At 33.5% G+C, this 57,671-nt stretch carries 60 protein-coding genes and 2 riboswitches (2 of these 62 cut by a window edge); of the genes, 33 read left to right on the top strand and 27 right to left on the bottom strand.

Annotation, left to right across the window (positions count from 1 at the left end; genetic code table 11):
- Both ACKI42_RS10340 and pafA read left to right on the top strand, forming a co-directional pair.
- Positions 1 to 956, top strand: partial view of an outer membrane beta-barrel family protein gene (locus ACKI42_RS10340; protein WP_407405102.1) — the 3' portion only. Its footprint begins 1,195 nt before the window's first position; 956 of the gene's 2,151 nt are visible here — the last part of the coding sequence; its start codon lies off the left edge, out of view; the stop codon is at positions 954 to 956.
- Between the two features lie 157 nt (positions 957 to 1,113).
- Positions 1,114 to 2,760: an alkaline phosphatase PafA gene (gene pafA, locus ACKI42_RS10335; protein ID WP_407405100.1), complete on the top strand. Its 1,647-nt coding sequence runs from the start codon at positions 1,114 to 1,116 to the stop codon at positions 2,758 to 2,760.
- Between the two features lie 72 nt (positions 2,761 to 2,832).
- Here the strand turns inward: pafA and ACKI42_RS10330 are convergent, their stop codons facing one another.
- The 4 genes from ACKI42_RS10330 to ACKI42_RS10315 form a co-directional block, all read right to left on the bottom strand.
- Positions 2,833 to 3,159: a barstar family protein gene (locus ACKI42_RS10330; protein WP_407405098.1), complete on the bottom strand. Its 327-nt coding sequence runs from the start codon at positions 3,157 to 3,159 to the stop codon at positions 2,833 to 2,835.
- A 79-nt stretch (positions 3,160 to 3,238) separates the two neighbouring features.
- The gene (locus ACKI42_RS10325) at positions 3,239 to 3,754 is read right to left on the bottom strand and encodes a ribonuclease domain-containing protein (RefSeq protein ID WP_407405096.1); all 516 of its coding nucleotides are present in this window, start codon (positions 3,752 to 3,754) and stop codon (positions 3,239 to 3,241) included.
- Between the two features lie 24 nt (positions 3,755 to 3,778).
- Positions 3,779 to 4,573, bottom strand: coding sequence for an NAD(+) synthase (gene nadE / locus ACKI42_RS10320; protein WP_407405094.1), 795 nt, complete (start codon positions 4,571 to 4,573; stop codon positions 3,779 to 3,781).
- A gap of 16 nt (positions 4,574 to 4,589) precedes the next feature.
- On the bottom strand, positions 4,590 to 5,117 hold the full coding sequence (locus ACKI42_RS10315) for a GNAT family N-acetyltransferase (protein WP_407405092.1): 528 nt from the start codon (positions 5,115 to 5,117) through the stop codon (positions 4,590 to 4,592).
- A gap of 121 nt (positions 5,118 to 5,238) precedes the next feature.
- Between ACKI42_RS10315 and ACKI42_RS10310 the strand changes: the two genes are divergently transcribed.
- The 7 genes from ACKI42_RS10310 (at position 5,239) to ACKI42_RS10280 (ending at position 11,053) form a co-directional block, all read left to right on the top strand.
- Entirely contained in the window at positions 5,239 to 6,225 is a 987-nt protein-coding gene (locus tag ACKI42_RS10310) for a gliding motility protein GldB (RefSeq protein ID WP_407405090.1), read from the top strand.
- An 18-nt stretch (positions 6,226 to 6,243) separates the two neighbouring features.
- Positions 6,244 to 6,570 (top strand): gliding motility protein GldC, encoded by a 327-nt coding sequence (gene gldC / locus ACKI42_RS10305; protein ID WP_407405088.1) that lies wholly within the window; start codon positions 6,244 to 6,246, stop codon positions 6,568 to 6,570.
- A gap of 99 nt (positions 6,571 to 6,669) precedes the next feature.
- On the top strand, positions 6,670 to 7,809 hold the full coding sequence (locus tag ACKI42_RS10300) for a cystathionine gamma-synthase (protein ID WP_407405086.1): 1,140 nt from the start codon (positions 6,670 to 6,672) through the stop codon (positions 7,807 to 7,809).
- Between the two features lie 71 nt (positions 7,810 to 7,880).
- Complete coding sequence (locus ACKI42_RS10295) at positions 7,881 to 8,327, top strand: GNAT family N-acetyltransferase (protein WP_407405084.1); 447 nt, start codon at positions 7,881 to 7,883, stop codon at positions 8,325 to 8,327.
- A gap of 65 nt (positions 8,328 to 8,392) precedes the next feature.
- A complete protein-coding gene (locus tag ACKI42_RS10290) occupies positions 8,393 to 8,902 on the top strand; it encodes a DinB family protein (protein WP_407405082.1) in 510 nt (169 codons plus the stop codon).
- A gap of 9 nt (positions 8,903 to 8,911) precedes the next feature.
- Complete coding sequence (locus ACKI42_RS10285) at positions 8,912 to 9,460, top strand: L-threonylcarbamoyladenylate synthase (RefSeq protein ID WP_407405080.1); 549 nt, start codon at positions 8,912 to 8,914, stop codon at positions 9,458 to 9,460.
- Positions 9,461 to 9,631: 171 nt separating this feature from the next.
- The gene (locus ACKI42_RS10280; protein WP_407405078.1) at positions 9,632 to 11,053 is read left to right on the top strand and encodes a CCA tRNA nucleotidyltransferase; all 1,422 of its coding nucleotides are present in this window, start codon (positions 9,632 to 9,634) and stop codon (positions 11,051 to 11,053) included.
- A 118-nt stretch (positions 11,054 to 11,171) separates the two neighbouring features.
- Here the strand turns inward: ACKI42_RS10280 and ACKI42_RS10275 are convergent, their stop codons facing one another.
- Both ACKI42_RS10275 and ACKI42_RS10270 read right to left on the bottom strand, forming a co-directional pair.
- Complete coding sequence (locus ACKI42_RS10275; RefSeq protein ID WP_407405076.1) at positions 11,172 to 13,088, bottom strand: TonB-dependent receptor plug domain-containing protein; 1,917 nt, start codon at positions 13,086 to 13,088, stop codon at positions 11,172 to 11,174.
- A 102-nt stretch (positions 13,089 to 13,190) separates the two neighbouring features.
- Positions 13,191 to 13,380: riboswitch (cobalamin riboswitch) on the bottom strand.
- 34 nt (positions 13,381 to 13,414) lie between these two features.
- Positions 13,415 to 13,897 (bottom strand): cytidine deaminase, encoded by a 483-nt coding sequence (locus ACKI42_RS10270; protein ID WP_407405074.1) that lies wholly within the window; start codon positions 13,895 to 13,897, stop codon positions 13,415 to 13,417.
- Between the two features lie 113 nt (positions 13,898 to 14,010).
- Here ACKI42_RS10270 and namA point away from each other — a divergent pair, with 113 nt between their 5' ends.
- Genes namA through ACKI42_RS10255 form a run of 3 tightly spaced genes read left to right on the top strand, consistent with a single transcriptional unit; the run spans position 14,011 to position 15,757 of the window.
- Entirely contained in the window at positions 14,011 to 15,057 is a 1,047-nt protein-coding gene (namA, locus tag ACKI42_RS10265) for an NADPH dehydrogenase NamA (protein WP_407405072.1), read from the top strand.
- Between the two features lie 35 nt (positions 15,058 to 15,092).
- Positions 15,093 to 15,377, top strand: coding sequence for a DUF2752 domain-containing protein (locus tag ACKI42_RS10260; protein WP_407405070.1), 285 nt, complete (start codon positions 15,093 to 15,095; stop codon positions 15,375 to 15,377).
- 26 nt (positions 15,378 to 15,403) lie between these two features.
- The gene (locus ACKI42_RS10255; RefSeq protein ID WP_407405068.1) at positions 15,404 to 15,757 is read left to right on the top strand and encodes a CCC motif membrane protein; all 354 of its coding nucleotides are present in this window, start codon (positions 15,404 to 15,406) and stop codon (positions 15,755 to 15,757) included.
- Between the two features lie 131 nt (positions 15,758 to 15,888).
- On the opposite strand, the gene ACKI42_RS10250 is transcribed toward ACKI42_RS10255, so the two are convergent.
- Positions 15,889 to 16,062 (bottom strand): hypothetical protein, encoded by a 174-nt coding sequence (locus tag ACKI42_RS10250; protein ID WP_407405066.1) that lies wholly within the window; start codon positions 16,060 to 16,062, stop codon positions 15,889 to 15,891.
- A 401-nt stretch (positions 16,063 to 16,463) separates the two neighbouring features.
- Between ACKI42_RS10250 and ACKI42_RS10245 the strand changes: the two genes are divergently transcribed.
- On the top strand, positions 16,464 to 17,606 hold the full coding sequence (locus tag ACKI42_RS10245) for a DEAD/DEAH box helicase (RefSeq protein WP_407405064.1): 1,143 nt from the start codon (positions 16,464 to 16,466) through the stop codon (positions 17,604 to 17,606).
- 129 nt (positions 17,607 to 17,735) lie between these two features.
- On the opposite strand, the gene ACKI42_RS10240 is transcribed toward ACKI42_RS10245, so the two are convergent.
- The gene (locus ACKI42_RS10240) at positions 17,736 to 18,251 is read right to left on the bottom strand and encodes an ankyrin repeat domain-containing protein (protein WP_407405062.1); all 516 of its coding nucleotides are present in this window, start codon (positions 18,249 to 18,251) and stop codon (positions 17,736 to 17,738) included.
- Between the two features lie 68 nt (positions 18,252 to 18,319).
- A complete protein-coding gene (locus ACKI42_RS10235) occupies positions 18,320 to 19,846 on the bottom strand; it encodes a catalase (RefSeq protein WP_407405138.1) in 1,527 nt (508 codons plus the stop codon).
- Between the two features lie 237 nt (positions 19,847 to 20,083).
- Here ACKI42_RS10235 and ACKI42_RS10230 point away from each other — a divergent pair, with 237 nt between their 5' ends.
- On the top strand, positions 20,084 to 20,623 hold the full coding sequence (locus ACKI42_RS10230; RefSeq protein ID WP_407405060.1) for a lipocalin family protein: 540 nt from the start codon (positions 20,084 to 20,086) through the stop codon (positions 20,621 to 20,623).
- A gap of 59 nt (positions 20,624 to 20,682) precedes the next feature.
- Here the strand turns inward: ACKI42_RS10230 and ACKI42_RS10225 are convergent, their stop codons facing one another.
- A complete protein-coding gene (locus ACKI42_RS10225) occupies positions 20,683 to 21,156 on the bottom strand; it encodes a hypothetical protein (RefSeq protein ID WP_407405058.1) in 474 nt (157 codons plus the stop codon).
- Between the two features lie 120 nt (positions 21,157 to 21,276).
- Between ACKI42_RS10225 and ACKI42_RS10220 the strand changes: the two genes are divergently transcribed.
- The 13 genes from ACKI42_RS10220 to ACKI42_RS10160 all read left to right on the top strand — a co-directional run bounded on the left by ACKI42_RS10220 (position 21,277) and on the right by ACKI42_RS10160 (position 36,703).
- Positions 21,277 to 22,530 (top strand): CinA family nicotinamide mononucleotide deamidase-related protein, encoded by a 1,254-nt coding sequence (locus ACKI42_RS10220; RefSeq protein WP_407405057.1) that lies wholly within the window; start codon positions 21,277 to 21,279, stop codon positions 22,528 to 22,530.
- 2 nt (positions 22,531 to 22,532) lie between these two features.
- On the top strand, positions 22,533 to 23,660 hold the full coding sequence (locus ACKI42_RS10215) for a lactonase family protein (protein WP_407405055.1): 1,128 nt from the start codon (positions 22,533 to 22,535) through the stop codon (positions 23,658 to 23,660).
- A 109-nt stretch (positions 23,661 to 23,769) separates the two neighbouring features.
- Positions 23,770 to 25,827: a M13 family metallopeptidase gene (locus ACKI42_RS10210; RefSeq protein WP_407405053.1), complete on the top strand. Its 2,058-nt coding sequence runs from the start codon at positions 23,770 to 23,772 to the stop codon at positions 25,825 to 25,827.
- Positions 25,828 to 25,988: 161 nt separating this feature from the next.
- Positions 25,989 to 28,073: a M13 family metallopeptidase gene (locus tag ACKI42_RS10205; protein ID WP_407405051.1), complete on the top strand. Its 2,085-nt coding sequence runs from the start codon at positions 25,989 to 25,991 to the stop codon at positions 28,071 to 28,073.
- Positions 28,074 to 28,226: 153 nt separating this feature from the next.
- Positions 28,227 to 28,763, top strand: coding sequence for a type VI secretion system contractile sheath small subunit (locus ACKI42_RS10200; RefSeq protein WP_407405049.1), 537 nt, complete (start codon positions 28,227 to 28,229; stop codon positions 28,761 to 28,763).
- 19 nt (positions 28,764 to 28,782) lie between these two features.
- Positions 28,783 to 30,150, top strand: a complete 1,368-nt coding sequence (locus tag ACKI42_RS10195; protein WP_407405047.1) for a DUF5458 family protein — start codon at positions 28,783 to 28,785, stop codon at positions 30,148 to 30,150.
- Between the two features lie 83 nt (positions 30,151 to 30,233).
- Complete coding sequence (locus tag ACKI42_RS10190; RefSeq protein ID WP_407405045.1) at positions 30,234 to 30,692, top strand: hypothetical protein; 459 nt, start codon at positions 30,234 to 30,236, stop codon at positions 30,690 to 30,692.
- A gap of 45 nt (positions 30,693 to 30,737) precedes the next feature.
- Positions 30,738 to 31,772, top strand: coding sequence for an A/G-specific adenine glycosylase (gene mutY / locus ACKI42_RS10185; protein WP_407405043.1), 1,035 nt, complete (start codon positions 30,738 to 30,740; stop codon positions 31,770 to 31,772).
- Between the two features lie 44 nt (positions 31,773 to 31,816).
- The gene (gldD, locus tag ACKI42_RS10180) at positions 31,817 to 32,371 is read left to right on the top strand and encodes a gliding motility lipoprotein GldD (protein WP_407405041.1); all 555 of its coding nucleotides are present in this window, start codon (positions 31,817 to 31,819) and stop codon (positions 32,369 to 32,371) included.
- Between the two features lie 85 nt (positions 32,372 to 32,456).
- Positions 32,457 to 33,377 (top strand): PfkB family carbohydrate kinase, encoded by a 921-nt coding sequence (locus ACKI42_RS10175; RefSeq protein WP_407405039.1) that lies wholly within the window; start codon positions 32,457 to 32,459, stop codon positions 33,375 to 33,377.
- A 90-nt stretch (positions 33,378 to 33,467) separates the two neighbouring features.
- Positions 33,468 to 34,832, top strand: coding sequence for a peptidylprolyl isomerase (locus tag ACKI42_RS10170; protein ID WP_407405037.1), 1,365 nt, complete (start codon positions 33,468 to 33,470; stop codon positions 34,830 to 34,832).
- A gap of 92 nt (positions 34,833 to 34,924) precedes the next feature.
- Positions 34,925 to 35,914, top strand: coding sequence for an NAD(P)H-dependent flavin oxidoreductase (locus ACKI42_RS10165; RefSeq protein ID WP_407405035.1), 990 nt, complete (start codon positions 34,925 to 34,927; stop codon positions 35,912 to 35,914).
- Positions 35,915 to 35,926: 12 nt separating this feature from the next.
- Positions 35,927 to 36,703, top strand: a complete 777-nt coding sequence (locus ACKI42_RS10160; protein WP_407405033.1) for an alpha/beta fold hydrolase — start codon at positions 35,927 to 35,929, stop codon at positions 36,701 to 36,703.
- Positions 36,704 to 37,030: 327 nt separating this feature from the next.
- Here the strand turns inward: ACKI42_RS10160 and ACKI42_RS10155 are convergent, their stop codons facing one another.
- Entirely contained in the window at positions 37,031 to 37,648 is a 618-nt protein-coding gene (locus ACKI42_RS10155) for a hypothetical protein (protein WP_407405031.1), read from the bottom strand.
- A gap of 31 nt (positions 37,649 to 37,679) precedes the next feature.
- A complete protein-coding gene (locus ACKI42_RS10150) occupies positions 37,680 to 37,979 on the bottom strand; it encodes a rhodanese-like domain-containing protein (protein WP_407405029.1) in 300 nt (99 codons plus the stop codon).
- Between the two features lie 105 nt (positions 37,980 to 38,084).
- On the opposite strand from ACKI42_RS10150, the gene queG reads away from it, so the two are divergent.
- Complete coding sequence (gene queG, locus ACKI42_RS10145; RefSeq protein WP_407405027.1) at positions 38,085 to 39,020, top strand: tRNA epoxyqueuosine(34) reductase QueG; 936 nt, start codon at positions 38,085 to 38,087, stop codon at positions 39,018 to 39,020.
- Here queG and ACKI42_RS10140 read toward each other — a convergent pair.
- Positions 39,017 to 39,916 (bottom strand): hypothetical protein, encoded by a 900-nt coding sequence (locus ACKI42_RS10140; protein WP_407405025.1) that lies wholly within the window; start codon positions 39,914 to 39,916, stop codon positions 39,017 to 39,019. The genes queG and ACKI42_RS10140 overlap by 4 nt on opposite strands.
- A 154-nt stretch (positions 39,917 to 40,070) precedes the next feature.
- Here ACKI42_RS10140 and ACKI42_RS10135 point away from each other — a divergent pair, with 154 nt between their 5' ends.
- Positions 40,071 to 40,754: a TIGR02117 family protein gene (locus ACKI42_RS10135; RefSeq protein ID WP_407405023.1), complete on the top strand. Its 684-nt coding sequence runs from the start codon at positions 40,071 to 40,073 to the stop codon at positions 40,752 to 40,754.
- A gap of 161 nt (positions 40,755 to 40,915) precedes the next feature.
- Here the strand turns inward: ACKI42_RS10135 and ACKI42_RS10130 are convergent, their stop codons facing one another.
- From ACKI42_RS10130 to ACKI42_RS10115, 4 genes are all read right to left on the bottom strand, one after another.
- On the bottom strand, positions 40,916 to 41,341 hold the full coding sequence (locus tag ACKI42_RS10130) for a PaaI family thioesterase (RefSeq protein ID WP_407405021.1): 426 nt from the start codon (positions 41,339 to 41,341) through the stop codon (positions 40,916 to 40,918).
- A gap of 25 nt (positions 41,342 to 41,366) precedes the next feature.
- Positions 41,367 to 41,963, bottom strand: coding sequence for a 1-acyl-sn-glycerol-3-phosphate acyltransferase (locus tag ACKI42_RS10125; RefSeq protein WP_407405019.1), 597 nt, complete (start codon positions 41,961 to 41,963; stop codon positions 41,367 to 41,369).
- 307 nt (positions 41,964 to 42,270) lie between these two features.
- Entirely contained in the window at positions 42,271 to 43,941 is a 1,671-nt protein-coding gene (locus tag ACKI42_RS10120) for a PspC domain-containing protein (RefSeq protein WP_407405017.1), read from the bottom strand.
- A 10-nt stretch (positions 43,942 to 43,951) separates the two neighbouring features.
- Positions 43,952 to 44,281, bottom strand: coding sequence for a PadR family transcriptional regulator (locus ACKI42_RS10115; protein ID WP_407405015.1), 330 nt, complete (start codon positions 44,279 to 44,281; stop codon positions 43,952 to 43,954).
- Positions 44,282 to 44,575: 294 nt separating this feature from the next.
- Between ACKI42_RS10115 and ACKI42_RS10110 the strand changes: the two genes are divergently transcribed.
- Positions 44,576 to 45,166, top strand: a complete 591-nt coding sequence (locus ACKI42_RS10110; RefSeq protein ID WP_407405013.1) for an HD family hydrolase — start codon at positions 44,576 to 44,578, stop codon at positions 45,164 to 45,166.
- A 54-nt stretch (positions 45,167 to 45,220) separates the two neighbouring features.
- Here ACKI42_RS10110 and ACKI42_RS10105 read toward each other — a convergent pair whose 3' ends face one another.
- From ACKI42_RS10105 to ACKI42_RS10095, 3 genes are all read right to left on the bottom strand, one after another.
- Complete coding sequence (locus tag ACKI42_RS10105; RefSeq protein ID WP_407405011.1) at positions 45,221 to 45,604, bottom strand: acyl-CoA thioesterase; 384 nt, start codon at positions 45,602 to 45,604, stop codon at positions 45,221 to 45,223.
- 112 nt (positions 45,605 to 45,716) lie between these two features.
- A riboswitch (cobalamin riboswitch) is annotated at positions 45,717 to 45,878 on the bottom strand.
- A 52-nt stretch (positions 45,879 to 45,930) separates the two neighbouring features.
- Positions 45,931 to 46,728 carry a hypothetical protein gene (locus ACKI42_RS10100; protein WP_407405009.1) on the bottom strand — a complete coding sequence of 266 codons (798 nt, stop codon included), beginning with the start codon at positions 46,726 to 46,728 and terminating at the stop codon, positions 45,931 to 45,933.
- Positions 46,729 to 47,701: 973 nt separating this feature from the next.
- Positions 47,702 to 48,292 (bottom strand): hypothetical protein, encoded by a 591-nt coding sequence (locus ACKI42_RS10095; RefSeq protein WP_407405007.1) that lies wholly within the window; start codon positions 48,290 to 48,292, stop codon positions 47,702 to 47,704.
- 216 nt (positions 48,293 to 48,508) lie between these two features.
- Between ACKI42_RS10095 and ACKI42_RS10090 the strand changes: the two genes are divergently transcribed.
- Together ACKI42_RS10090 and ACKI42_RS10085 are read left to right on the top strand one after the other, a co-directional pair.
- Complete coding sequence (locus ACKI42_RS10090) at positions 48,509 to 49,771, top strand: esterase-like activity of phytase family protein (protein WP_407405005.1); 1,263 nt, start codon at positions 48,509 to 48,511, stop codon at positions 49,769 to 49,771.
- Between the two features lie 141 nt (positions 49,772 to 49,912).
- A complete protein-coding gene (locus ACKI42_RS10085; RefSeq protein WP_407405003.1) occupies positions 49,913 to 50,431 on the top strand; it encodes a type 1 glutamine amidotransferase domain-containing protein in 519 nt (172 codons plus the stop codon).
- 78 nt (positions 50,432 to 50,509) lie between these two features.
- On the opposite strand, the gene tpiA is transcribed toward ACKI42_RS10085, so the two are convergent.
- From tpiA to ACKI42_RS10065, 4 genes are read right to left on the bottom strand one after another with little or no spacing between them, the layout of a single operon-like run.
- The gene (tpiA, locus tag ACKI42_RS10080) at positions 50,510 to 51,271 is read right to left on the bottom strand and encodes a triose-phosphate isomerase (RefSeq protein WP_407405001.1); all 762 of its coding nucleotides are present in this window, start codon (positions 51,269 to 51,271) and stop codon (positions 50,510 to 50,512) included.
- A 4-nt stretch (positions 51,272 to 51,275) separates the two neighbouring features.
- Entirely contained in the window at positions 51,276 to 51,626 is a 351-nt protein-coding gene (locus tag ACKI42_RS10075) for a TerB family tellurite resistance protein (RefSeq protein WP_407404999.1), read from the bottom strand.
- A gap of 48 nt (positions 51,627 to 51,674) precedes the next feature.
- Positions 51,675 to 52,760, bottom strand: coding sequence for a BT_3928 family protein (locus tag ACKI42_RS10070; protein WP_407404998.1), 1,086 nt, complete (start codon positions 52,758 to 52,760; stop codon positions 51,675 to 51,677).
- Positions 52,761 to 52,785: 25 nt separating this feature from the next.
- The gene (locus ACKI42_RS10065; protein WP_407404996.1) at positions 52,786 to 53,259 is read right to left on the bottom strand and encodes a DUF1599 domain-containing protein; all 474 of its coding nucleotides are present in this window, start codon (positions 53,257 to 53,259) and stop codon (positions 52,786 to 52,788) included.
- A gap of 231 nt (positions 53,260 to 53,490) precedes the next feature.
- Between ACKI42_RS10065 and folP the strand changes: the two genes are divergently transcribed.
- Positions 53,491 to 54,333 carry a dihydropteroate synthase gene (gene folP, locus ACKI42_RS10060; RefSeq protein WP_407404994.1) on the top strand — a complete coding sequence of 281 codons (843 nt, stop codon included), beginning with the start codon at positions 53,491 to 53,493 and terminating at the stop codon, positions 54,331 to 54,333.
- A gap of 1 nt (position 54,334) precedes the next feature.
- Here folP and ACKI42_RS10055 read toward each other — a convergent pair whose 3' ends face one another.
- The 3 genes from ACKI42_RS10055 to ACKI42_RS10045 all read right to left on the bottom strand — a co-directional run.
- The gene (locus ACKI42_RS10055) at positions 54,335 to 54,571 is read right to left on the bottom strand and encodes a hypothetical protein (protein ID WP_407404992.1); all 237 of its coding nucleotides are present in this window, start codon (positions 54,569 to 54,571) and stop codon (positions 54,335 to 54,337) included.
- 74 nt (positions 54,572 to 54,645) lie between these two features.
- Entirely contained in the window at positions 54,646 to 57,045 is a 2,400-nt protein-coding gene (locus ACKI42_RS10050) for a DUF5686 family protein (RefSeq protein ID WP_407404991.1), read from the bottom strand.
- Positions 57,046 to 57,243: 198 nt separating this feature from the next.
- Positions 57,244 to 57,671 carry the 3' portion of a DUF5686 family protein gene (locus ACKI42_RS10045; protein ID WP_407404989.1) on the bottom strand. Its footprint extends 2,026 nt past the window's final position, so only the last 428 of its 2,454 coding nucleotides appear in the window; the start codon falls outside the window, past its right edge; its stop codon occupies positions 57,244 to 57,246.

Genomic DNA, 57,671 nt, shown 5'->3' with positions numbered 1-57,671 from the left:
CCGTTTATGCGAATATTAATAGAACATTCTTCAAAAAGTTGGAAACTAGAGTAGGTTTGCGTTATGAATATATCATGTTTAAACAAAGACAAGATGGTTCTGATATGGAGAAAAAAGTATCTTACGGAACGTTCTTACCAAATGTTTTGGTGAAATATATATTTTCGCCCAACTACAATGTGTCTCTAGGTTATAATTACAGTTTGTGGAGACCTTGGTATTCTGAGTTTAATCCATATATTATGCCTGTGAGTAACGGGAATTATTATCAAGGAAATATGGATTTGGAGCCTAATCCTAACCATCGTTTTAATTTTAAATTGGGTGTTTACAAAAAGTATTTCTTGTCTGTTAACTACGGATTTACCAATCAGGATTATTGGTCTACCTACATCAAAGATGGAGACAATCTGGTCACAAAGCCAGACAACTTTAAAGGAAAATCTGAACGTGTGAATTTTAATTTAAGTACCAATCAGAATTTCTTTAAAAACAAACTCACGGTAAATGTAAATTTAGGATTAAACTATATTGATAACAGCGACTTCAATACCCGAAATAATTTGCAAGCTAAAAATTACATTACCAATTTCGGAGGATCTACTAATTTATCTTACACCAATTTGTTTAATAAAAATATTAATGCTTCGGTATGGATGGGATTACAATCTCAGAATTACGGAAATACGGCAGGAAATAACTATAATTTCTTCCATAATATCTCGCTTACAAAAATCTTCAAACAACAAGAAATGGAAGTGAGTTTACAACTGAGTAATATTTTTAAAAGACCAGTTTTCGATCAAACAACGTATAGCCAAATTGGTACTTTCCAAACAGAATATAGATCAGATTGGCATGGCTTTTCTTTAAGTTTTATCAAACGTTTCGGAAACCAAAAGGTAAAAGAAAATACCAAAACGGATGTTGAAAAAAAACAAGGTGGCGCGAAATAATATTTTTGTATAAATTATTTAAACTTAAAAAAAACTATTCTCAATTGAGGATAGTTTTTCCCTTTTTTATAAAGGATTAATTTCAAAATAATTAATTGGAAATTCATATCCCAAAAGAATGAAAATCGGTAAATTTGTGGCTACAAAAAAGTTATTCATGATAAGAAAGATTACTATTGCGGCAGCTGCTTTTCTGTCGATCATTTCAATAAATGCTCAGAAAAATCAAAATACATTGGTAGAAAGACCCAGATTGGTTGTGGGTTTGGTGGTAGACCAGATGCGTTGGGATTATCTGTATCGTTTTTATAGCAAATACGGAAATGAGGGTTTCAAGAGACTTTTAAATAAAGGATATTCACTTAATAATGTTCATATCAACTATGTGCCTACGGTAACAGCAATTGGACATACTAGTATCTATACAGGTTCTGTGCCTGCAATACACGGAATTGCAGGAAACGATTGGACGGATAAAACTACGGGTAAAAATGTATATTGTACAGCAGATGACAGCGTAAAACCTGTGGGAACTAGCAATATTGAAAACGGAAGTCATTCTCCAAAAAATCTTTGGTCATCTACGGTAACTGACGAATTGCGTTTGGCAACCAACTTTCAGGGAAAAGTAATCGGAGTTTCTCTTAAAGATAGAGCTTCTATTTTGCCTGCAGGACACTCGCCAACTGGAGCCTATTGGTTTGAAGATTCTACAGGAGATTTTATCACGAGTACTTGGTATATGAATGAGTTGCCACAATGGGTAAAAGATTTCAATGCACAAAAATTACCAAGTAAACTGGTTGCTAAGGGTTGGAATACATTATTGCCAATAAATCAGTACACAGAAAGTTCGCCAGATAATTCTTCTTGGGAAGGACTTTTGGGAAGCGCAAAAACGCCAACTTTTCCTTACAGCAATCTATCTGCTGACTATGAAGCTAAAAAAGGAGTGATAAGAAGTACACCGTTCGGGAATACTTTAACGTTGAAAATGGCGAAAGCTTCCATCGAGGCAGAGAAATTAGGTGAAGATGCTATTACAGATATGCTTGCCATCAATCTAGCATCTACAGATTATGTAGGACACAAATTCGGACCCAACTCTATCGAGGTGGAAGATACATATATTAGATTAGACAAAGATTTGGCAGAATTTTTTAATTATTTGGATTCCAAAGTTGGGAAAGATCAATACACTGTATTCCTATCTGCAGATCATGGTGGAGCGCACTCTGTAGGATTTTTGAAAGAGCATAAAATGCCTTCTGGATTTTTTGGTGAAGGAATGGAGAAAAATTTAAACCAAAAATTAAAAGAAAAATTTGGTTTTGATAAAATTGTCCATGGTATAAATAATTATCAAGTTTATTTTGATAGAAAAATACTTGCAGAGAATCAATTGAAATTAGATGAGATCACAGATTTTGCGGTTGAAGAACTTGAAAAGGATCCTACTATTTTGTATGCTGTTTCGGCTGTAGAAGTGCAAGAAGCAACAATTCCCGAGCCTATAAAACAAAGAATCATCAATGGACTAAACAGACAAAGAAGTGGAGATATACAGTTGGTTTCTAAAGATATGCTATTGCCTACCTATGCGAAAACAGGAACTACGCATAGTGTTTGGAACTCTTATGATGCGCATATTCCGTTGATCTTTATGGGTTGGGGAATAAAGAATGGCGAGAGTAATAGAGCATATCACATGACGGATATTGCGCCTACCGTTTCTGCATTACTAAAAATTCAATTTCCTAGTGGAAATATAGGAAATCCTATTACGGAAGCTTTAGGTAAATAATTTAGTATAAATTTAAACATAAAATAATCCCCATCTACAGCTTGATGGGGATTATTTGTTTATTTAAGAAAATTATTTTGTTTCTTTTTCTTCAGTTTCTTCATCTTCATAGTCTTCATCATCACCGAATTGCTCTAGATAATATGAGAAAGAAAATTCTTCATTTTCGTCTTCAGCATCTTCTAATGTTGCCAAAAGATCTTCGAAAGTTTCTAGCTGATCTACACTCAAGTTGACAAATTCCAAATGCAAAGGCATCTCCAATTCTCCTGAAATAACATCAGAAAGAGCATCCAAATTATCTCCAAAATGCTCAGGAAGAGTTAGTTTTTCTTTTAGTAGGGTGTAGAAGTCTTCTTCGTCACCAATATCTGTGAAATCTATCGCTATTGTTTTCATAAAATTTAAAATAATTATGCAAATGTAAAGTTTTAACAAGGATTTTCTTCATCAAAATTTTAATTTTTCCCAATCCTTTTTATTGCTTTTCGAATGTTTTGTAATGGTTTTTTGTAAGATAAACATTTCCATTTTTCGTGAAGATAATACGATCTGTTTGTCTATTTCCGCAATGATAGTTTACATCAGCTTCATAATATTGTTCACCCAATGGAAGTTGCTTTTCCCGATTTCCAAATTTATCGCCACCAATGGCTCTTCCAGGAAGTGCTTCGCAAAGATTACCTTTAGAAGCAATCCAACCTAATTTTTTGGCTTCGTTTTTTGTGAGGTAATAGTTGGGAAGTTGATGATTTTTCTTTACGAAATCAATCACCGTTTTCTCGTTGGTTAATTCATCAATAGTTTGCTCTGGAATTATTTCAAAGTTTTCGTCTAATTTTATTTCTTCTTTTAAAGATTGAGGTTTCTGAGTGGTAAAACTTGGCTTATTCTCTTTTTTGTCTGAAATGAAATTATTATAAATGTACATCACAGACATCCCAAACAACAGTCCGAGACACGCAAAAAGCATGGATCTTGTTCTTCTATTCATAGATGGATTTTAATTAAAATACAATTAAGAAGTTCTCCATCCTTCTGGGATATCACACAATGGAATAGGATTCATTTTATGTTGAGCCGCTTTGTTCATTCTTGCAAAAATCTTGTACACTTCTAGATCTCTACCTTCGTAGTCGGATTCCGTTTTTGTTGCCCATTCTTTTTGTATTTTTTCTAATTCTGGGTATGTTGCACCAATTTGGTCTTCGTCTGTACGTTCTGCATCCCACAAACCATCTGTAGGAATCGCTTTCTGAATACTTTCTATTAAATCTAAATCTTTCGCCAATTGATACACTTCAGTTTTATACAAATCGCCGATAGGAGAGACGTCTACACCGCCATCACCATATTTGGTATAAAAACCAATCCCGAAATCTTCTACTTTATTTCCTGTTCCACAAACCAAAAGCCCATGAAGTTGACCGAAATAATACAAATTTAGCATTCTGAATCTAGATCTTGTATTGGCTAATGCTAGATTTTTTGTTGCACTATTTTCATTGTGAGCATCTACTACGCTTTCGAAACTTTCGAAAACAGGAGTCAAATTCACTGTGTCACCTTTTACATTCGGAAATCTTTTTTTAAGATCTTCAATATGGTCTTTTGCTCTATTTACTTGGTCTTCTTTTTGGCGAATTGGCATCTCTAGAAGCAAAACTTCAAGTCCAGTCATGGCACATAGCGTAGAGACTACTCCAGAATCTACACCACCAGAAACTCCCAATACATACCCTTTAACATTAGATTTTGTTGCATATTCTTTCAACCAATTTACAATGTGGTCTATTACTTTTTGTGATTGCATTATTTATTTTTTTTAATTACAATTTAAAATTCTCCTTTCTCAATTCAAACCAAGTGCAAATATCTTCTTTATCTTCAAAATTTCCTTTATTTTCGAAATTTAATTTTTCTAAAGTGTGCATGGATGCTGTATTTCTATGGTCTGCATACGCGTAGATGACTTCAATATTCATTTCTGTAAAACCATGATGTAGCCAAGCTTTTGCAGATTCTTTTGCATATCCTTTGCCCCAATATTCTGGTAAAAAACGATATCCCAATTCGTAGACATCCTTGTAACCATTGATTTCCTCGCAAAGTATTTTCAGACCGCACCAACCGATGAAAGACTCTGTCTGTTTTTCTACAACTGCGTATCTTCCTATTCCGTTGTTTTTATATTGCTCTTTTACGATTTTTATAAGATTTTGAGTTTGAGAAATATCCTCAAAAATAGGCGTTCCAACGTATTTTACGACTTCAGGATGAGAATCTAGTAGAAATAATCTTTCATCATCGCTATCCATCAGTTCTCTCAGTAGCAATCTTTGTGTTTCTATTGTCATTTGAATATTTTTTTTTCGGCTTAAAATTCAATTGAATAATAAGATTACAAATTACACATTTTTGGGTATAATTAATATATATATCCTTATTTTTGTAAACTTAAATTTCTTGTAAAAAATAATGAAGATTTTCAGAATTGCAGCCCTTACTTGCTTACTCTTTTTGAGTATGCAGTCTTGTAAAAAAGAGAATGACTCTCCATGGAAAATAGAGATAGAAAATCCTACAGAAAAAGTAGAATTAGTGGACATCTCTCAAGAGTTTTATGACGCAAACGTACCCTTGCAGCAGTTTACTACAAAATTTCCTTGGTTTCAGGGCACTGTTCCTGATGAAGATTTCGGGAAAAGAAGAGTGGATCCGGAAGAAATAAAAATTTATAAGGAAGCCATTTCAAAAATTGATAAAAATAAGTTGCAAGCAGATTTTCAAGATTTGTTTTCGCATATCAAAAATTATTTTCCTCAGTTCAAATCACCAAAGGTATATTTGTTTTCATCCGCATTGCAGATGGTACAAGAACCTATAATCTATGACTCGAAAACTAACTTTTTGTTTGTAGATATCACAGGATTTATGGGCGATAAAAATCCAAATTATAAAGGGTTAGAATTGTATTTTCAGAAATCCATGAATCCGAATAATATCGTACCGAAAGTATCGAGAATGTTCGCGGAAAATATTGTACCCTACACAGGTGAAAGCCAAAAATTCATAGATTTGATGGTGTATAATGGGAAAATAATGACGCTTCAAGATGCTTTTTTACCCAATACTCCAGATTATCTTAAAATGGATTATACCAAAGAGCAATATGATTGGGCTTTGTCTAATGAAGCCAATATCTACAATTATTTTGTAGAAAGCAATTTAATTTTTGGTGATGATCATAGATTGGCAGAGCGCTTTATTGCGCCAGGACCATTTTCTAAGTTCTATACAGAGATAGACAATAGCTCGTCGCCAATGATTGGGGTATTTACAGGTTGGCAGATTTGCAGAAAATATTATCAAAATAAGCCAGAAACTTCGCTTACAGACTTTTTGAAAAAAGGAGCAACGGAGATTTTCAATGAGGCGAATTACAAACCAAAATTAGAAGAATAAGATAAGATATATTATACAATGAGAAAGACCCAAATAACGATAGATGTAGAGCTAGACGAAAACCATATTCCCGAAGTTATTACTTGGAATGCGGAAGATGGAGGTGTAGAAAAAGAAGAAACAAAAGCCATCATGGTTTCTGTTTGGGATGAAAAAGCTTCTGAAGCATTAAGAATTGATCTTTGGACAAAAGAAATGCCTGTAGACCAAATGAAAATGTTTATTCACCAAATTATGGTTTCTCTTGGACATACGTACCAAAGAGCAACTGGTGAAGAAGATGTAGCATTGTGGATGGAAGAAAAAGCGGAAGAATTTGCAGTGAAATCTGCGATAAAAATGTAAAACCAGTTTGAAAATAGTGTAAGAAAATCATTTGAAACAAAAAGTTTAGAAACTCAATTTCAAATTTTTCAAATTTTCAAAAAAATAAATTATACAAATATGAATTTTAATACAAAAGTTATACACGGAGGTCAAAACCACGAACCAGCAACAGGTTCTGTAAACGTACCTGTTTTCTTAACCTCTACATTTGCGCAAACTAGCCCAGGTGTACATTCTGGTTACGAATATTCTAGAGCGGCAAACCCTACAAGACAAGCATTAGAAGATTCTTTGGCAAGTATTGAAAACGGAGCTAGAGGTTTGGCGTTCGGTTCTGGATTGGCAGCAATAGACTGTGTGCTAAAATTACTAAATCCTGGTGATGAGGTAGTAGCAGTAGACGATTTATATGGTGGAACTTACAGAATGTTTACTAGACTTTTTGCTAAATATCAATTGAAATTTACTTTCGTGAACTTTGATGATGCTTCAAAAATTGCAGACGTTCTTACAGAAAATACAAAATTAATCTGGATAGAAACCCCTACCAACCCTTTGATGAAGCTTGTAGACATCAAGGCTGTAGTAGATGTTGCCAAAGGTAAAAACATTTTAGTTGCAGTAGATAATACTTTTGCTACGCCCTATTTACAAAGACCAATAGATTTGGGAGCAGACATTGTAATGCACTCAGCTACAAAATATTTGGGCGGACATTCTGATGTTATTGCAGGAGCTTTAATTGCTAAAACTGCAGAATTAGGAGAGCAATTGCACTTTATCCAATTTGCAAGCGGTGGAATTTTGGGACCACACGATTCTTATTTGGTACTTAGAGGAATCAAAACTTTATCTCTAAGAATGCAAAGACACTCTGAGAACGGACTAGAAGTTGCAAAATATCTAGAATCTCATCCAGCAGTAGATAAAGTAGTTTATCCAGGTTTAGAATCTCACCCACAACATGCTTTGGCAAAAGCTCAAATGAAAGATTTTGGAGGAATGGTTTCTTTCACTTTCAAATCTGGGAAAAAAGAAGATGCAATTAGTTTCTTAGAAAAATTGAAAGTATTTACCCTTGCTGAGTCTTTGGGTGGAGTAGAATCTCTTGCTAACCATCCTACTTTGATGACACACGCTTCAATACCTGCAGAAAAACGTGCAGAATTGGGCATTACAGATGATTTGGTTCGTCTAAGTGTTGGTATCGAAGACAAAGAAGATTTGTTGGCAGATCTAGAAAAAGCATTTTCTTAGCATAAAAATTAAATTGGAGTTTAGGGTGAGTTTAAAATGATTAAACTTGCTCTAAACTTCGTTTTTTATCAATGAAAAATACAAGAAAGGCTGAAACAAAGGATTTGGAAATGCTTTCTCAATTGTTTGATGAGTATCGTATTTTCTATCATAAAGAATCTAATATCAATGATGCTCAAGTTTTCTTAAACGAGAGAATTGCACAACAAGATTCAGAAATTATTGTTGTGGAAGAAAACCAAATTTTGGTAGGATTTGTACAACTTTATCCTCTATTTTCTTCTACAAGAATGAAAAAGTATTGGCTGCTGAATGATCTTTTCGTGAACGAAAATCATCGTGGTAAAGGATATTCTAAGCAATTGATAGAATCGGCAAAAGAAATCTGTAAAGAATCTGATGCTTGTGGAATTTTATTAGAAACAGGCAAAGACAATCTGATTGGTAACCAACTTTATCCATCATGTGGTTTCAAAATCTATGATGAGGTGAATTTTTACGAGTGGACGAATGTTTAACCTCAACTTTTCACACACTAGAATTGGTTCTATTTTTTTTATTAAATTGAAAAACTCATAAACAGATGACTGAATTTGAAAAATACGTTCAAAGGTATTTAGATCTTATTCCAAGCGAAAATTGGAAAGAAGAATTTTTGATTTCTGGTGATAAAGTAGTCGATTTCTATTCGCAATTATCAGATGAACAAGCTTTATTTGCTTATGATGAAGGAAAGTGGACGCTGAAGGAGCTGCTTTTGCATCTTTCTGATACCGAAAGAATTTTCCAATTCAGAATATTATCTTTTGCAAGAGGAGAGAAGCAAGCTTTGCCAGGTTTTGATGAAGAGTTGTACGCTGCAAACTCATTTGCTAACCAAAGAACATTGGCTTCTCTACTTGAAGAATTCAGTTTAATCAGAAAATCATCACAGATTTTATTTTCTACATTAGATTCTTCTGTTTTACAAAATACAGGATTGGCAAATGGCAATTCTATATCTGTGGATGCTATGTGCAAACTTATTGTAGGCCATACCATCCATCATTTAAATATCATTAATGAAAGGTATTTGCCCCAATTACCTTACTAATACAATATTATGCAAAACATTATCGACATATTAAAATCGGGTGGTACCATCCTTTATCCTACAGATACCATCTGGGGAATTGGCTGTGATGCTACCAATATTGATGCGATTAATAAAATATTCCACATCAAAAATAGAGATAAAAACAAATCGATGATTATCTTGGTAGAATCTGAAAAAAGGCTTCAAGACTTGGTAGATGTACCAGAGATGGCTTGGGAAATCATGGATGTAAGCGATAAACCCGTAACATTGGTGTACCAAAACCCTAAAGGTTTGCCCAAAGAAATCTTGGCAGAAGATGGAAGTATCGGAATACGTTTGGTAAAAGATGATTTTTGTAAAAAACTGATTACCAAGCTTAATAAACCATTGGTTTCTACGTCTGCTAATTTCAGTGGAGAAAAAAGCCCGCTTAAGTTTTCTGATATTTCAGCAGAAATGGTAAGTCTGGTAGATTTTGCTGTAGAAGAAGGAAGAGATAATGTATCCAAATACAGTGGTTCTTCTGTGATAAAAATCTGGAGCGATAATAGAATAAAAGTTCTTCGAGAATAAAAGCATAGAATTTTTTATATTTGCAAAATCATTTTAACCATTAAGGTTTTTAGCATATCGGCGTTCGGTTGGTATTCTTAAGCTCTTAGTGGTTTTACATTAGAAATTACACGCAAACACTCTTTGCAAGATGTTTTCTAAAATCTAAATTCTAAAATTTATAGTATCAGTATGTTTATCAATCTCAGTCAAAATAAAAATCTAAAACTTTTCAAAATAATTTCGGAAGTAGCTCATCAAAACAACCAGTCGGTTTACATTGTAGGAGGCTATGTTCGAGATCTTTTGATGAAAAGGAAAGCTTCTACGGATATAGATTTTGTGACCGAACAAAGCGGTATTGAGCTTGCCCAAAATGTAGGTAAAGAAATAGATCCCAAGATGAAGGTTTCTATCTTCAAAACTTATGGTACTGCGATGATACGATACAAAGATCTAGACCTAGAATTTGTGGGTGCTAGAAAAGAAAGTTATACCGAAGACAGCCGAAAGCCTGAGGTAGAAGGCGGAACAATAGAAGACGACCAAAAAAGAAGAGATTTTACCATCAATGCAATGGCAATTTCTCTGAATAAAGATAATTTTGGAGAATTGGTAGATCCATTTAATGGAGTTGAAGATCTTCAAAATGAAATATTAAAAACACCTTTAGAACCAACACAAACTTATTCTGACGATCCGTTGAGAATGATGCGCGCGGTACGTTTTGCTTCAACTTTAAATTTTAAAATTGAAGAAAATTCTCTTAATGCTATTTCTCAAGAAGCAGAAAGAATAAAAATAGTTTCGCTAGAGAGAATCATGGTAGAATTCAATAAAATTATGCTTTCAGAAAAACCTTCTGTTGGTTTAAGATTAATGGAAGAAACAGGTTTGATGAAAATTATTATTCCTGAATTGATTGAGCTAAAAGGCGTTGAAGAAGTAGAAGGACAAACGCATAAAGACAATTTTTATCACACTTTGGAAGTAGTAGATAATATCTCGCTAAATACGGATAATCTGTGGTTGCGTTGGTCTGCATTGCTTCACGATATCGGGAAAGCACCGACAAAGAAATTTGTAGAAGGAACGGGTTGGACGTTTCATGGGCACGAATTTTTGGGATCAAAAATGGTAAAAACAATTTTCCAAAAACTAAAATTACCATTGGGAGCCGACATGAAATATGTACAGAAAATGGTAAAGCTATCTTCTCGTCCTATAGCTCTTATAACGGATGATGCCTCTGATGCAGCGCTTAGAAGATTGCTTTTCGATGCTGGAGAAAATATGGAAGATCTTTTTACATTGTGTAAAGCAGATATCACCACCAAAAACTCTAGAAAGCAAGAGAAATTCAAGAAGAATTTCGAATACGTTGCTATCAAAATAAAAGAAGTAGAGGAGAAAGATCAGGTAAGAAACTTTCAACCTCCAATTTCTGGAGAGGAAATAATGACGATGTTTAATCTAAAACCAGGTAGAGAAATAGGAATTCTAAAAGAGAAAGTGAAAGAAGCCATATTGGAAGGTGAAATTCCAAATGAGCATGAAGCCGCAAAAGCTTTTGTCATTAATGAAGGTGGAATTTTGGGATTGCAGTTGGTTTAAATATAAATGAAATACAAATATAATGAACAGCTAGAATTATTTCTGGCTGTTTTTTTGTGAAAAAATTCCGGGCGTTTTCGAAGAAAACGCCCGGAAACACACAATTGATTAAAAAAAATTAAAATTTATAGGTTACACCCAATGTGTAGTTTCTAGATTTTGTAGTATATCCAATAACATCTATGTATGAAGTGTTCATTAGATTACCAATGTTAAGACAAGTTTCTAGGCTTTTTGTAAGTTTTTGATTGATGTTTAAATTAAACAAATTAAAATCTTTTACCTCAACATTCTTTGCAGAATACGTGATTGCATCATAGTAAGCATCCGATCTTTTTCCCACAAACTGATGAGTCAAGTTTATTCTTGTAGACTCGAATGGTGTTATTTGAAGGTAAGAATTTACACGTTGTTTCGGCTGACGAAGCATAGTAGATTCTTTATCTTTCTCTACATAAGTGTAGTTTCCACCTAGTTTTAGAAATTTGTTGAGGGTATAGTCTAAACTAAACTCTACACCTTTGACTTTATTAGTATCTACATTTTGAAACTGACTGATATAGTTGATGGGATCGTACATTACATAAGCGAAGACATCTTTTTCATTTCTAATGAACAAACTTGCGTTGAAGTTGATGGTTCTGTCTTTTTTACCTATACTTACATCTATTTCGTGAGATTGGTTGGTTTCTGGTTTTAGATTGAAATTAGCTGCTGTCCAAGGCATAGATCCAAAGTTTTGATACACCGTTGGAGCGATAAATGCAGTTGCGAAAGAATATCCACCTTTGATGTAGATGGTTTCCAATTCTTTCAGATAATAAGGATTAATGCTGTACACAAAATTATTCCCGAATTTTGAATGATTGGTCATCCTTCCTCCAGCATCCAATTGGAAATTATTATAACTAAGATTTGCATTGATGTATCCATCTATCATTTCAATATTGGTTTGATCGGAGTTATACACTTCTATCAAATCTTTTCCGCCCCAAGGCGTTTCAGAATACCCAAGAGATTGCTTTTCGTACTGCAATCCAGCGGTAAAACTAATAAAATTATTGATTTTGTAGATATTGTAAACCTCAGCAAACAAATTTTCTCCTTTGTAAAGATATTGGTCTGCATAATCTACGTCCATGATGTTTTGCGCCAATCTATTTGTAGTCACATACCTTAAATTGGCCACCAAATTACCTTTGTTATAGATGTAGTTGGCAGTGGCGCCAAGATAATATTGTTTGTCGTCACCTCTATATTTTCCGTCTGTAAAAGCACCTATATCATATTTGTGAAGATTATGTGTCCAACCACCATTGATGTTCACGTCCAATTTTTCAGTTGCGAAACCTACTTTGGCAGAAGCATTTTGCTTTTCCCACCCATCTTTATCGAAGTTATCGTCGCCAGAGGCTGAGGTAATGCCTTCAGATTTTTCGTTAAATCCTGATGCTTGATAATAAAATTTATTAATCTTTCCACGAACAGAAGCATCTTGAGCAAAAGTATTGTAGGATCCACCACGCGCAGATAAAATACCTTCTATGGCTTTCTGCGCCGATTTTTTTGTTTTAATATTAATTACAGAAACGGTAGCATTAGAACCATATAAAACTGAAGAAGCTCCATTCAGGATTTCTATGCTTTGTACATTTTCTAAAGCTAAAAGTCTTAGATCCGAAACAATATAATCGTTACCAGTAACGTCTTTCAAAGGAACGCCATCTAGTAAAATCATAATATTAGAACTTTTTCCACCTCTTATTTTGATGGATTTTGGTTCTGTTGCATTGTTAAAATTTCCAGTTATCTGAATTCCTGCAACCTGATCTAGAACATCGGTAAGATTTTGACCTTTGTATTTTTCTAAATCTTTCTCTGATAAAAGTTTCACGTTTTTACCAGTTTTATAAAGTTGTTGTGGCGTTTTTGAGGCGATAGTAACTTCCTCAATGGTGTTTTCTTTTTCCTGTTGGGCGAAAATAGTTGTTCCTACGACAAGCATCGCTCCAACCAAAATTAATTTTCTTTTCATAAAATAATTAAAGTTTAGAGGGCTTACCGGAAAATGAAAGGCTAAAATATGAGTTTTCAAATTTTGAAACTCAGTAGATCAGGCTTTTCCTCCGAAAGCTTTTTATTAAAAATACTTTCGGTAAGGTCTCCTGACTTTCACATTTTTGCACCTTCTCGTTTTATAAAAACAATGGTATTTTACAAAAATTACACCCTCATTACGAAGTTGTGTGATCTACAGTTGCGGGGACAGTTCAAGATTTTCGCTCGATTCCCTTTTCCAAAAGTTGCGCAAATATAATTGTTTTAAAACTATTTGCAATTTTAATTTTTTATTCTACTATTTTATAAGAAGGTTCCGTCAAAATAGAAAGGTAGAAGATCTTTAATCGCATTCACCTTTATTACTTCATCGTTTAGATTCGCAAAATAGAGTGTAATATTTTTATTTTGTTTAGACTCGTATTCCATCATACTTTGTCTGCAAGCTCCACAAGGTGGAATAGGAGCGCGTGTAAGAGACAATTCTTTTGGACCACCTACCACAAAAACTTTTTCTATATTCTCATCAGGAAAGTTGGCAGATATCCAAAACATTGCTGTCCTTTCTGCGCACAAACCAGATGGATAAGCTGCATTTTCTTGGTTATTCCCAACATGGATATCACCATTTTCTAGTAAGACTGCACATCCTACAAAAAATTGAGAGTAGGGAGCATAGGCGTTTTCGCGTGCTTCTTTGGCTTTTAGATAAAGCTCTTTTTCAATTTCAGCCAGCTCGTTGCTGCTTTGGTATTGCTCGTAACTGATCTGTATATCTTTTTTCATGTTTCCGTTGTAAAAAGGGCGGTAAAAGTAATCCTTTTTGCTGACGCAGACAATAATTTGTTTATGAGAGTTATTTTGTAATTTTAAAAATTAATAATTAAATAAAAATTAAAATGCTATATACGCCCATACAATTCCGAAATGTAACACTTAAAAACCGTTGGGTAATGTCGCCAATGTGTATGTATTCTTCAGAAAATGGTATGCCTAATGATTTTCACTTGGTGCATTACGGAAGTAGAGCACAAGGTGGAACAGGATTGATAATCCTTGAAGCAACTGGCGTAGAACCTAGAGGTAGAATCACCAACAAATGTTTGGGTATTTGGAATGATGAACAAGCTAATCAACTGAAGAAAATAGTAGATTTTGTACACCAAAATTCAGAAAGTAAAATAGGAATCCAGATTGCTCATGCAGGAAGAAAAGGCTCTACATGGAATAATATTCAGATATCAGAGGAAGAAGGTTGGGAAACAATTGCGCCTAGTGCAATACCTTTCAATACTACAGAGAGAATTCCCCACGTTTTGAGCATTGAAGAAATAAAAGAACAAGTTCAGAATTTTAAAGAAGCTGCTCGCAGATCTGTGGAAGCAGGTTTTGATGTGGTAGAAATTCATGGTGCGCATGGTTATCTTATTCATCAATTTTTATCGCCATTATCTAATGTAAGAACAGATGAATATGGTGGAAGTTTTGAAAATAGAATCCGATTTTTACTTGAAGTTGTAGATGCAGTAAATTCTGAACTCAATGATAATATAGCACTTTTTGTAAGAATTTCTGCAACTGAATATGCTGAAAATGGTTGGGATATAGAAGAAAGTGTAGAATTATCCAAAATACTTAAAACTCAAGGTGTAGATTTGGTAGATGTTTCTAGTGGTGGTAATATTCATGGAGCTAAAATCTCTGTTTTTGATGGGTATCAGGTTCCTTTTTCTGCTCAAATTAAAAATGAAGCAAACGTGAAAACGGGTGCCGTAGGTTTAATTACCGATGTGGCACAAGCGGAAGATATTTTGGCTAAGGAAGAAGCCGATTTGATCTTTGTAGCAAGAGAAATCCTTAGAAATCCATATATTGCCGTGCAAGGTTCTTTTAAATTGAAGGAGGAATGCTTTTTTCCGCATCAATATACCAGAGCCAAGAAATAATAGAATAGTACATCAGAAATTTCCAACTAAATACTATGAAAATTGAAGATTATATGCTGTCATGCCCTACCAAGAAATATTTGGGGATAGAATGTTTTGGTTGTGGAACACAAAGAGCGATTATTTTGGTTTTTCAAGGGAAATTTCAAGAGGCTTTTGTGATGTTCCCAGCGGTGTATACTTTATTGTTGTTTTTCGTGGTAGTAGCGCTTACTTTTATCGATAAAAAAAGAAATTATAGTAAACTTTTAATTTATTTAGGAATTATTAACGCCGTAATCATGGTATTTTCTTATTTTTATAAACATTATTATAACTAAATCAACAAACTATTAAAAAAAAAATTATGGAAGGAAATTTTCAGAGTGGTACAGTACAAAAGTTGCCTAATGCAACAGCAGTCCTTATTTTAGGGATAATATCGATATTGGGATGCTGCTGCTACGGACTCCCAGGGTTAATAGCGGGGATTATTGGGCTAATTCTATCTAAAAAAGATAATCAGTTGTACAAAAATAATCCAAGTATGTATAGCGGTTACGATAATTTGAAAGCTGGGAAAATCATGAGTATAATAGGTATTGCACTAAGCATACTATTTATTATTTATCTAATTGTTGTCATATCTATATTCGGACTAGAAACACTATCAGATCCAGATCTAATGCAAGAAAAATTAAGAGAATTACAAAATAGATAATCTTAAATAAAGCAGATTGAAGTCGGGAGAGAAATATTCCGACTTTTTTTTGTCATAATTTCCTTTGTTGTTGATTTCTCTCAAAAAATAATTTCTTACATTTCCTACCACAACACTTACCAATAATCCTATTAAATATCCACAGCAACAGAAGAGAATCTAGAAATAGTAGCGAGGAAATCGTCATTTTTCTGCTCTACAATTACAATAAGTTCAGCAACAATAGCGGTTCTAGCTACTTTTACCACATCATATACACTACAAGTAACAAGTGCAAGAATAATTGCCAATAGAATTTTTGCCAATCCTGAATAGGTTAAAACCAAGTAGCAATATCAGCAAAGAATCCAATAAAGTTGGCTTTTACACGTTCTACCGTAAGTTTTTTGGAGTCTACATCTTCAGGTGAAATTACAAGAATAATAGATAATAAGGACCAAAATCAATTATAATTGGGAAAAGTATTAAACAAAAAATAACCAATGAAAAATCCATTTAAAACTTTTGAAGAATAATTGACAAAATTGGATGAGATGAATTTCCTGAGTGTAGGGTGCATGAGTTGCAATTTTTATCAAATTTAAATTTTTTAAAATGCTTAAAAAATCAAAAAGTTTAAAACTTGTCCTTACACGAAAACTTGTCTTGCTATTTTTCCGATTGTACCAAATTGCAATAGCTTATCTTTGCAACAAATAAGTTTTTTATGTCATTCGAGTCTTTAGGATTATCACACAATATCATCCGATCTATCAACAAATTAGGGTATCTGAAACCTTTCCCTATCCAAGAACAAGCCATACCAATTATCTTACAAGGAAAAGATTTGATGGGTATCGCACAAACGGGTTCTGGTAAAACAGCATGTTTTGTAATGCCTATTTTAGAAAAATTGCAAAATGAAGAAGTAAAGAAAGATCGTAATATTCAGGTTTTGGTATTGGTTCCTACACGAGAATTGGCAATACAAATAGATGAGGTTTTCAGATCTTTTACAGAAAATTTAAAGCGTGAAATTCGTACAATGGCAGTGTATGGTGGTGTTTCTATCAATCCACAGATGAAAGGAATGTTTGGTGTAGAAGTTCTTATCGCAACGCCCGGAAGATTGCTAGATCTTATTGCGAATAAAGCATTAAGCATCTCATCTATACAACATTTGGTGATAGATGAAGCCGATAAAATGTTTCAGCTAGGTTTCGGTGAGGAGATGAATCAGCTTTTTGCTCAAATGCCTGTTGTGAAACAAACAACTATGTTTTCTGCAACTTTGGATGATAAAGTTTCGGAAATGAGAAATAGGGTAACCTTGAATCCTGTACTCGTTGAAATAAAAAAAGAGGAAATAGAAATAGAAAATATCGAGCAGTTGGCTTACCATGTGGCTCCAGAAAACAAAGGTCCGTTTTTGAGATATTTAATTAAAGAAAAAAATATCAAAAAGGCATTAATCTTTGTTTCATCTACTAAATCTGCCGATAGCCTTGTGGAAAAACTGAAGAAAAATAAAATAAAAGCAGTAGCGATACATGGACAAAAGTCTCAAGGTGCACGTAGAAATAACTTAGAAGAATTTAAAGTTAACGGAGCTCAGATTTTGGTCACTACAGATCTTTTAGGACGTGGTATACATATAGATTCTTTACCATGCGTCATCAATTATGAATTGCCACGTTCGCCACTAGATTATATCCACAGAATTGGGAGAACAGGACGTGCAAACGAAACGGGGACAGCCATTAATATTCTTACAGATGACGAGTTACAGCATTTCCGAGTGATACAAAGGAAAATGGGAAAGAAAATAACTTTACAGAGAACCGAAGATATTAATCTACACGGTTACTAAATGATTTTTTATACCATTACATATGCTTCAATTTGTAATAACTGGAGCTTTTTTTGGGTTTAAACTTCAAATAAAAAAAACGGTGGAGCTATAAAAACTCCACCGTTAATCAATAAATTATAACTTCCATCATTTCATCAAAAGATTGATAAGTGCTGCATTTTCTTGCATTAAAGCATGATCGTAAGCCGTTTTTCCTCTACTATCCTTCAATTCTTTGTCGGCACCATGTGATAATAAAGTTTTTGCGATCTCCACCTGACCAAAAGTGGCAGCAAATACCAAAGCCGTAGCATCATTATAATTTACTTGATTTACATCCGCTTTGTAGCGAAGTAAAGTTTTCACCACAGTATGATATCCTTTAAATGTAGCTCCCATTAGCGCTGTATTTCCGCTTCCATCCTGCATATTTGGATTAGCTCCATTCTTCAACAAATATTCGGTTGCTTCATTACTTCCATTGTACACAGCTAGGATGAGTGGCGTATATCCTTTTTCATTTTTTCCGTTCACATCAACTCCAGATTTCAAAAATCCTTCCAGAGCAACCACATCATTAGCTCGTGCAGCAGCGAAAATATCTTGCCCGAAAGACAAATTAAAGCTTACAACACAAAATAGGAGTAACAATAGTTTTTTCATAACAGTAGTGATTTTGGGAGATTTGCAATGTGCTTTTGCCCATCTCGCCTTTATATATAAAAATTAAATTATTTCATTAGTAAAGATTCAAGCTCTTTACGATCTATTTTCACAGCTTCCGCAAGACGCATCCCAAATTCGCGATCGGCTTGGTAGAAATGAGATATCATTTTTGCAACAATAGTTTTGCTTTTTACTGTACCCAAAGCTCCTCCAAGATTTTTTATTAAATTATCTTTATCTTGCTTAGAGAAAGATTTGTATAAATCTCCAGCTTGTTTGAAGTTGTTTTCTTTATCTATTTTTGCTTGTGCAGTAGTAGTTCCCTCAGGAAATACCGATTTAGAATACTTGAATTTTGTGTCTTCTTTTACCGCTGGCAAATTGGTAGATGGCTGATAGTTCACATCTCCTTTTTGTTCACGCAAAGACATATATCCGTCTTGGTTGTAAGTTTTTACCGCATTTTTAGATGCATTCACAGGGATTTGTTGATGATTTCCTGTAAGACGGTGACGTTGTGTATCCGCATAAGAAAATAGTCTACCTTGAAGTAATTTGTCTTCTGAAGGCTCTATTCCTGGTACCAAATTAGAAGGAGCAAAAGCTGCTTGTTCTACTTGCTGAAAATAGTTTGTCGGATTTGCATTAAGCGTCATCGTACCTACTTTTACAAATTTAGCTACAGTTTCTGGCCAAATTTTGGTAACATCTACCGGATTGAAATCTAATTTGTCGAAATCTTCTTTTTTCAACATCTGAATATGTAGATCCCATTTTGGGAAATTACCTTTTTCTATTTCGTTTCTTAAATCAAGTGTAGCATGTTCTATCGAAGTAGATTGTATTGCATTTGCTTCTTCTTGAGTCAAATTTTTAATTTTTTGTTGAGGAACCCATTTGTATTTCACATATGTCACTTCACCTTTTGCATTCACCCACTTGTAAGCATGTACGCCATTTCCTTCCATCTGACGATAGTTTGCAGGAATACCGTAATCTGAGAACAACCACGTCAACATATGTGTAGATTCTGGAAGATTCGAGAAAAAATCAAATACTCTGTTTGGATCAGAAGCTCCATTGGTTATTGGCGATGGTTTGAAAGCATGCACCATATCTGGAAACTTGATGGCATCACGGATGAAAAATACAGGTAAATTGTTTCCTACTAAGTCGTAATTTCCTTGTTCTGTATAGAATTTTACAGCAAAACCACGTGGATCTCTATAGGTTTCTGGAGAACCTTGTTGATGCGTTACTGTGGAAAAACGAACCATCAGAGGTGTTTTTTTTCCTGCTTGTGATAAAAAATCTGCAACAGTAACATCAGAAAAATCTTTGTCGGCAACAAATTCACCGAAAGCACCAGCTCCTCTAGCATGTACTACACGCTCTGGAATTCTTTCTCTATCAAAAGCAGCTAACTTTTCTATCAAATGAATATCCTCCAAAAGTACTTGTCCATTATTACCAATGGTCTTAGAATTTTGGTTGTCCCCAACAGGAGTTCCAGTATTCGTAGTTAGAGTCTGAGCATTTGTTACAACAATACTTCCCAAAATGGAAGAAGCCAACAGCATTTTTTTTATCATAGTCATTTATTCTTTAGATTCTGGTGCAAATGTAAAAGTAATTGTATTATTCACAAAAACAATTGATTCTATTGTATTGATAGATTAAATAAATAAAATAAATTTGTTTTAGAATAAAAATTGATTTTAAGAAACTTATTTTTTTATATAGAAAATCGTCTATGTTCATATTTATTTTAATTAAAATATTTTAAAGGCATTATTTTTGAAGAGTATAAAATCACTAAATATATAATTATGAAAACATTGAAAAAATTTGCAATTCCGTTGGCTTTAGGAGCAGTAGGACTTTTAATTTTTAATTCTTGTGCAGTAAGTGCACCTAAAAATGCAACTCCAATTACCAATTTCAATTCTGAAAAATACTTAGGTAAATGGTACGAAATTGCTCGTTTTGATTTTAAGTTTGAAAAAGATATGGATCAAACTACCGCCAACTATTCTATGAATGAGGATGGGTCTATAAAAGTAGTGAACAAAGGATATAACTACGTGAAAAAAGAATGGAAAGAGTCTGTAGGGCAAGCAAAATTCGTAAACGAAAAAACAGAAGCACGTCTTAAAGTTTCATTTTTCAAACCTATTTGGTCAGGATATAATGTGGTGGATATAGATGACGACTATCAGTACGCGTTGGTTGCTGGCAATAGCCTAAAATATCTTTGGATATTGTCCAGAACACCAGAAATTCCAACTGCTATTAAAGAAAGATTTATAGAAAAGGCCAAGAAAATTGGATATGATACAGACCAATTGATTTGGGTAAATCACAAATAATAATTTAACATAAATAAAAAGGATCCGTAACGTTAATGTGCAGATCCTTTTTTTATGTTTTAAAGATCTTTAGATGCTTTCCATCCTTCAAAACGTTGACTAATAATAGGCTGTACTAAGTCGTAGTTTTCAAAATCGTCTTCTATATGGTAAACGGTTTCGTAAGCAAAATCTTGCTCTTCTGCCTTTTTCTCGAAAGTCTGAGTGTAGTCGTCCACATATGTATTATTTTTCTCAGCATATAATGATTCCTCATCATAATAATCGTTACTGAAAAGATTTCCAAGGTCAGAAAGATCATCGTCATCCAATTGTCCATCACAATATTCTATCAAGAATTCGGCGCCTGTGATTTCTCTATTTTTTACTTTTTGAATCTGTTCCGGAGCATGTTCTATTAATTCTTCAGATATCAATTTGTTTTCTATACACCACATGAGATACATACCAATGTGAGTAGCTGCATTTTCTTCATGTAAATCTTCAGGATAATCTCCACCAGTATGCCAAGAAGCATCATCATATTTTGCCATTATCTCTATATATTTTTTAGTTTTTCAGTAATTAAATTCAAAGATATAAAAATCATTTTTATAGTGTAAGAAATCTAGAAATTGACGTCATTTGCATTAGATCATTTTTAAAATTTAAATATGAAAAATGCAGTTATTGTAACCATAGGAGACGAAATTCTCTCAGGAAACACCATTGATACCAATTCTAATTTTATAGCCACAGAGCTTAAAAATATTGGCGTAAAAGTGGTGCAAATTCTTACCATTTCAGACGAAATACCTACTATAAAAAAAGCTTTAAAATATGCTTTTGAAATGGGAGACATAGTGATTACCACAGGCGGATTGGGCCCCACGCGAGATGATAAAACAAAAAAGGCATTGGCAGAATTTTTTGATGATGAGATTGCTTTGGATGATGAAACTTTTGCTCATCTTAAAACCTATTTGGAAAAAAGAGGACGCTCCGAAATTCTAGAACGCAACAGAGAACAAGCTTTTGTCCCTACAAAATCTACCGTTTTCCAAAATCAATACGGTACGGCTCCGTGCATGATGATGGAGTATGAGGGCAAATTGTCTTTTAGTTTGCCGGGTGTTCCTTATGAAGTGAAACCATTGATAAAAGATCAAATTATTCCGTTTCTTAAAAATAAACTAAATCTTAATTTTATTTCTTCCAGAATCGTATCTGTTGTAGGAATGCCGGAAAGCATATTGGCTGATACCATAGAAAAGTGGGAACTCGCTTTGCCTAATAATGTTGAGCTATCTTACCTTCCCATTGGGACAAGAGTAAAGCTGAGATTAACGGCTACAGGAATTGATAATGAAGTTCTACAAACCCAATTGGAAGAAGAAATTCAGAAATTGTATCCTATTATTGGTGCCCATATTATTGCAGTAAAAGAAGATAAAATAGAAAAAATATTAGGAGAGATTTTAGTTGAGAAAAACTTAAGCATTTCTACAGCTGAAAGTTGTACTGGAGGAGAATTGGCTAAGATGATAGTGTCTAATCCTGGAAGTTCGCACTATTTTTTGGGTGGTATCATTCCTTATGCAACGGAGAAAAAGATACAAATCTTAAAAGTGTCTGCAGAAACAGTTGCTCAATTTTCTGTGGTAAGCGAGGAAGTTGCGCACGAGATGGCGTCAGGTTGTCAATATTTATTTGGAACGGATATTTCACTTTCTACCACAGGTGTTGCAGGACCAGGAAAGGGCGAAGACGGAAATGATGTGGGAACTGTTTTTTATTCAATTAAAATTAAAAACGAAACCGTGACCAAGAAATTATATATGCCTCATTTGGAAAGAGCAGATTTTTCCAATTTTGTAAGTCAGAAAATTATTCAGGATTTGGTGGAAATATTGGTGCATCAAAAATAAGAATGATTACACTTAAAAATCTATTTGCTTCGGCTTTACTATTGAGTTCATTATTGTCTTATTCACAAAGGCAAATGGTGTTTTTTGGTTCCTATAATTGGGACAAAAACAAACCAGGATTGTATGTCTACGAATTGAACCATAATAATGGAAAACTTAAAAAAATAACTTCTTTAAAAGGAGTTGTTAATCCTTCGTATCTCACCGTTTCTGCCAACGGAAAATACATTTATTCTGTTACGGATAGCAAATTGGAGAATGAAGGAAGTGTAAGTTCGTTTGCATTTGATGAAGAAAAAGGAAGCTTGCAATTTTTAAATAAACAAAAAAGCTACGGCGAAAATCCTGTATATGTAAGCGTAGATAAAAGTGAAAAATGGCTTGCTAATGCTAATTATACAGAGGGAAGCGTATCTATCTATCCTATTTTAGAAAATGGGAAGATTGGTGAATTGGCTCAGAATATTACTTATTACGAAGGAAGTAGAGCTACAAAAAGACAAATGGAATCTCATGTACACTCAGTGGTATTTTCCCCAAATAATGATCAACTTTTGCTCGCGGATTTGGGTGCGGACGAAATAAAAATATATCCATTCAATAGCGCCAACAAAAAACCTTTGGACAAAGAGAAAGTTTCTATTATAAAAACGGTCTCAGGAAGCGGTCCGAGGCATTTACTATTTAACAAAAAGGGAGATATTCTTTATGGTATAGAAGAAATATCGGGAACTATTTCGGTATTTAAATATGAGAATAAAACACTCATTCCGATTCAGAAAATTGCTACACATCCCGAATCTTTATTGAATGGTTTTGAGGCATCCGATATTCATATTTCGCCAGACAATCGTTTTGTGTATGCGAGCAACAGAGGGAGTGAAAACAATCTCGCCATTTTTAAAATTTTATCTAATGGGAAATTGGAGCATGTAGGGTATCAATCTGTGCATGGGAAGCATCCGAGAATTTTCGCGATTGATGAGACAGGTAATTTTGTTATCGTTACCAATGTTAAAACTCAAAACGTAGTGGTTTTTAGGAGAAATACAGAAACTGGATTGTTGAAGAAAGTGGGAAGAAAAATTAGAATAACTAATGCTTCTTGTGTTAAAACTAAAATATACTAAGCTTCCATCTAGAACTGTTACTTTCCTTAGATTTTTTTTAAAAAAAATTGTATAAAATCGTAACAATTAACGCAATCGTTCTACTTATTATTAAATTTAATCTTCGATTATGAAAAAAATAACTCTCTCTTTATTTTTGCTTACCGCTATTTGCGCGCAAAATACGATGAGTGCACAGAACAAGACCAATATAAAGACAGTGGCAACCAAAGATGAAGGATTAGACATCAGTCTAATGGATAAAAGCGTTCGTCCTCAAGATGATTTTTATAATTATGTAAGTGGGACTTGGATGAAAACAGCAAAAATTCCTTCTGATAAACCAACTTGGGGAAGTTTCAATAAATTGGCGGATGATACGGATAATAATTCTATGACGATTCTTAATTCTCTTTTGAAGGATAAATTTGCTGAAGGAAGTGAAGGTAAAAAAATACAAGATTTGTATGCTACCTACATGAATATGCAAAAAAGAAATGCCGATGGAATAAAACCTATACAAGAAAATATCAACAAGATAGATGCCATAAAAAACCTTGCAGATTTGCAAAATTATTTGGCTTCAGCAACCAGAGAAGGCGATAATGCATTCTATGGTTGGGGAGTTTATGCAGATTTGAAAAACTCTAATATTAATGCGGTTTACCTTGGTGAAGCTGCTTTAGGTTTGGGTAGAGATTATTACCAAAAAGTAGATGCAAAAAATACAGAGGCTATTGCAGAATACCAAAAGTATGTTTCTTCAATGCTAAAAGAATTGGGGTACAAAAACTCTGATGAAGCGGCAAAAGGAATTGTAGACTACGAAAAAAGTATTGCGAAAACTTATCTTACCAACGAGCAAAGTCGTGATAATACCTTACAATACAATCCAAAAACTATTGCAGAACTATCTTCTTTGGTAAAGGGTGTGAATCTACCAGAATACTTAAAGAAAGTAGGCGTGGATACGGACAGAGTCATTATTGGCGAATTGGGGTATTATAAGAATTTCGATCAGCTTGTAAATGCTAAAAATCTTCAGGTAATCAAAGATTATTTAAAATTTCATTTGATCAACGGAAGTGCATCTTATTTAAGTGAAAATTTGGGTAATATGAGATTTGCATTTTATGGTAAATATCTTAGAGGTCAGCAAGAGCAAAGAGCGCTTAATAAAAGAGGTTACGAGCTTATAAATGGTTCTTTGGGTGAAGCTTTTGGTAAATTATATGTTGAAAAATATTTCCCTGCTGAAGCAAAAGCTCAGATGGTAGAGCTGATAGATTATCTAAAGAAAGGATTTGTGGTACACATCAACAATCTTACTTGGATGTCGCCTGTAACAAAGGAAAAAGCACTTAATAAGCTGAATAAATTTACGATAAAAGTAGCCTATCCAGATACTTGGAAAGATTATTCTAAACTGAATATCACTTCTGAAGCTCAAGGCGGAAACCTTTACAAAAATCTTCAAAATATTGCAGATTGGCAGTACACAAAAGATTTAGCTAAAATTGGAAAACCTGTAGATAAAGCAGAATGGGGAATGACGCCTCAGACAGTGAATGCTTACTACAACCCAGTAAACAACGAGATTGTTTTCCCAGCAGCTATTCTTCAACCTCCATTCTTTAATCCAAAAGCTGATGCTGCCGTGAATTTTGGTGGTATTGGTGCTGTTATTGGTCACGAAATGAGTCATGGTTTTGATGATTCTGGTGCTCAGTTTGATGCGGATGGCAACCTAGTAGATTGGTGGACTCCAGAAGATAAAGCAAACTTCGAAAAAGCCACAAAAGCACTTGCAGCGCAGTATGACAAATATGAACCTGTAAAAGGTACTTTCGTAAATGGTACTTTCACCAATGGTGAAAATATTGCAGATTTGGGCGGAGTAAATATTGCTTATGATGCTTTACAAATGTATCTTAAAGACAAAGGAAACCCAGGGAAAATAAGCGGATTCACTCAGGATCAAAGATTTTTCATGAGCTGGGCAACCGTTTGGAGAACTTTATCTAGCGAGAAATATATGATCAACCAAGTGAAAACAGATCCGCATTCCCCAGGATATTTCAGAAGTTTTGCGCCACTTATCAATGTGGATGCATTCTACAAAGCTTTTGATGTGAAACCCACAGACAAATTATACAAAAAACCAGAAGACAGAATAAAAATCTGGTAATCTTAATATTCAACCACTCAGCAATGAGTGGTTTTTTTTTTGCCCTAGATTATTTAAATCTGTAAAATTTTATTTATGCTGAATTCATAGCAATAGCAAACATTCGTTTAACAAAAATTTGTATATTTGATAAGTTTGTGTAAAAATCAAAATTAATTTTAATGAAAAAGCTAAATATTGCTGTGCTTGCCTTTTCTGGCTTAGTACTTCTAAATTCTTGTGGAACCACATCCAAAGCAGTAGTAGACCAACCTACCGTAAGTGTAGAACCCGTGAAAAAAGAAATAAAAGAAGAAGGAATAAATTTATCCTACATGGACACAAGCGTACGTCCTCAAGATGATTTTTTCAGTTTTGTAAATGGAAATTGGGTTAAAAATACTCAAATTCCGTCTGATAAAGCAAGTTGGGGATCATTCAATGCGTTGAGAGAAAATGTAGATGACGCTTCTTTGGATATTTTAAATAAAATTTTATCAGAAAAATATACTGCAGGTTCTGAAGGTGAAAAAATTCAGAATTTGTATGCAACGTTTATGGACTTTAGCAAAAGAAATGCAGACGGATTGGCTCCTATAAAAGCTGATTTGGCAAAAATTGATGCGATAAAAAGCGTTAACGATCTTCAAAAATATTTGCTAGATGCTACTAAGCTTGGTGATAATTCATTTTATGGATGGAGAGTAGGAGCAGATATGAAAAACTCTAAGATGAATGCCGTTTATCTTGGTGGGCCAGATCTAGGTTTGGGCAGAGATTATTACCAAAAAGTAAACGAAGCCAATACAAAAACGTTGGTGGAATACAAAAATTATGTAAGTCAACTGTTCGGTGCTTTGGGATATGAAAATGCTCCTCAAGCAGCTCAAAACGTAGTAGATTTTGAAAAGAAAATGGCGAATATGCTCTTGACTTTGGAGCAAAATAGAGATGCTAATTTAAGATACAATCCGAAAAAAGTATCTGAGCTTTCAGGTTTAGTGAAAAATATAAATTTGGCTAAATACCTTACTGACGCTGGTGTAAATACAGATCAGGTAATTATTGGCGAGTTGAAATATTACCAAAATTTAGATCAAATTCTTACAGCTCAAAATCTTCCATTGCTGAAAGATTATTTAAAATATCATGTTGTGAATGCTAACGCTAGTAATTTGGATGAAAAATTAGACACAACACGATTTGATTTTTATTCTAAGTATTTGCAAGGTCAGAAAGAACAAAGATCGATGGATAAGAGAGGTCTTGCTCTGGTAAATGGTGTTTTGGGTGAAGCTTTTGGTAAACTGTATGTAGAAAAATATTTTACTCCAGAATCTAAACAACAGATGGAAATGTATATTGATTATCTTTTGAAATCATTCAAAAAACACATCAATGATATAGATTGGATGTCTCCAGAAACCAAAGTGAAAGCACAAGAAAAACTGTCTAAGTTTTCTGTGAAAATTGCTTATCCAGACCAATGGAGAGATTACTCAACTCTAAAAGTACAATCTCCAGCACAAGGAGCTTCTCTCTATTCTAATCTAAAGAATGTATCTGCTTGGCAATATCAAAAAAATTTAGAAAAAGTAGGAAAAGCAGTAGATAAAGCAGAATGGGGAATGTCTCCTCAAACGGTAAATGCTTACTATAGCGGATCTAATAACGAAATTGTTTTCCCTGCAGCGATATTACAACCTCCTTTCTACAACCCGAATGCTGATGCTGCGGTAAATTTTGGTGGTATAGGAGCTGTAATCGGTCATGAGATTTCTCACGGTTTTGATGATTCTGGTTCTCGTTTTGACGGCGATGGGAACCTTAATAACTGGTGGACAGAACAAGATAGAAAAAACTTTGATGCTAAAGTAGCTCAGCTTGCTGCTCAATATAATGCCTACGAGCCTGTAAAAGGAAGCTTTGTAAATGGGAAATTTACAAGTGGTGAAAATATTGGGGATTTGGGTGGAGTAGCAGTAGCGTATGATGCACTACAGATGTACCTTAAGGATAAAGGAAATCCAGGATTGATAAGTGGTTTCAACCAAGATCAGAGATTTTTTATGAGCTGGGCAACAGTTTGGAGAACCAAGTCTACAGATCAATATATGATCAATCAAGTGAAAACAGATTCTCACTCGCCTGGATACTTTAGATCATTTGGTCCATTAATCAACCAAGATGCATTTATCAAAGCATTCGACATTAAACCAGGGGATAAAATGTATAAAGCACCAGAACAAAGGATAAAAATCTGGTAATATTATTATTACGAATAGAAAAATGAAAACGCATCGAAAGGTGCGTTTTTTTTTATTAATTTTAGTAGATTAGTAGTTTCAAATAAAGCTTACTGGAAGCAATTTTATTTATTGTAATTAAAAATTTAAAGAAAATTATTCACAAAATTTTGTATGTTGCAGTTTTTTTATAAATTTAAACATTGGATTGGAAAATATCTTACAAGTCCAAAAGCTAATCTAAAATCTCAAAATATTAATAATATGGCAATGTTTAATTATGGTGTTGGTGGTAACGAAATAAAGGTTGACGCTAATGAAGCTATTCAGGAAATTCAAGAAAATAAATCTCTAATTGTTAGTCAACTAACAACAGATGAACCGTACACTCCAGAGATTGTAACAGGTTTGAAGTCTGTAGATGATGTTTTTAGACATTTTCAACCTTCAGTAGCAGTACAACACGAAACTGAAGATGGAAATATAGTGTCAGAAGAGTTTCGTTTTCAAAATCTAGGAGACTTTACTCCCAAAAGCTTGGTACAGAAGTCAGATTACTTACAACAGCTAAGTGTAGAGCAAGAACAATACAACAAAATTGTACGTCAACTGAAAAATAACAAAATTCTACGCAATATGCTAGAAAACGAACAATCGAGAGCCGCTTTCATAGAAGCATTGAAGGATGTAGCACAAGAACTTGAAAAATAACTAAACAAGAACACAAATTATGGATAGTAAGTTACAAGCAGCAGAAAGCCAGCAACAACACAATCAACAGCAGCAACAAGGCGGGAAACCAAAAGGGAATCCTATTGAAGAACTAGGTAAGTTGGGTGGTTTTGGTTTTATTGAATCCGTGGTAGATGGTATTGCCAACATGAACCCGACAAGGAAAGCGAGAAAAGAAATTTTCTTGAATGATAGTAATAAAACTGAAGAAAGAAAAGAATTACTACAAAAAATAAATCTTTGGGTTGAACTACTAAGTACTAATGAATCTGCAGAAAAAATGGCGGAAACTTGCAAAAGTAAAGCACAACTAGCAGATAAAAACCTAAAAGTTAATCTTAAAAATAGCTTGGATGCGGTACGTCAGTTGGAAACTTCATACAGAACCGTAGCTCAGTTTTACAAAAATACAGAATTAGATAAAGTAGATAACGTAAGCATCGTTAATGCAAGTCTAGAACAAGTTTCAGATTTGGATAATCCTTTATTTATCGATGCAATTTCAGAAGAATTCAAACAATATTATGATCGTTTAGACCTAAGAGATAACTATTCTATATTAGCTATTCCAGGATATTTAGGGTCTAATAAAGTGATAGAAAAATGGGCTAAAATTTGTAACGAAAACAAAGTAATGATGGTTACAGATTTTGCCAACTTAGATAAACCAGACGATGTAGTAGATTTATTCCACTCTGCAAATCTTACGGGTGGCGAACTTCATAGAAGTAACGTTATTATGACGTGCAACTGGCTAGTTGGTCGTGGTAGAGCAGAAGAAGTAGGTGAGGAGGAAAATGTAGAATTACCACCATCAACATCTTTGGCAGGAAAAATTCACAAAACATTAATGTCTCAAGTCGCAGCTGGTAAAAAACATGGTAACATCAATGAGGTAGACGCAGTGAAATTCGAATTGAAGAAAAGTGAAATTTCTCAATTAGAAAAAATGGGTCTAGTACCTATGGTGAACGAGTACGGAAAAATCATGGCATTCTCTGCTAAAACATTGTTTACAGGAGATAATATCGGATTGCAAACCTACTCTGTTGTACGAGTATTCGATTATGTAACCAAAGTATTATTGGATTTCCTAAACCGTAGAGCATTTGAAAACTGGAGTGCTAAAAACGAAGATGATCTTAGAAAACAAATTGTTACTTTCTTAGATGGTATCAAAGGAGCTGATAAATTGATTGAGAAATTTAAAATTGTCCGTTTCGAACAAGATAAATTAAATAAAGATAGAGTTTGGCTAGACATCCGTCTAACGCCTTATTTCCCAACCAAAAGTTTTGTGATAAAACTAGATGGTCATAAAGGAGATGATGGTAACGAGTGGGATGCAGAATACCTACAAGATTAATCTTTATTCTTCTGAACATAAAAACCGATGCGTGAAAAACATCGGTTTTTTCTATCTTTAAAAGGAAAATACAAAACACATCAATGAAAAGTGGAATTATTTTTTTAGGCTTATTAGTATTAGTACAATCTATCTACAGTTGCGAAAAAAAGTACGAAAGACCCAACCAATACGAGGTAGACTTATTCGAAAATGAGAAAGGAAGCAATAAAGCGTATATCATGAATAGGGAAGAGGCTAAGAGAGCTAGTGCGATGGTACTTACCACCAATGATATCCAAGTAGCTGATAGTTCCAAAGGTCGTGGTGCAGATTTTTTTATGTATAAAATAAATTCAGGAAAACTAGAAAAACAAGGAATGGATACTATAGTTTCCTATCCATTTTTATTTTTATCTCAGTATAAACTCAAAATTCCGAAGGATAATAAAAGCGCAATATACATCTATCTTCAAGACCTGAAAGGTTATACTTTTATCGCAAAAGAAAGAAATATCCATTATCAATGGCTCAAAGGTGCTCCAGTATATCATGTGGAGTAATTGCGAAATTACCTTATCTTTGTCATTATAAAATGAAAAGGCTTTTTGGAAAAGAATACTAAACCCTCAGATTCCCTAGATATTGGAAATCAACTACTGAAATGGTACGAGAAGAACGCTAGAGAATTACCCTTTAGAACTACTAAAGATCCTTATAAAATTTGGATTTGCGAAATCGTATTTCAACAAACCAGAATTACGCAAGGACTCAACCATTACAACAATTTTATCGAACGTTTTCCTGATGTGAAAACACTTGCTAATGCAAGTGAAGATGAGGTTTTGCTGTATTGGAAAGGATTAGGGTATTATTCTAGAGCCATCAATATTCATAAGGCTGCACAGCAAATAATGAATGATTATAATGGTGTTTTCCCTTCAGATTATAATGATATATTAAGCCTAAAAGGAGTTGGGGAATATACGGCCGCTGCTGTTTATAGCATTTGTTTTGGAGGAAAAACTCCTGCTGTAGATGGTAATTTTTATCGTGTACTAAGCAGAGTTTTTGCTGATGACTACGATGTTTCTAATTCTAAAGCATTTCAATATTTTACAGAATTGGCAGAGCTTGTTTTGCCAGAAAATGTAGGGGATTTCAACCAGGCAATGATGGATCTAGGCTCAGAAATATGCAAGCCCAAAAATCCTTTGTGTGAAGAATGTCCACTGCAAAATAGTTGCCTAGCCTATTCGTTAAGCAAGCAATCTGAATTTCCTGTAAAAACCAAAAAAGTGAAAGTAGAAGATCTGCATTTATCTTACTTTTTTGTTAATTTTAATGGTCATTTTGCGATCCAACAAAGAGAAGATGATTCTATTTGGAAAAAACTATTTGAGTTTCCATGTGAAATTCCATTAGAAATGATGAATGAAAATTTTAGAATAAAAACGGTGCATCATAAGCTGACTCATAAGAATTTAACTATTGATATTACTAATGTTGCATTAGATTCTCAGTTTCTCTTAGAAGAATTTATCAAACAAAATAATTATCTGATGGTGAATTTGGATTCTTCTCATGACAAGTCGTTCCCGAAGCCATTAGAAACTTATATTCAAAAGACTTTGAAAGGCTGAAATTTGTGTCATTAACTTTAAAATGTAATTTGTATTTTTGCAAAATGATAAAAAAAGTCATTTTTATTTTCGGTACATTATCCCTTATTTCTTGTGAAAAAGAGGTTCAACCCAAACCTTATGGTGAATTAAGATTAGACTATCCAGCGCCAAAGTATCAGAAATTTGATCCTAACTGCAACTTTTCTTTTGAATTTTCTCGGTTGGCAAATATTATTGATGCCAAAAAGCCTTGTTGGTACTATCTCAACTATCCCAAAATGAAGGCGAAAATATTTTTTACTTATTATCCCATCAATAATAATTTTAAAGAACAAGTACAAGAAGTAGAAAAATTGGTCTACAAACACACCATCAAGGCGAGTTCTATAGATTCTAAATCTTTTGAATATCCTGATAAAAAAGTTTACGGAAATTTTTATGAACTGAAAGGGCAAACTGCCACCAACCTTCAGTTCTATGCTACAGATAGTACAAAACATTTTGTGAGTGCATATTTGTATTTCAACACAAGACCAAAACCCGATTCTCTAGCGCCAGCAGTAGAGTACATCAAAAAAGACTTGATGCATATGCTCGATACTTTTGAATGGAAATAAAATAAAATTTTTTAAAACCCTTTTGTAAAGAATGAATTCATATCGAAGGCATTCTTTATTAAAATAAATAATAGATAAATTACATATGAAACTTTTAGTTGTAGGAAGCGTCGCATTCGATGCTATAGAAACGCCATTTGGAAAAACAGATAAAATATTGGGTGGTGCTGCCACTTATATCGGAGTTACAGCTTCTGTAATGGGCGTAAAATCTGGAATTGTTTCTGTGGTAGGAGGAGATTTCCCACAAGAACACATAGACATGTTTACCAAAAGAGATATTAATATTGAAGGTCTTGAAGTCGTAAAAGAAGGTAAAACTTTTTTCTGGTCTGGTAAATATCATAACGACTTGAATTCTAGAGATACTTTGGCTACTGAAGTAAACGTACTAGAAAACTTCGACCCAAAAATTCCTGAGTCTATGCAAGATGCAGAAATCTTATTGTTGGGTAATCTCCACCCTGGCGTTCAGCTTTCTGTTTTAGAAAAAATGAACAATCGTCCAAAATTAGTAATCTTAGATACCATGAATTTTTGGATGGATTCTGCAATGGATATTCTAATGCAAATGATTGCTAAAACAGATGTTATCAGTATCAATGATGAGGAAGCAAGACAACTTTCTGGTGAGTATTCTCTTGTAAAAGCGGCTAAGAAAATCCACACAATGGGTCCTAAGTTTGTCATCATCAAAAAAGGGGAGCACGGAGCGATCTTGTTCCACGATAATAAAATCTTTGCTATCCCTGCGCTTCCATTAGAAGAAGTATTCGATCCTACTGGAGCTGGGGACACTTTTGCTGGCGGTTTTGCTGCTTACATGGCTAAAAAAGGGACTTTCGATTTTGAAACTATGAAGTCTGCATTAATAGTAGGTTCTGCAATGGCATCTTTCACCGTAGAGAAATTTGGGACTCAGAGAATCGAGGAAGTTACAGAAACAGATATGTTAAAAAGAATAAATGATTTCAAAGATCTGACCACTTTTGATGTAAAGCTGTAATTAATAAAGCTTTTTAAGAAATATTTATAATAAAAAATTGAGTGAAATTCGTTAAGAATTCTAAATTTGCAACTCGTTTAAATTAGTAAAATGATAAATAAATTAAAATTCGCTTTTCTATTTGGTATTTTTGCCATGTTGTTCTCAACAAATGTGAAAGCTCAATTGAAACCAGGCCAACTGATAGATGGTATTTCTGCAGTAATTGGTAACGAAATCGTTCTTGAGTCCGATGTTGTAGATCAAATGAATTTCGCAAAACAGCAAGGAACTGGAAATATCAACAAATGTGAATTTTTGGAGAACCTGATCAACAATAAGTTTCTCGTTTATGAAGCTAAGAGAGATACTCTTATTGAGAATCGTTCTGCAGCTATAAAAGAGCAAGTGAATGCCAAATACAGCCAAATGCTTACTCAGTTTCCCAGTGAACAGGAGATGTTGAAATCTTACAAATTTAGAACGGGATACGAAATGAAGAATGCTATTGAAAAGATAGATAATGATGAGTATTACGGTAAAGCAAAATATCAGCGTATTACAGAGAAGGCAGATGTTACACCAAATGAGGTTACAGATTTCTTTTCATTATACAAGGCTCAATTGCCTGAAATAAAAGACGAAATTTCTTTATCTCAGATTGTAATGAATCCTGTACTTACAGATGCTCACAAGGATGAAATCATTAACAAGCTTAAGAAGATCAAAAATGATATCATAGCTGGAGAAAGTTTTGAAAGCCAAGCGAGAATCTATTCTGAAGATCCAGGTTCTGCACCTAATGGTGGTTTGATGAAGAATATCTTCAAAGGTCAGATGGTAAAACCTTTCGAGGCAGCAGCATTAAACCTACAAGAAGATGAAATTTCTGAGCCCATAGAATCTGAATTTGGATATCACCTTATCCAACTCGTGAAAAAATCTGGTAAGGCATATGATGCAAGACACATCTTACTAATGGCTACACCTACGGATGCCGAAATGGCTACTGCTAGAAAGAAGCTAGATAGTATCAGAACTCTTATCATGACGGAAAAACTATCGTTCAAAGATGCCACTTTCAAGTATTCTGATGACAAGAGAACCAAGTTCAACGCAGGAGTTATCCCTGGAGGCGACGGTTCTAACAAGATTGAAAGAGAATCTGTACCAGGAAACATCAGCTACGAGTTAGCAGGTCTTAATAAATCTGATATAACTGTAGCATTTGATGATGTAGACGAAAGAAGCAGAAAGGTGGTAAAAATTATAAAAATTGATGATGTTATTCCTGCTCACCAAATTACTTTGGAAACAGACTACGATAGAATAAAACAAATGGCACTTCGTAAGAAACAAGGAGAAATGGTGGAAAAATTCGTTAATTCAAAATTACCTACTACATTTATCTCGATTGATAGTAGATATAACACCTGTGATTTCAAAGGAAATTGGAAACAGAAAGTAAAAAAATAATCCCATACTAAACCTTCAGAATTTATGAAGGTTTTTTTATATAAATTCACCTAGATTCTGTTTAGAATCTAGGTTTTTAGTATTTTTACATCATGAGTAATTTTATAGATTTCAGTTCAGCAAAAAAACTTCATGATATGCAAGTCAACCAAAATAAAATCAATCATTTATTCGGCATTAAATATCCGATTATTCAAGGCGGAATGATTTGGCACTCAGGTTGGAAGTTGGCTTCTGCAGTTTCTAAAGCTGGAGGCTTAGGTCTTATTGGTGCAGGAAGCATGTATCCTGATGTTTTGAGGGAGAATATACAAAAATGTAATGCGGCTACAGACAAACCCTTTGGAGTGAATGTACCTATGTTATACCCCAATATCGAGGAAATTATCAATATTATTTTGGAAGAAGGAGTAAAGATTGTTTTTACCTCTGCAGGAAATCCAAAAACGTATACAGAAATGCTTCAAAAAGAAGGATTGAAAGTAGCCCACGTAGTTTCTTCTACCAAATTTGCTATAAAATGCGAAGACGCTGGAGTAGACGCTATAGTTGCAGAAGGATTTGAAGCAGGTGGACACAATGGAAGAGACGAAACGACTACTTTTTGTTTGATTCCTAATGTAAAGCAACAAATCTCCAAACCTCTTATTGCGGCTGGTGGTATCGCATTAGGCTCTCAGATGAAGGCTGCCATGATTTTGGGTGCTGATGGAGTGCAGATTGGAAGTCGTTTTGCTGCAACTACAGAAGCAAGTGCTCATGACAATTGGAAAAACCATATTCTTGGTCTTAATGAAGGAGATACCCATCTTACTTTAAAAGAATTGGCGCCAGTAAGATTGGTGAAGAACAAATTTTTCAATGATTTGGAAGAAATTTATAATGGTGGAAGAGAAGCAGATTCTCTGAAAAATGCCTTGGGAAGAGGAAGATCCAAAAAAGGAATGTTTGAGGGAGATTTGGAAGAAGGCGAACTAGAAATTGGACAAGTTTCTGCTTTAATTAAAGAAATTCTCCCTGTAGAAAGAGTTTTCAAAAATTTATTGGCAGAATTTGAAGCGGCAAAAAATCCTCAATTTTAATTTATTTCTCAGTTGTCAAATCAAATTATCGAAGTCAATCACCAAAAGATTTATTTCGAATATCAATATTCTGATAAGCATCGTGCATCACTTGTATTTTTGCACGATTCTCTTGTATCCACGGAGCTTTGGAGAGATTTTCCGCAAAAGCTATCTCAAGCTTTACAATGTAATGTATTGGTTTACGATCGTATAGGGTACGGAAAGTCTGATGCGATGAAAACCCATATAAGATCTCAAAATTATATGGAGTTGGAAGCGGATATACTTAATGAAATTTTATCTCAACTCAATGTTCAGAAACCAATACTTTTCGGACATAGCGATGGTGGAACAATTGCATTAATTACTGCAGCAAAATATCCCAAATCTATTGAAGCAGTAATCTGTGAAGCAGGACATATTTTCGTAGAAGAGGTAACATTAAAAGGGGTTACAGATGCTCTTCACGCTTACCAAACTACCAATTTGCCCCAAAGGTTGTCAAAATATCATGGTAATAAAGTAGAAATGCTCTTCAAAGCTTGGACGGAAATTTGGCTTAAAGATGATTTCAAATCTTGGAATATAGAATATCTTTTACCTAAAATTACTTGCCCATTGTTGTTTATTCAGGGAGAAGATGATGAATACGGAACTTTGGACCAAGTGGACAAAACAATTTCAAAAGTGTCTGGTAACAAGGATAAATTTATCATACCCAACGTAGGACACACGCCACATAAGGAAGTTCCAGAGTTGGTTTTAGAAAAAACAATTTCGTTTGTTACTTCTCTTTCCACCGATTAGTCCCTTTTAAGCTCATGAAATGAATTGGTTGTTGGAATTATCTTTATAATTAAAAATCGCAGATTTACACTATTCTGGTTTCTTTTAGCTTAGAAAAAGAATCTTAGGAAATGCAAAAAGAGTCTTCGTTGAAGTTGTAGGGCTCAAATCTGAGGTGTAGAGAGTGAAATTTCAGATTTCATAGACTCAAATATAAAGCATAAAGGGTGAAATTGGTTTAATTTTTAGAATGAAAGGCTCAAATTTGATGATTAAGGAGTCAAATTATATTTTATTTGAATCAAATTTTCGTCTAAGAGGGTGTTTTTTCAGGCAAAATTATTCGAATTATAATAATTTTAGTTCTCTTTCAATATTTTCTCTTGCCAAAAGTTCGTATTTCTCTCTAAAAAAATCAGTTTTGTATATAAAATTGTGTTCCAAAAGCACTAAAAGGACTTTTTCGCGTGCAGGATTGTACAAGAAATTGGGGTAGATAGAATACTCTTTTCTAATTTTTTTAATGTAATCATTATACATATTTTCCTCTTTACCCAGCACAGATAAATCGGCATCTAGAAGGTAATTGGTATCTAGGTCGGCAGTATGTAAATGTTTTTTTGTGGCTAAAATTTGCTGTTGTACCTTATTTATTTGGCCTTTGGAAACCCCAATTTTTTTTAAACTTTCGTTTGCCCAATCTGAACTTTTTTCTTCATTCAATTTGGAAAAAGTATGATACACAATATCATGATAATATATTGAAAATAGTACCGTATCAATGTTTTTCAGTTGACTTTTGACATCGTCAATCTCTTTACACATATATTCTAGATGCTCTAGATTGTGGTAAAATCTTCCTTTTTTAGAGTATTGATTTTCTATCTCATTCCACGACTGCAAGATTAAATCTAAGTCTGAAGAATAAGCATCGCAAAGTGTGAAAAACCGATCTTTAAGATTCATTATGTTACACTTAAAAATAAAAAGAAGGAACTTAAAAAGTTCCTTCTTTTGCGTCCAAATGTGCTTTCAATTCTGCCCATCCGCCACCGTTGTAGCCTTCTTTCAGCCCTTGAGAGGTCAAAAATTCTAATGCCTTACCACTTCTGTTACCACTTCTGCAGAACAAAATCACGGGTTTATCCACAGATAATATTTCTTCTTTTCTATCTTCCACTTCACCCAAAGGGATATTTACGGCAGCTTGAATGTTACCATCCATTTCCAATTCCATTGGCTCGCGAACGTCTATTAATTGGTAATTGCCTGATTTTAATACTTCTGCTAATGACATAATTTTATTTTTTAATTAAATTAAATAGTTTTCGGCGCCGAATTATTTTATTCTATTCGTGCTGAACAAATTTATAAAATAATCTTAGTTTTGCAAGGTAAAATTATGAATACAATTCCCAGAAAATATTCTCAAATCATCAAAAAGAAAGCTCAAAACTTTGGTTTCTTAGATTGTGGTATTTCCAAAGCCGAATTTTTGGAAGAGGAAGCTCCTCATTTGGAATCTTGGCTAAAAAATAATTACCATGGCGAGATGCAATATATGGAAAATAATTTCGACAAAAGGCTAGATCCACGTCTGCTAGTAGAAGGTTGCCAATCTGTAATTTCTCTTTCCTATAACTACTTTCCGGAAGAAGAAATAAATACCTTAGATAATTTTAAAATATCAAAATACGCGTACGCTCAAGATTATCATGAAGTGATAAAAGAGATATTGCGAAATCTTGTGGAAGAATTGCAAACGGAAATAGGAGAATTTGATTTTCGTGTATTCGTAGATTCTGCGCCCGTTTTAGAAAGAAGTTGGGCAAAGAAGTCGGGGATTGGTTGGGTTGGCAAAAATGCCAATCTGATTACCAAACAAAGCGGTTCATTTTATTTTTTGGCAGAAATCATTTGCGATTTAAAACTAGAGTACGATCATCCAATAACCGACCATTGTGGTAATTGTACAAGATGTATTGATGCTTGTCCTACACAAGCCATTGTTTCAGACAAAATAATAGATGGGAGCAAGTGTATTTCTTATGCAACGATAGAGTTGAAGAATGAGATTCCAGATCATTTTAAAAACAAAATGGAAGATTGGATGTTTGGATGCGATATTTGTCAGGATGTTTGCCCTTGGAATCGGTTTTCTGTTCCTCACAAACAGGAAAAATTTAAGCCAAATAATGCATTGAAAAATTTTACCAAAACAGAATGGAAAGATTTAACCCAAGAAATATTCTCCGAAATATTTTATAAATCTCCCGTAAAACGTACAAAATTTGCAGGATTGCAACGAAATATCAAATTTTTGGAAGATGGATATTAAGGCTTAAACCAATCTTCTAAAGGAATAATTGTATAAGTAAATACCTTATCTTTATGCTCCAAATGGTTAATGAAAAGATTCCCTTTTTCATCTGCCAAAAAACTAAAACCCACTGCATCGTCACTATCAGTTGAAAAGGTAGAGTCTCGCTCCTTCCGATATAATTTTATAAAATAATAAGGATGAGTTGGATTTGGTCTCGTAATAATTTCGAAAACCAAATCAGTACCTTCTGAGATATTCATTTGATTAATTCTTTTTGAATATTTTTGGAGCATATTCAAAATTTTCATCTCATAATCTGTGTATACGCGTTGATAGGGAATAAATCTTCCACCTTCAACGGCATAATCTTTCGGGTGATTTTTCTTTTTGTTAGTTTGTATCTCTTTACCCAGACGATCTACATATCCAAACGTTTTAGCACCAACCAAAGGAGGATGTTCAGAGTCCTTCGAGCGATCAAAATAACAACCATTACAATAGTAACTAAAGCCAAAGTTTTGAAAAGATAGATAATCATATTTCGCTGCAATAAGGATATTTCCATCGGGATCTGCTAATCCTACTTTCCCATTTTTATCTTTATAACGCAAGCTTCTTTCCCTCTCATAGTCTGGACCATTGTCATACATATAGGCATCAAATAGATAATTGCCTTCTCTATCTACATAGTAGTTTTCCCAATTTTTTGCATCTGCAATATAGATGATATTATCTTTTATTTCTTCTTTATCATTATACGTGATAAGCGTGGTAAAAGGAGGAACAATCTCTATATTATTCTCATTAATCACGGAAAATGTACTGTCATTTATCTTTTTATACAGCAACTTTTGTCTTTGGGAAAATAGGTTGCTTCCCAATAATAAAAGTGACAGAAATATAATTTTCATCGGTGAATTTTATTTCAATTTACTATAAATAATTTACGTACTAGTGAAATTATTTTAAATAAACTCAATTTTCACTAAAAATAGGTATGTTTAGTGTACTGTTCATCATTTTTCAACTAAAACTAATATATTTACCAATTAAGAAAATATACAAATGACAGCAAAAAAATTACTATTTATAATTCTAAAAGGACTCGGAATTGTATTAGGAATCATCTTATTATATGGTCTGATGGGGTATATATTACCCTTTATCGAGGTTTCTGCAAAAGATGATGGTGAGAAAAAAGAAATTCCAATTTATATCTATACCAACGGTGTGCATACGGATATTGTAATGCCAATAAATTCTGAAATTAAAGATTGGTCTGCCCATATTTTATTTGCTAATACAGTTTCCAAGAAAACAGATTTCACTTATGTTGGAGTAGGCTGGGGCGACAAGGGATTTTATCTAGATACCCCAACTTGGGCTGATTTGAAAGTATCTACAGCAATTAAGGCTGCTTTTTGGATGAGTGAATCTGCAATGCATTGTACCTTTTTTAAAACCATGACGGAAGCAAAAGATTGCAAAAAAATAATGATCAGTAAAAAGCAATATGCAAAATTGGTGCAATTTGTAGATGATAAATTTGATAAAGATTCTTCTGGAAATTATAAAATGATTCCTACCAAAGCGGTCTACGGAACTAATGATACCTTCTATGATGCGCAAGGAAGCTATAGCTTATTTTATACCTGCAATACTTGGGCGAATGACGCTTTAAAAGCGGCAGACCAAAAGGCAGCTTGGTGGACGCCAACAGATTACGGAATATTTTTGCATTATCAATAACTCAATTAAAAAAGATTTAGTCTAACAACTCAATGAGGTGGGTTCAGAATCGACTGTAGGAAAATCATTCTGCGACAGGAGGTCGAGATAAATCATAAAAAAAGTCCGTTGTCACAAGTAGTTGTGAGACGGACTCTTTTTTTTTATGTTAAAAAGTCTTGTTACTTTACAAGTATATTATTCGTCATCGTGGTATGATTGATGAGATCTCCTTTTTCGTCACGTATTTCTATTTCCGACACGTGCATTGTTTTTCCTTTTCTAATAAAACGTGCAGTTCCCGTTACCAATCCTTCTTTTTTGCTTTTTAAATGATTAGAATTAATATTGGTCCCTACACCATAATATTTATCATTATCAATAAAAATATTGGATAAACAAGATCCTAGAGTTTCTGCAAGTACACAACTGGCGCCACCGTGCAAAATACCAAATGGCTGATGTACTTTGGGCTGCACTGGCATTGTTGCAGACAAAGTTTGGTTTTCTTGATCTACGTCTGTGAAAACTATTTCAATAGTTTTGGCAAGTGTTTCTGTACCCCAATTATTCAAAAAATATAAAATTTCTTCTCTCGTTCCTTTCATAATTAATGCAATTCAAAAAATCTAGTTATACGTTCTTGTTAGAGTCAGTTCCCATAATATCAGGATTCCAATTGGCAGGGACTTTTGGTTGAATATCATTTTTAATATAATAATCTTGTATCTCTTGCATAATTTCAGAGAAGGGTAGTGAAGCTATCTTTTCGTATGGGATGGTGTATGCCAAACAAACTCTCTTTCTTTTGTAATCTCCTGCAGCCAATACAATAGGCACTTTTGCAGCCAAAGCCATATGGTAAAATCCTTTTCTCCATTTTGGAACCCAACTTCTTGTACCTTCTGGAGTAATAACCAAACTGAAATCGTCTTTTTTGAATTCATTTGCCACAAAGTTCACCAAATCATTTTTTTGGCTTCTGTCTATTCCTATCCCGCCCAAACCACGTACTATAGCTCCGTACCAAGCTTTTGTATGGGCATCTTTGATGATAATTTTTAATGGTTTTTCTAACGACCAATAGGCTAGATTTCCCAATATGTATTCAGAATTGTGGGTATGAGGTGCAACTACGAGTACGCATCTATTCAAAACATTAACGTCACCTTGCAAAACGACCTTCCATCCTACAAGTTTTAATATTAATTTGCCTATTATTTTTTTCATGGATTTTTCATTTTAAAACAAAAAAGTATAACCAAACAATGGTTATACTTTACAAATATATCGAAATATTGTGGCTCTTAAAATAAACGGCTAATTAAATCAGCTATTTTTACTGCAATTTCTACAACTACTTGTACCATGATTTGATGTTTTTTGTGTTTGGATTTAAATTTTTTACGAATATAAGATTTTTACGGGAAATAAGTCGTCATATCTTTATATTTTTATCATATTAATTGAGAGTAAAAGACTGTGGTTTTAATGTAAATGCATTCTACCACAGCTTTCAACACTCTCATAGTCATTGTTATTTCGTTTGGATAGACACTTCTTTGTCTCCATTTTTGATTTTTATATCCACATTCTCAGCTTTCTTTAGTGATGATTTCATTGAATCTATCACCGAATTGGTTGCTGATTTTGGATATTTTTTACCATTGATGATAATACTATCTTTGTTATCAGAGTCATATTCTATAGAAGTACCGTTAATAATAACCTTATCGTTCGAGTTATTATCCTCGCGGTTATTGTCGTCATCAATATTCATTGCATCTTTATTCATTGATAATACAACCGTATTTTTTGGAACAACCAATTCATATGAAACTCTGAAATCTCTGAAACGTTGCTCATAAGGATACTTTATATAATTTGGCAAAATGACTTTATTATTTACAATCTCCACTGGCACATTAATGTTTAGTGGAATATTATAACCTTTTGCGTTTTTTTTAATAATTAAATAAGGTGATTTGATGTTGGCTTTTCTGTTTACTTCTACATCAATCCAGTCTTTTTTAAAAACATATTGTTTGTCAGAGAAAAGATCATCATCATATGCAGTAAAGTTTTGTGGGATTGCCACTTTTTTCACATCTACATAGATGCTATCAGATTGTGTAGGAATCATTACTTCTTCAGCGTCGTCTTTGTGACCTTTCACTAGCATATCTTGTTTGGCCATATTCAGTCCGAAATAAGAACCTAAAGCAATAAGTGCTAAGAATAATGCTCCCAAAACCCAACCTGTATTTCTAAGTTTAGTTTTTGGCGAAAAAATCTTAATACTAAGTAATGTGAAGATGAGGGCAGGAATTAAACTTCCAATAATCATCAAAGCTGTAATCACTTTGTCCATCCCATTCTCTTCGAAGTAAAATCTAATCTGGTTGGCCCCTTCAAAATCGGTATTCATCCCAAACAATCCAATGATAAAGAATATTCCTACGATGCTTCCCACCGCCATTAGGGCAAAGAATGCACCAATTATATATTTCAAAACATTCCAAATTCCGCTTCCTGCGTTGTTGATATACGGTTTGTTTTCTACATAAATTTCGCCTACTCTTTGGGTAGATTCATTAGCAAACTGTACCAGTTTATTAGATTCATTTTTCAGATTATCAAAATTCATGGGTTTGCCTTTCATTTTCAAAAAATCGGCTGCAGATTCTGCTTTCGGAAGCACAATCCATAGGATAATATATAGTAAAACAATTACCCATGCACTTGCTGCCGCTGGTATCAGTATTAAAAAAACAATTGCCCAAATAGCTCTCATTGCTGTAATATCCATCCCAACGTAATGTGCTAGACCTGCACAAACTCCAGCTATTTTCTGTCTTTCTGGATCGCGGAATAATTGTTTTTTATCCGTTTGCGAAGATGAATAAGTATTATTGCTCTTGGTATTTTTTTCAGAATAGTAAGCTTCCTCTTGCTCTTCAATTTTTTCTGGCGTTCCTATCTGTGCAATTACTCTTTCTACATCGCCATCATTTATCACTTCTCTTTTTCCCAAAGATTCTTTGAATATTTCTACCATTCTTATTTCGATATCGTGCATTACTTCATCAGCTTCTTCTCTGTCTAGAGAGCTTCTAAGAGCATCAAGATAATCGCTCAGTTTTATATATGCATGTTCTTCAATGGTGAAAGAAAAACCTGCGAGTCCTATAGAGAGTGTTTTGTTCATGGTGTGATATTTATTGGTGGTTGGTAATTTGATTTACAGATTCTGTAAGTTCCTTCCATGTTGTTTGGAGTTCTTTTAGAAATAAACTTCCTTTTTCTGTAGTTTGATAATACTTTCTAGGTGGTCCTCCTGTGGATTCTTCCCATCGATAAGAAAGAAATTCTGCGTTCTTCAATCGAGTCAAAAGAGGGTAGAGTGTGCCTTCTACCACGTCTAGTTTTCCTTTTTTAAGTTCATCTATCAAATCCGATACATACATTTCTCGGTGATGAATGAGGCTTAAAATGCAGAATTCTAGAATCCCTTTTCGCATCTGCGCTTTGGTATTTTCAGTATTCATCTTTTTTTACATTTTTTTAAATTTTAGGCAACATCAAAAGTCTTATTCTCTAGCTAGTAGAACTACTCTTATTTTATATTACAAAGATATGTAATAAATATGGTAATATGCAATACAAAGTAGTGTTATTTATTTTTAAATTTAACTAGAGCATTGATAATCAAATAATTAATTTTTAGTGTAAAATTTAATATGCTTCTTATTTCCTTTATTAAACTTAAAATTTGGGCACGTTTTCAATCTGTATTCTTATTTTTGCAACAGAGTTTTCTATAATGAAGCTCCACTTTGACAATGAAAATAAGTAAAGAAATAGAATTTATCATCGCCGTAGATGCCCTGAAGAATGTAAATCGTAGAAACTATAATGCCGATGATAGCAGAAGAGAGAATACTGCAGAACATTCTTGGCAAATCATTATTTTGGCACAGATTCTCTATCCTTATGCAAAAAATAAAGAAAACGTAGATTTACTTCGTGTCATAAGAATGCTTTCCATACATGACTTGGTAGAAATAGAAGCGGGTGATACTTTCCTTTTTGATGAGGTAGGGATGATAGGAAAATTCGAGAGAGAAAAGAAATCTGCACAGAATATATTCGGGAAGCTAAACGAACCACTTCGTTCAGACTTTTACAATTTATGGTTGGAATTTGAAGAAGAATCTACCCCAGATGCTATTTTTGCTTGTGCCATAGATCGTATAATGCCATTTATTCTCAATTCTAAAACATCAGGAAAAAGCTGGACGGAAGCTGGCGTTACGGAAAAGCAGATAAGAAATATGCTAGAAAATGCTATTACAAGAGCATCAGATGAAATGGGAGAAGCTTTCAGGTTGTTATTAGACGAAAACATTTTTAATGGTAAAGTAGCACCATAATACAATTTCGGGCGACCCATTGGGCCGCCCGAATAGGTTTACAATTAGCATTAGTTATAAAACTGGTATTGGTGCTTTATGTTCGTCTATTGCTACAAATGTAAAATCTCCGACAATTGCTTTTTCTCTTTCATAGGAATACATTTGTTCTGTGTAGATCTCTACATTTACCTTCAAACTTGTTTTACCTACATATGAAACTTTACCAACTAATTCTACAATAGTTCCTGCCGGAATTGGTTTCTTGAAATCTATCTTGTCACTACTCACCGTTACTACACGTTTTCTTGCAAATCTTGTTGCGGTGATGAAAGCAACCTCGTCCATCAACTGCATTGCAGTACCGCCAAATAAAGTGTCGTAGTGGTTGGTCGTATTAGGAAAAACCGCTTTAAAGATTCTTGTTTCGGAGGTCTGAATTCTTTCTTCTGTTGTCATATTTCATTATTAAATTATAGCGAAATAAAGCATCTTGAGACAATAGGAAATAGGAAGAATACAAGATTCTTGAAATAGGCCATCGGGTCAAAAAAACTTCAAATCGCGAAAGTTTTCGTTATAAGAAATAGAAAGGTGACCTGACTTTTAGCTTCTACAATACTATTGTTAACAGTACAATGCAAAATCTATTTACAGTTGCGCGACAGTACGTGATTTTCACACGTTTCCCTACAATTTATGTTTTACAAATTACTACTTCGAAACGGAAAATGAATTACATTTTCCGAGTGCAATAATACGCATTAATCTTGGATTAAAACGCTTTATTCAGGGTTATTTAGTAGAATTTGGCTTATTACTTTACCCTCTTTGATGGCCCAAAGTGAGGTATATCTGTTTTCACCACTACCATTAATCATAAAGAGATAGATATGATCTTCATCAATAGAGGTTACTCCAATATTTTCAAAGTTCATCGTGGGCTGAAACATATTTTTTATAGCTTCTCTCACAAACACAGAACCTCTACCAGGTTGCTGTACTCTTATAGATTTTATTTCTGTCATACCTTCAGGCATTTCGTTTTTTATGCCCCAAGGTTTTATTTTATCAATGGTGATAAAATTGCCTTCTGCATCTTTCACTTGCTTTCTGAAACCCGCATTAGAAGGGTATATGTCTATTACAACTTTCGTCCTTTGTGCCGTAGGAATCTTTGGATTGTTATTATCAGTAAAGATTAAAGATTTACCATTTTTAGATTTAGAAGGAGTAAATGCAGGCAGTTGATCAATAAAGGCAATACGATCTTTGTTTACCATGCCTTCTTTATTTAGGCTATCATAACGGACGAATGGTTTTTCTACCTCAGCTTTCTCGGGATACATAATCCACAACCATTCGGTTTCGCCTGGCGCGGGCTTCACATACACAAAGACATCACCTTTTTTCATACGTACTTTATCGATGATTTTTCTGTAATCGTCCTTGTGTACACGCACATTAGCATAGCGATCATCTGCCTTTACAACTGCGAAGGGCACTTTCTTTTGAGCATTTATTATAGCTAAAGAACAAAAACCAAATAAAGAAAAATAGATTGCTTTGATTTTGAAAGTCATTTTAGAGATAGATTTATTAGCGTCAAAGATATAAATTAAATTTTTTTATAAGTTTGTTCATTTTTTTTAAAGGAAATTGGTAATAATTATGTGAGTTCATATTATTTGTAATTTACATAATCCTTAAATTAATTTCAAACATTGGTAATACTCTTTTGGCTGTTTTAATTCAATAGTTATGATTGTAAAGCTTTTTCATTCCAGTTTTAGAATTTATCCAAATATAATATTCAATTAATGAGGTTTCTTGAATAAATTCTATTTTGTAATATATGCATTGAGTGTTCTCGTTAGGAAAAAAAACCAATCAGGATAATGGTATTTTTTGTAATATTTCAATAATATACTTAAATTCTGAATTATATATATTTTTTTAATGTTAAGTTAGAGATCTTGGATATTTATACTATTTAATACGCAAGAATCGCATATAATTGTCAAGACATCCGATATCCATCTTTATCATATAAAACCCAATTTTTCCCCTTAAATTTCTTCAATGGATTTGGGTGGGTGAATCCAAATTGATCTTGTAATGACGAGGTAAGTTCTTCTCTCACTCTCTCTCTCTCCAGACTTGTATGTTTCTCCGCAACAATTTAATACAAACACTATAATAAGTAACACTAAAATGTGAATGACATTTTTATTATCTTTCATTTATTTTAGTGTTAATTGGTAAAAGATTTATCATTGGAAAGAATTCTTTAAGTAGAAATTCCAAGATTAATATTATGATGCAAATACTTTTTCTATTTTATTAAATTAGTAAAATAATTAATATGAAAAATAAAATTGCATATAATTGTCTATAAATGTTTAATTTGACTTTTATCTAATTAACTAATCAATATCGGATTATTTCTTTCTTCGTCATCTCTATTATCATGAATTTTTTTTAAATTGTAGAAACATCTGTTTTATATTGTGCTAAAATACATTATATTAAAGAACGATCCTCAAAACTTCATTTTTAAAAATTAAAGTAATAATCAATTACGCTAACATTTTCCTGAAATTTATTTTTTTCTAATAGAAGAGTTAACATATACTTTTGCAATTCTGCCTGATTTTCAGTTTTGTCTCTCGCGATAAATCCATTTTTTACATTTTTACCATCGTAGATCATAAAATTACAACCCATACCGTCAATATATTTTCCTTCTATTCTTTTGTAATCATCATTTTTCAAGATGTTTATTAATTTATTTAAATTTTCAATATCATTTAAACTTAAATCAGCAACGAATGGTATCATAGGCTTTCTTGGTTCATAAAACGGTTTAGTTATTCCATTTTTTGATGGCGGCGGCGGTGGTTCTTCTATAAACTCATATATATTTCTAAATATTAATTGTCGAGTAGAAAAATCAATGATAACTTCAGAATTCTGTTCAAGTGCAGGTTGAAAAAGAAAGGTCATTAACTTTGTTTGATTTCCATTTTCAGACTTTACTTCTCTTATTTCGGTATGCTTAGGAAGATCATTTTTAGTACACGATTGTAAAAGACAAACGATAGTTGCCAATTTAATTATTCCGATTTCTAAAAATTTAATCCTCATTATTTTAATTTTCGTTCCGATAAATATTTAAACTAGAAAATTTTTTTTCAACATTTGAATATACTAAAAATATAATGCCAGTTGTTGGTTGATAACTAGTAATTTACAATTTTTCAGTTTTCAATTATATCAAAAATTTTGTTAATAGAGAATTGTTGTTCTCGTCAACTTCAGTTTATAATGGAAAAGTATTTTAGCCAAAAATAAATTAGTAAAATGAAGAACATTATTCTACTTTCTATCTTAACTGCATTTTTGTCGTGCAATGACGAGGTAAGTTCTCTAGAGAACTCAGATACCAATTATTCTAAACTTCCTCAAGAATTTCCATTTACCACTTTGGCAACCCTTAATGGAGTAGATTTAATCTACGGCGGTTTTGGTTCGGGTGCTTCTGCTCATCCTACTAGAAAAGGGGAGTTCTATGTAATTACAGATCGTGGTCCTAATATAGATTATCTTGCTGGTAAAAAGTTTTTGGCGCCTACTTTTACCCCAACAATTATGCATTTTAGCATCAATAAAGATGGAAAAATAGAAGTTTTAAATAGGATTAAACTTAAAAATCCTTCTGGACAATTCATAACAGGATTGCCCAATCCTATTGGTATGGGAAGTACAGGTGAAATTGCTTATGATCAAAATGGAGTGGTTTTGGGAACAGATAATTACGGATTGGATAGTGAAAGTATTGTAGCAGCATCTGATGGTACTTTTTGGGTATCGGATGAATACGGACCTCACATCGTTCATTATAGTGCTACAGGAACCGAATTGGAAAGAATTAGTCCGATTGGTGTAAATACTGGAAATAGAAAACTGCCTGCTGTTTTTGCCAAACGAAGACCCAACAGAGGAATGGAAAGTCTTTGTATGACGCCCGACGGAAAAACTTTGGTAGGAGCAATACAATCTATGATGTTTGTCCCTTCCAAAGCATTAGCTACTAACAAAACCCTGATAAGAATGATCACTTTTGATATTGCTACAGGAAAAACCAAACAATTTTTGTATCAACAAGACGGCGGAGAATCTGATTCGGTTTGCGATATTACAGCCATTAGCAGCACAGAGTTTTTGGTAATAGAAAGAGATGGGAATTTCGGTTCTCTGGGTGGAATAAAAAAAGTATACAAAGTGAATATTGCTGATGCTACTGATGTTACTGGAACAGATTTGGCGGCAGTAGATGGATTGAAAATAAACGGAAAATCGCTAGAACAATCTACTTGGGATGAGATTTCTGCTGCAGGCATCAAAAAGGTATCGAAGCAATTGGCAGTAAATCTGGTTACAAAATTGGGCTACGAACATGATAAATTTGAAGGCTTAGTGTATTTGGGGAATAATAAAATTGCCGTTTTCAATGATGATGATTTTGGAGTAACTGATGATGGTAATGGAAATGTGAAAGCCAAAAAGCTTCCTACCACAGGGAAAGTGGATAAAGGAACAATGTATGTAGTGGATATACAATAATATTAATTCAAATATTTTATTTAAATCTAAAAAGAAATCATTTTAAAGTTTGGCTTAAAAGTTAAAATAACGTTAAGTTCTTCTTAAATCCTCTTATGGCATTATTTTTCCATTCTTATTTTTTTATCAAATTATGTCAATATGTCAAAGAAAATAGCAATTTTAGCAACACATGGTTTTGAAGAAAGTGAACTAAAATCGCCGAAAGAATATATAGAAAAGAGAGGTTGGAAAGCAGATATTATTAGTCCAAAAAGAGGAACAATAAGATCTTGGGCAAAAACAGATTGGGGACCAGATTATAAAGTAGATAAAGCCATCAGTGAAGCTAGAGTAGCGCATTATGATGGACTAATTTTGCCAGGAGGCGTACTGAATCCTGATGAACTGAGAACCAACCAAGAAGCAATACAGTTGGTAAAAGATTTCTTCACGAAGGGAAAACCAATTGCAGCCATTTGTCATGGACCTCAAATAATGATTAATGCAGGAATTGTGATGGATGTAAAGATGACTTCTGTAGCTTCCATCAGTCAAGACTTAAAAAATGCGGGTGCATATTGGCAAGACAGTGAGGTTGTGGTAGACGATCATATCATCACAAGCCGTACGCCAAAAGATCTTCCTGCTTTTAATAAAAAAATAGGAGAAATATTTTAGATTTATATTTTAAAGAATAAAAAAAACAGCGCTTTTGTACTTGTACAAAAGCGCTGTTTATATATAATTTGATAATAATTAAGCGTTAAAGCCTTCGATAATTTTAGAAAAATCTTCCAATTTTAAAGCAGCTCCACCAATTAATCCACCATCAATATCAGGCTGAGAGAAAATCTCTTTTGCATTGTCTGGTTTCACAGATCCACCGTACAAAATTGAAATTTCGTCTGCTACATCTTGTCCGTATTTTGCAGCAATAATATTTCTAATGTGCGCGTGTATTTCTTGTGCTTGTTCAGGTGTTGCAGTTTCGCCAGTACCAATTGCCCAAACAGGTTCGTAAGCAATCACTACTTTTTTTATCTCATCAGCAGTTAGCGTAAACAAAGCTGTTTCAGTTTGTGTTTTCACTACATCAAAGTGCTGACCTGCTTTTCTTTGCTCTAATGTTTCACCATTACAATACACAGGAATTAATCCTTTATCCAAAGCCAATTTCACTTTTACATTGCATTGTGCATCAGTTTCGTTGTGGTATTGTCTTCTTTCAGAATGTCCGATAAGAGAACCTTTCGCATCAATAGATTGTAGCATATCTGCAGAGATTTCTCCTGTATAAGCACCACTTTCGTACGCACTCATATCTTGTGAGAAAACACCTACTTGTCCTTTATCAAAAACATCTTTCGCCATTGTAAGGTACAATGCTGGCGGTGCAATCCAAACCTCACAGTTAGTTGCATTATTGTTTTTGTAGCGTAATAACTGGATCATCAATTGTTGAGCATCCGTTACATTTTTGTTCATTTTCCAGTTTCCGGCAACGATTTTTTTTCTCATAGTTTTATTTTATATTCCAAAGGTTTTTCAATAGTTTGTAGAAAGTGTGTTCCTCATCTGTTACTACGTTATCTGCTTTAATCAATGTCTTTGCAAATTTTATAAAGCTGTTTCGTTCCTTTTCTGTAGAGTCCTCAAAGAAACATCTTGCATGAAACTCGAAGTGATCTTTCCATTCTTCAGGTTGAAGTAGGGCGATGGCTTCAAGTTCATTATCAAGATTCATTTTAAATGGAAATTCTTCTGCCAAATATTGTTGTACGAGCATCCCTTCTTCCGGTGCAAATTCTCCATCTACGGATGAAAGAATCATTAATAAATGATAACCTGCAATAGGTTTGTTAGATTTTTGCATTTTAATAGATTTATTTTTAATTAAAATTGAATGTATACTATTTCACTTTTACTTGATGTATTCTTTGGCAGGTATTTTTTCTACAATAACGCCATTTTCCAAGATGAGTACAAAGGGGTTACTTCTTGCAATGGTTTTAATTGCAGTGCCATCCATCATCAAATTATCGAGTGTAGAAAACATTTTCGGGTCTATAGAAATTCCAGCCCAAATGCCTTTCTCTGTTTTTACTTTTTCTTCCACCTTGTCTTGCAAACCTTTGCTTACTTCTTTTGGATGATAAGAGAACACCAATACCGCTCTTGGAGCTTTTAGATAAGTTTCTGTAACTTCATTTCCGTTGGTATCTTCCAGTTTAAACTTGGTAATTTCAGATTTATATCCTTGTTTTACCAATTTAGATTCGTTTTTACCTTCTTCAATTTTCCAAGGCGAACCTTCTTCCCAATACTGAGTTTGGTTAATGTAATCATCTTGGTTTACTGTAAGAATTTCACCCGTTTTGCTGTTTTTAAGCGAATAAAAAGTTTTATATTCAGATGGGAATTTATTTATTTTACCTTTCTCTGCTACTAGATTGGTTCCAACTTTATAATCTCTAAAATCGATCATTGGTTCATAAGTAATCCCTCTAAGCATTACCAAAATCATTAAGATAGAAAAAACAGAGAATGCAATGATACTCGCTTTATTGGTTTTATGTTCTTTATTTTTAAATTCATTTCGATACAAAATAAAAAGAATAATTAATCCGAATAAAAGTACAATATCTTTGATGAAACTTTGCCAAGGCGTGAATTTGATGGCATCGCCAAAACATCCACAATCGGTTACAACATTATAAAATGCTGAGTAAAAGGTAAGAAATCCGAAAAATACACACAGCGCAATCAGTGAAGAAAGGGTAAACTTTAGTTTTAATTTAAGCAAAAGCATAAAGCCCAAAAAGAGCTCCAAAACAACCACAATTACGGAAAACAGCAAAGCATATTTTTCTAAAAATGGCATATTAAACACTGATGGCGCAAAATATTCTTCCATTTTAAAGGAAAAACCTACCAAATCTACTGCTTTTACAAATCCCGAAAGGATGAAAATAATTGCTATAGCAAAACGAAGTATACCTTTTATCATATGATTTTTTTTTGTTGTTAAATCCTTATTTCTCCGAATATTTAATTAAGCAAAATACGGCATAATTCAGCATATCGAAATAGTTGGCTTCCAATCCTTCAGAGACTATAGTTTTTCCCATATTGTCTTCAATTTGTTTGGTTCTAAGCACTTTTTGGTAAATCAAATCGGTTATAGAAGAGATTCTCATATCGCGCCAAGCTTCGCCGTAATCATGGTTTTTTTTCTCCATTAGATCTTGCGCAGCTTTTGCATATTTGTCGTAAAGTGCCAAAATCTCCACATTATCTTCATTGAAATCATTAGAAAGACCTTTTTCTAGCTGTATCAAGCCAATAATAGAGTAGTTGACGATGGCTACAAATTCTCCTTCCTCACTTTCATCTATCATTTTCACGTCTGTCATCTGCAATGTTCTTATTCTATTGACTTTGATGTATATCTGGTCTGTAATAGAACTCGGTCTTAGCACGCGCCATGCAGGTCCATAATCTTGCATTTTATTTTTGAAAAGATTGCGACAGTCGCTAATTACGCTTTCAAATTGTATTGTAGTACTCACTTTATTTAGTCTTAATCTTTCAAAGATAATAAAAACTCTGCGAAATGCGAAGATGACATAAGTTTGGTCTTTCCACGATTATTGTTACTACTTTTTATTTAATTTCTGGTTAAACTAAATCCGGCAATATCATTTTCAAATCTTCAAGTAAGATTGTACCTTTGTTTGATGGATAACTTCTCTATCAATTGCAACGGCAAACTTGTGAATTTGGATACTCCCAAAATAATGGGAATCCTGAATCTTACACCCGATTCTTTTTCGGATGGTGGACAATTTAATTCTGAAAAAGCTGCGCTACAAAAAGCCGAAAAGTTATTAAAAGAAGGTGCGAGTATTATTGATATTGGACCACAATCTACACGTCCGAATGCCAACTATTTATCCTCTGAAGAGGAGATTTCAAGAATTGAATATTTGATTTCGAGTATTAAAAAAGAATTGCCAGAAGCCCTAATTTCGTTGGATACTTTTTATGCAGAAACGGTGAAATTTGGCTTTAATGAAGGAATAGATATCGTAAATGATATTTCTGGTGGACAATTTGATGCTCAGATGTTAAATGCTGTTGCGGAAGCACAATTGCCTTATGTTTTGATGCACATTAATCCTTCTTATCAATCCATGCACGATAAAGTGAAGTTCGAGGATATTACAGTAGATATCAACCAATATTTTTCAAAAAAGACCAACGAACTTTTAGAAAAAGGAATTAAGGATATTATTTTGGATCCAGGTTTTGGATTTGGAAAATCTGTGGAAGATCAGATAAAAATGATAGAAGAAGTAGGATTTTTAGGATTTGGGAAATTCCCTTTGTTGATAGGTATTTCTAGAAAATCTTTTATTTATAAACCTTTAGGCAAATCACCTTTAGACATCAACGAGGAAACTCAAAAATTGCATCTAAAAGTATTGAAACAAGGTGCTAAAATTTTGCGTGTACACGATGTAAAGGAAGCTAAGAGTACGATAGATCTATTTCTTGAGCAAAAAAAAATTAGCGGTTAAACTAATTTCTTTCTGCTAATTTATCTGCAAATTCTTTGGAGAATTGTTTTCTATCTTCTTCCATTTTTTCTAGAGTTGAAGGCAAAATATAGTTGAAAAGTACCGTTTGGTCTTCATTCAAAAATACAATATCTTTCTCTTCTCCATCTATCATTTGTGCGAAAATTTCCCACATTGGTGTATCTTTTAGCCTTAATAATTCAAAGAATTGCTCTGCTTTAATCTCAATTTTTTTCATTGTTCTTTAAAATATAGTTGTTTTATGACTTTTTTAAGGTCTTTGTTATCAATGTGCAAAGATGATTTTTATTTTTAAAATTCTAGCAATTTCAACTTAAATTGTATGGCAAAATTTTGTTTAAAATTCGGAGTTGTGTAATATCCAATTCTATAAAATAAGCCTAAATTGAAATAAGAAGATAAAAAATTGTTGTATTCTAGCCCAACTTCTTGGTAGAGATGATCTAGCTTTTGAAATTGGAAATCGTGATATTCTGGATGTTTCATATTCCCGATAGTTCCTCTTAGTACAAAATCTAAACTCGAAACATTCTGACCAAAACTCTTGAAATACCAAGGCAATTTGTGCGTTAGATAATAGGCTGCAAAGCGATCATTATAAAATTTTCCGCCTTCTAGAGTTGCAAATCCCAAAAACGAAGTAAGGTTAAAGTTAATATCTTTTCCTGGAGACGCCAAACCATTCATCGTGAAATGCTTCCAAATAGGCGCTTCACCCAAAAGCAAACCTCCGTACAATCTCACGCCTGTAGTTCCCAACATGGTTTTGAAATTGTGAATGAACAGAGCATCAAAACGTGTATAATTAAAATCTCCACTAAAAGCTTTGAAACTTTGTTCGTAGTTGAAATAAAGTTCGGGATATCTTTGTTCAACAATAGATTTTCCTTGTGGCGTCATAATATTGGTAGAGTTGGGCGAATATTTCAGCGTAAACAACGTATTGAAGTTTTCAAATACAGAACCACCATTTCGGAAATCATAATCGAATTTGGCTTCTTCAAAATTTCTTCTCGCAGCCACAGCTACCGTCAAACCATTGGTAACATCGTTCAGATAAGAAAGAGATGCGCCACGATAATGGTAATATTTGTCGTTATTGATGTTGTTTCCATAGTTCATCATTCGCATTTTAAAGTTCCAAAGTCTGCGATAAAATTCACCAGAAGAGTTTACATCATCGTCATATTCTATTCGGAAATAGGCATTTTTGTCTAATGTAGTTTTTATATCGAGACCAATTCCGTATTTAAGCTTATCATCTCTGAAACCGTAGGCAAAATAGTAATCTGGAGAAAAATAAGGATTGAAATTTTCGTTCACTTTACCTTTTAATCCTATACGAAAACCTTCATAAGAATTGAAGTTCACTACATCACCAATATCAAAATCAACACTTCCCATTCTTACCTGTCCGTTGATCAACCCTGTGAGGATTCGAGCTTTTCTATCGATATTGTATTTTTTTCCGAGACTATCTATCGTGGTATAAGTGTTTTTTTCTCTTTCGGAAAGTGGATCTGTTCTATAATAATCTAGTGATTTTCCGTTGGCATTTTTCACGGTAAAAGTGTACCCTTTGAAGTCTTTGGGATTTTTTTTTATGGGAGATTGATAATCGAAATATTTAACATTTAAGAAAGCGTATGTTCCAAAACTTTGTTTGTTTTTCTTTTTGTTTTCGCCAGTTTTTTCCTCAAGATCATTGCCTTCCATCTTCATTCTGCTCATTCTGAGCTTCATTTTTTCTTCAGACAAAAACCATTTATGATCAAACAAAACCCAAGTACTCGTAATATTACCTTCTTCTTTGTTTTTGCTAATGCTTTCTATTTTTTTGATGCCATACGTTTCTGTATCGATGTAGAGATAACCACTAAATTTCCTTTTTTTTGCTGTTTTTTTATAGCTTACTTCTCGAAATCTAATCACATAGTTTTGTCTGCCATCGATATTGATGGTGTCTGTAAGGTAAAAACGATATAGACCTCTATTTTCTTGCTTTATTTGGTTCGGAATTTTGTTCCTATTTCCTTGCATAGCAATTAGTTCATAGATTGGCTGTTTCAAACCAGAAATTCTGTTGTCTAGAATATTTACTTTTTCGCCATAGTTTTTGGAATACAAATATTCTTGCGCTCTTTCCCAAAGGAATAATTTGCTTTTAGCAAAAAGTTTACGCGCCGAAACATCATTCAATGAGTCTTTTATTTGTTTCTTTTTAAATAAATTATATTCATAATTAAAAAAACTTCTGAACGCCGAAATACTATCTTCATCAATATCTAGAGATACTTTTTCGTAAGATTTATAGGCATAAGAATCTAAACTTTGAGGAGAATTTTGCTTGAATAATTTTTCTACCTTTCTCAAGATTTCCAAGGCTTTCGGATCTGTTTTATCTTGTAGAATAACGGTTTCTATAGATTTGGCTTTGGAAGTAGTGTTGATCAAAGAAACATGCATTTGTTTTTCCACTATTGCAGATTCTCGGTAGAAATTTTCAGCTACAATTTGTACAGATTTACACTTAGATTTGAAATCTAATATTCCATTTTTATCCGTTTCGCCAATAATTTTACCGTTACATTGTACCTTAGCTTTATCAATGGGAAGTTTGCTCGTTTCATCTATTACTGTAATTCTTGATTGTGAATAACCAAAAATAGAGATGAGAAAAATTGCGAACAAAAAAACCGTTTTCATAATATAATACTACCCCAAAATTACAGATATTTCTTGTATGTATAAAGCTTTTGTGACTTCAATAATAATGTGTTTTTTAGATTGTTAGGATAATGAGGTAATTGTACTTCAAAATGAAAAATCTGTGTTATTGTTTTGTGGTAATATCAGAGATTAGCCCATTTAATTATTAATGTGATTATCTTAAAAGCCAAGCATTTTTATCTGAATTCCAAAATTATCTTTAAAATGTGCCGTTTGATAATAACCCAAACGATAAGATAAGCCCACGCCGAAGCTTCTTCCCAAGAAATTGTTCCACATTAATCCTACTTCCTGATAATAATGATCCAGAACCTGATAATTGAAATGATGATCTTGTCTGTTTTTCATATCGCCAATTGCAGATTGATATTTCACCTCGATACTAGAAAATCTGTTTCCGATCGTTTTAAACCTAAATGGCAAAGATTGCGAAGCCTGAAATGCCACAAATTTATCGGCAAAGAAAGTTCCGGAAGGCATCGTAGCAAAAGCCAAATTGCTAGGTGTATTGATGGACGAATACCATTTTTCTGAAAACTGATCGGTCTGTCCTGCGATTTCAAAATTCTTCCAAATCGGAGCATATC

This window comes from Chryseobacterium sp., from assembly GCF_045629545.1.
In the GTDB taxonomy this organism is placed as follows: domain Bacteria; phylum Bacteroidota; class Bacteroidia; order Flavobacteriales; family Weeksellaceae; genus Chryseobacterium.
The sequence above is the reverse complement of the archived record's forward strand: the minus strand, read 5'-3'. Positions and strand labels throughout refer to the sequence as shown.

Bases quoted from the DNA above. Each gene is read 5' to 3' on its own strand.
- ACKI42_RS10230 (WP_407405060.1), top strand. From the start codon at position 20,084: ATGAAAACATTGAAAAAATTTGCAATTCCGTTGGCTTTAGGAGCAGTA.
- ACKI42_RS10090 (WP_407405005.1), top strand. From the start codon at position 48,509: ATGAAGAACATTATTCTACTTTCTATCTTAACTGCATTTTTGTCGTGC.
- ACKI42_RS10065 (WP_407404996.1), bottom strand. From the start codon at position 53,259: ATGCAAGATTATGGACCTGCATGGCGCGTGCTAAGACCGAGTTCTATT.
- ACKI42_RS10195 (WP_407405047.1), top strand. From the start codon at position 28,783: ATGGATAGTAAGTTACAAGCAGCAGAAAGCCAGCAACAACACAATCAA.
- ACKI42_RS10170 (WP_407405037.1), top strand. From the start codon at position 33,468: ATGATAAATAAATTAAAATTCGCTTTTCTATTTGGTATTTTTGCCATG.
- nadE (WP_407405094.1), bottom strand. From the start codon at position 4,573: ATGCAATCACAAAAAGTAATAGACCACATTGTAAATTGGTTGAAAGAA.
- ACKI42_RS10105 (WP_407405011.1), bottom strand. From the start codon at position 45,604: ATGACAACAGAAGAAAGAATTCAGACCTCCGAAACAAGAATCTTTAAA.
- ACKI42_RS10215 (WP_407405055.1), top strand. From the start codon at position 22,533: ATGATTACACTTAAAAATCTATTTGCTTCGGCTTTACTATTGAGTTCA.
- ACKI42_RS10295 (WP_407405084.1), top strand. From the start codon at position 7,881: ATGAAAAATACAAGAAAGGCTGAAACAAAGGATTTGGAAATGCTTTCT.
- ACKI42_RS10255 (WP_407405068.1), top strand. From the start codon at position 15,404: ATGGAAGGAAATTTTCAGAGTGGTACAGTACAAAAGTTGCCTAATGCA.
- ACKI42_RS10055 (WP_407404992.1), bottom strand. From the start codon at position 54,571: ATGAAAAAAATTGAGATTAAAGCAGAGCAATTCTTTGAATTATTAAGG.
- ACKI42_RS10175 (WP_407405039.1), top strand. From the start codon at position 32,457: ATGAAACTTTTAGTTGTAGGAAGCGTCGCATTCGATGCTATAGAAACG.
- tpiA (WP_407405001.1), bottom strand. From the start codon at position 51,271: ATGAGAAAAAAAATCGTTGCCGGAAACTGGAAAATGAACAAAAATGTA.
- ACKI42_RS10260 (WP_407405070.1), top strand. From the start codon at position 15,093: ATGAAAATTGAAGATTATATGCTGTCATGCCCTACCAAGAAATATTTG.
- ACKI42_RS10115 (WP_407405015.1), bottom strand. From the start codon at position 44,281: ATGAATACTGAAAATACCAAAGCGCAGATGCGAAAAGGGATTCTAGAA.
- queG (WP_407405027.1), top strand. From the start codon at position 38,085: ATGAATACAATTCCCAGAAAATATTCTCAAATCATCAAAAAGAAAGCT.
- ACKI42_RS10120 (WP_407405017.1), bottom strand. From the start codon at position 43,941: ATGAACAAAACACTCTCTATAGGACTCGCAGGTTTTTCTTTCACCATT.
- ACKI42_RS10225 (WP_407405058.1), bottom strand. From the start codon at position 21,156: ATGGCAAAATATGATGATGCTTCTTGGCATACTGGTGGAGATTATCCT.
- ACKI42_RS10285 (WP_407405080.1), top strand. From the start codon at position 8,912: ATGCAAAACATTATCGACATATTAAAATCGGGTGGTACCATCCTTTAT.
- ACKI42_RS10220 (WP_407405057.1), top strand. From the start codon at position 21,277: ATGAAAAATGCAGTTATTGTAACCATAGGAGACGAAATTCTCTCAGGA.
- namA (WP_407405072.1), top strand. From the start codon at position 14,011: ATGCTATATACGCCCATACAATTCCGAAATGTAACACTTAAAAACCGT.
- ACKI42_RS10190 (WP_407405045.1), top strand. From the start codon at position 30,234: ATGAAAAGTGGAATTATTTTTTTAGGCTTATTAGTATTAGTACAATCT.
- ACKI42_RS10325 (WP_407405096.1), bottom strand. From the start codon at position 3,754: ATGAATAGAAGAACAAGATCCATGCTTTTTGCGTGTCTCGGACTGTTG.
- ACKI42_RS10095 (WP_407405007.1), bottom strand. From the start codon at position 48,292: ATGAGGATTAAATTTTTAGAAATCGGAATAATTAAATTGGCAACTATC.
- gldC (WP_407405088.1), top strand. From the start codon at position 6,244: ATGAGAAAGACCCAAATAACGATAGATGTAGAGCTAGACGAAAACCAT.
- ACKI42_RS10290 (WP_407405082.1), top strand. From the start codon at position 8,393: ATGACTGAATTTGAAAAATACGTTCAAAGGTATTTAGATCTTATTCCA.
- ACKI42_RS10135 (WP_407405023.1), top strand. From the start codon at position 40,071: ATGACAGCAAAAAAATTACTATTTATAATTCTAAAAGGACTCGGAATT.
- ACKI42_RS10240 (WP_407405062.1), bottom strand. From the start codon at position 18,251: ATGAAAAAACTATTGTTACTCCTATTTTGTGTTGTAAGCTTTAATTTG.
- ACKI42_RS10300 (WP_407405086.1), top strand. From the start codon at position 6,670: ATGAATTTTAATACAAAAGTTATACACGGAGGTCAAAACCACGAACCA.
- ACKI42_RS10310 (WP_407405090.1), top strand. From the start codon at position 5,239: ATGAAGATTTTCAGAATTGCAGCCCTTACTTGCTTACTCTTTTTGAGT.
- gldD (WP_407405041.1), top strand. From the start codon at position 31,817: ATGATAAAAAAAGTCATTTTTATTTTCGGTACATTATCCCTTATTTCT.
- ACKI42_RS10075 (WP_407404999.1), bottom strand. From the start codon at position 51,626: ATGCAAAAATCTAACAAACCTATTGCAGGTTATCATTTATTAATGATT.
- ACKI42_RS10110 (WP_407405013.1), top strand. From the start codon at position 44,576: ATGAAAATAAGTAAAGAAATAGAATTTATCATCGCCGTAGATGCCCTG.
- ACKI42_RS10200 (WP_407405049.1), top strand. From the start codon at position 28,227: ATGTTGCAGTTTTTTTATAAATTTAAACATTGGATTGGAAAATATCTT.
- ACKI42_RS10210 (WP_407405053.1), top strand. From the start codon at position 23,770: ATGAAAAAAATAACTCTCTCTTTATTTTTGCTTACCGCTATTTGCGCG.
- ACKI42_RS10270 (WP_407405074.1), bottom strand. From the start codon at position 13,897: ATGAAAAAAGATATACAGATCAGTTACGAGCAATACCAAAGCAGCAAC.
- ACKI42_RS10245 (WP_407405064.1), top strand. From the start codon at position 16,464: ATGTCATTCGAGTCTTTAGGATTATCACACAATATCATCCGATCTATC.
- ACKI42_RS10150 (WP_407405029.1), bottom strand. From the start codon at position 37,979: ATGTCATTAGCAGAAGTATTAAAATCAGGCAATTACCAATTAATAGAC.
- ACKI42_RS10130 (WP_407405021.1), bottom strand. From the start codon at position 41,341: ATGAAAGGAACGAGAGAAGAAATTTTATATTTTTTGAATAATTGGGGT.
- ACKI42_RS10085 (WP_407405003.1), top strand. From the start codon at position 49,913: ATGTCAAAGAAAATAGCAATTTTAGCAACACATGGTTTTGAAGAAAGT.
- pafA (WP_407405100.1), top strand. From the start codon at position 1,114: ATGATAAGAAAGATTACTATTGCGGCAGCTGCTTTTCTGTCGATCATT.
- ACKI42_RS10235 (WP_407405138.1), bottom strand. From the start codon at position 19,846: ATGATAAAAAAAATGCTGTTGGCTTCTTCCATTTTGGGAAGTATTGTT.
- ACKI42_RS10275 (WP_407405076.1), bottom strand. From the start codon at position 13,088: ATGAAAAGAAAATTAATTTTGGTTGGAGCGATGCTTGTCGTAGGAACA.
- ACKI42_RS10155 (WP_407405031.1), bottom strand. From the start codon at position 37,648: ATGAATCTTAAAGATCGGTTTTTCACACTTTGCGATGCTTATTCTTCA.
- ACKI42_RS10315 (WP_407405092.1), bottom strand. From the start codon at position 5,117: ATGACAATAGAAACACAAAGATTGCTACTGAGAGAACTGATGGATAGC.
- ACKI42_RS10165 (WP_407405035.1), top strand. From the start codon at position 34,925: ATGAGTAATTTTATAGATTTCAGTTCAGCAAAAAAACTTCATGATATG.
- ACKI42_RS10070 (WP_407404998.1), bottom strand. From the start codon at position 52,760: ATGATAAAAGGTATACTTCGTTTTGCTATAGCAATTATTTTCATCCTT.
- ACKI42_RS10330 (WP_407405098.1), bottom strand. From the start codon at position 3,159: ATGAAAACAATAGCGATAGATTTCACAGATATTGGTGACGAAGAAGAC.
- ACKI42_RS10100 (WP_407405009.1), bottom strand. From the start codon at position 46,728: ATGACTTTCAAAATCAAAGCAATCTATTTTTCTTTATTTGGTTTTTGT.
- ACKI42_RS10125 (WP_407405019.1), bottom strand. From the start codon at position 41,963: ATGAAAAAAATAATAGGCAAATTAATATTAAAACTTGTAGGATGGAAG.
- folP (WP_407404994.1), top strand. From the start codon at position 53,491: ATGGATAACTTCTCTATCAATTGCAACGGCAAACTTGTGAATTTGGAT.
- ACKI42_RS10280 (WP_407405078.1), top strand. From the start codon at position 9,632: ATGTTTATCAATCTCAGTCAAAATAAAAATCTAAAACTTTTCAAAATA.
- ACKI42_RS10140 (WP_407405025.1), bottom strand. From the start codon at position 39,916: ATGAAAATTATATTTCTGTCACTTTTATTATTGGGAAGCAACCTATTT.
- ACKI42_RS10205 (WP_407405051.1), top strand. From the start codon at position 25,989: ATGAAAAAGCTAAATATTGCTGTGCTTGCCTTTTCTGGCTTAGTACTT.